Annotated in this window: 44 protein-coding genes, 1 pseudogene and 1 riboswitch; of the genes and pseudogenes, 18 read left to right on the top strand and 27 right to left on the bottom strand. The window is 65.1% G+C overall.

Annotation, left to right across the window (positions count from 1 at the left end; translation table 11 throughout):
• The 6 genes and pseudogenes from Q0982_RS02785 to Q0982_RS02810 all read right to left on the bottom strand — a co-directional run.
• Positions 1 to 343: pseudogene (locus tag Q0982_RS02785) on the bottom strand (hypothetical protein); the annotation flags it as partial.
• A 260-nt stretch (positions 344 to 603) separates the two neighbouring features.
• Entirely contained in the window at positions 604 to 1,815 is a 1,212-nt protein-coding gene (locus tag Q0982_RS02790; protein WP_299391517.1) for an extracellular solute-binding protein, read from the bottom strand.
• A 251-nt stretch (positions 1,816 to 2,066) separates the two neighbouring features.
• Positions 2,067 to 3,278 carry a 5-aminolevulinate synthase gene (hemA, locus tag Q0982_RS02795; RefSeq protein ID WP_299391619.1) on the bottom strand — a complete coding sequence of 404 codons (1,212 nt, stop codon included), beginning with the start codon at positions 3,276 to 3,278 and terminating at the stop codon, positions 2,067 to 2,069.
• Between the two features lie 282 nt (positions 3,279 to 3,560).
• The gene (locus Q0982_RS02800) at positions 3,561 to 4,952 is read right to left on the bottom strand and encodes an aspartate aminotransferase family protein (protein ID WP_299391519.1); all 1,392 of its coding nucleotides are present in this window, start codon (positions 4,950 to 4,952) and stop codon (positions 3,561 to 3,563) included.
• A 168-nt stretch (positions 4,953 to 5,120) separates the two neighbouring features.
• Entirely contained in the window at positions 5,121 to 5,714 is a 594-nt protein-coding gene (locus Q0982_RS02805) for an NAD(P)H-dependent oxidoreductase (RefSeq protein WP_299391521.1), read from the bottom strand.
• Positions 5,715 to 5,731: 17 nt separating this feature from the next.
• The gene (locus tag Q0982_RS02810) at positions 5,732 to 7,579 is read right to left on the bottom strand and encodes an ABC transporter ATP-binding protein (protein WP_299391523.1); all 1,848 of its coding nucleotides are present in this window, start codon (positions 7,577 to 7,579) and stop codon (positions 5,732 to 5,734) included.
• A 198-nt stretch (positions 7,580 to 7,777) separates the two neighbouring features.
• On the opposite strand from Q0982_RS02810, the gene Q0982_RS02815 reads away from it, so the two are divergent.
• The 8 genes from Q0982_RS02815 (at position 7,778) to Q0982_RS02850 (ending at position 17,165) form a co-directional block, all read left to right on the top strand.
• Positions 7,778 to 8,629, top strand: coding sequence for a DUF2927 domain-containing protein (locus Q0982_RS02815; protein WP_299391524.1), 852 nt, complete (start codon positions 7,778 to 7,780; stop codon positions 8,627 to 8,629).
• Between the two features lie 104 nt (positions 8,630 to 8,733).
• Positions 8,734 to 9,969 carry an amidohydrolase family protein gene (locus Q0982_RS02820; RefSeq protein ID WP_299391526.1) on the top strand — a complete coding sequence of 412 codons (1,236 nt, stop codon included), beginning with the start codon at positions 8,734 to 8,736 and terminating at the stop codon, positions 9,967 to 9,969.
• A 186-nt stretch (positions 9,970 to 10,155) separates the two neighbouring features.
• Positions 10,156 to 11,763 carry an ABC transporter substrate-binding protein gene (locus Q0982_RS02825; RefSeq protein ID WP_299391528.1) on the top strand — a complete coding sequence of 536 codons (1,608 nt, stop codon included), beginning with the start codon at positions 10,156 to 10,158 and terminating at the stop codon, positions 11,761 to 11,763.
• Between the two features lie 65 nt (positions 11,764 to 11,828).
• Positions 11,829 to 12,854: an ABC transporter permease gene (locus tag Q0982_RS02830; protein ID WP_299391529.1), complete on the top strand. Its 1,026-nt coding sequence runs from the start codon at positions 11,829 to 11,831 to the stop codon at positions 12,852 to 12,854.
• 10 nt (positions 12,855 to 12,864) lie between these two features.
• Positions 12,865 to 13,833, top strand: coding sequence for an ABC transporter permease (locus tag Q0982_RS02835; protein WP_322096936.1), 969 nt, complete (start codon positions 12,865 to 12,867; stop codon positions 13,831 to 13,833).
• A 7-nt stretch (positions 13,834 to 13,840) separates the two neighbouring features.
• On the top strand, positions 13,841 to 14,866 hold the full coding sequence (locus Q0982_RS02840; protein ID WP_299391531.1) for an ABC transporter ATP-binding protein: 1,026 nt from the start codon (positions 13,841 to 13,843) through the stop codon (positions 14,864 to 14,866).
• Positions 14,859 to 15,914: an ABC transporter ATP-binding protein gene (locus Q0982_RS02845; RefSeq protein WP_299391532.1), complete on the top strand. Its 1,056-nt coding sequence runs from the start codon at positions 14,859 to 14,861 to the stop codon at positions 15,912 to 15,914. Before Q0982_RS02840 ends, Q0982_RS02845 begins: the two co-directional genes overlap by 8 nt.
• A 66-nt stretch (positions 15,915 to 15,980) precedes the next feature.
• Complete coding sequence (locus tag Q0982_RS02850; RefSeq protein ID WP_299391534.1) at positions 15,981 to 17,165, top strand: M20 aminoacylase family protein; 1,185 nt, start codon at positions 15,981 to 15,983, stop codon at positions 17,163 to 17,165.
• A gap of 23 nt (positions 17,166 to 17,188) precedes the next feature.
• Here Q0982_RS02850 and Q0982_RS02855 read toward each other — a convergent pair whose 3' ends face one another.
• Entirely contained in the window at positions 17,189 to 18,235 is a 1,047-nt protein-coding gene (locus Q0982_RS02855; protein WP_299391536.1) for a hypothetical protein, read from the bottom strand.
• Between the two features lie 339 nt (positions 18,236 to 18,574).
• On the opposite strand from Q0982_RS02855, the gene Q0982_RS02860 reads away from it, so the two are divergent.
• The 4 genes from Q0982_RS02860 to Q0982_RS02875 all read left to right on the top strand — a co-directional run bounded on the left by Q0982_RS02860 (position 18,575) and on the right by Q0982_RS02875 (position 28,363).
• Positions 18,575 to 19,252, top strand: coding sequence for a rhomboid family intramembrane serine protease (locus tag Q0982_RS02860; protein ID WP_299391537.1), 678 nt, complete (start codon positions 18,575 to 18,577; stop codon positions 19,250 to 19,252).
• Positions 19,253 to 19,434: 182 nt separating this feature from the next.
• Positions 19,435 to 20,145, top strand: a complete 711-nt coding sequence (locus tag Q0982_RS02865; protein WP_299391539.1) for a hypothetical protein — start codon at positions 19,435 to 19,437, stop codon at positions 20,143 to 20,145.
• 266 nt (positions 20,146 to 20,411) lie between these two features.
• Positions 20,412 to 24,170 carry a chemotaxis protein CheB gene (locus Q0982_RS02870; RefSeq protein ID WP_299391541.1) on the top strand — a complete coding sequence of 1,253 codons (3,759 nt, stop codon included), beginning with the start codon at positions 20,412 to 20,414 and terminating at the stop codon, positions 24,168 to 24,170.
• Positions 24,171 to 24,637: 467 nt separating this feature from the next.
• Complete coding sequence (locus tag Q0982_RS02875; RefSeq protein ID WP_299391542.1) at positions 24,638 to 28,363, top strand: chemotaxis protein CheB; 3,726 nt, start codon at positions 24,638 to 24,640, stop codon at positions 28,361 to 28,363.
• A gap of 47 nt (positions 28,364 to 28,410) precedes the next feature.
• Here the strand turns inward: Q0982_RS02875 and Q0982_RS02880 are convergent, their stop codons facing one another.
• The 5 genes from Q0982_RS02880 to Q0982_RS02900 form a co-directional block, all read right to left on the bottom strand.
• Entirely contained in the window at positions 28,411 to 29,382 is a 972-nt protein-coding gene (locus tag Q0982_RS02880) for an ABC transporter permease (RefSeq protein WP_299391544.1), read from the bottom strand.
• On the bottom strand, positions 29,379 to 30,326 hold the full coding sequence (locus Q0982_RS02885; protein ID WP_299391545.1) for an ABC transporter permease: 948 nt from the start codon (positions 30,324 to 30,326) through the stop codon (positions 29,379 to 29,381). The genes Q0982_RS02880 and Q0982_RS02885 overlap by 4 nt, the downstream gene beginning before the upstream one ends.
• Before the next feature lie 17 nt (positions 30,327 to 30,343).
• Positions 30,344 to 32,038, bottom strand: a complete 1,695-nt coding sequence (locus tag Q0982_RS02890) for a peptide ABC transporter substrate-binding protein (protein WP_299391547.1) — start codon at positions 32,036 to 32,038, stop codon at positions 30,344 to 30,346.
• A gap of 169 nt (positions 32,039 to 32,207) precedes the next feature.
• A complete protein-coding gene (locus Q0982_RS02895) occupies positions 32,208 to 33,191 on the bottom strand; it encodes a TAXI family TRAP transporter solute-binding subunit (RefSeq protein ID WP_299391548.1) in 984 nt (327 codons plus the stop codon).
• Between the two features lie 220 nt (positions 33,192 to 33,411).
• Entirely contained in the window at positions 33,412 to 33,972 is a 561-nt protein-coding gene (locus Q0982_RS02900) for a hemerythrin domain-containing protein (protein ID WP_299391550.1), read from the bottom strand.
• 334 nt (positions 33,973 to 34,306) lie between these two features.
• On the opposite strand from Q0982_RS02900, the gene Q0982_RS02905 reads away from it, so the two are divergent.
• The gene (locus Q0982_RS02905) at positions 34,307 to 35,641 is read left to right on the top strand and encodes a polyhydroxyalkanoate depolymerase (protein WP_322096937.1); all 1,335 of its coding nucleotides are present in this window, start codon (positions 34,307 to 34,309) and stop codon (positions 35,639 to 35,641) included.
• Positions 35,642 to 35,715: 74 nt separating this feature from the next.
• On the opposite strand, the gene Q0982_RS02910 is transcribed toward Q0982_RS02905, so the two are convergent.
• Together Q0982_RS02910 and Q0982_RS02915 are read right to left on the bottom strand one after the other, a co-directional pair.
• Positions 35,716 to 36,372 (bottom strand): class I SAM-dependent methyltransferase, encoded by a 657-nt coding sequence (locus Q0982_RS02910; protein ID WP_299391552.1) that lies wholly within the window; start codon positions 36,370 to 36,372, stop codon positions 35,716 to 35,718.
• Between the two features lie 357 nt (positions 36,373 to 36,729).
• Positions 36,730 to 36,915, bottom strand: coding sequence for a hypothetical protein (locus tag Q0982_RS02915; protein WP_299391553.1), 186 nt, complete (start codon positions 36,913 to 36,915; stop codon positions 36,730 to 36,732).
• A 503-nt stretch (positions 36,916 to 37,418) separates the two neighbouring features.
• On the opposite strand from Q0982_RS02915, the gene Q0982_RS02920 reads away from it, so the two are divergent.
• Both Q0982_RS02920 and Q0982_RS02925 read left to right on the top strand, forming a co-directional pair.
• Entirely contained in the window at positions 37,419 to 38,126 is a 708-nt protein-coding gene (locus Q0982_RS02920; protein ID WP_299391555.1) for an AAA family ATPase, read from the top strand.
• 1 nt (position 38,127) lies between these two features.
• Positions 38,128 to 40,809, top strand: coding sequence for an SPOR domain-containing protein (locus Q0982_RS02925; RefSeq protein ID WP_299391556.1), 2,682 nt, complete (start codon positions 38,128 to 38,130; stop codon positions 40,807 to 40,809).
• Positions 40,810 to 40,854: 45 nt separating this feature from the next.
• Here Q0982_RS02925 and Q0982_RS02930 read toward each other — a convergent pair whose 3' ends face one another.
• The 4 genes from Q0982_RS02930 to Q0982_RS02945 form a co-directional block, all read right to left on the bottom strand.
• Positions 40,855 to 41,709, bottom strand: coding sequence for a division plane positioning ATPase MipZ (locus Q0982_RS02930; RefSeq protein ID WP_299391558.1), 855 nt, complete (start codon positions 41,707 to 41,709; stop codon positions 40,855 to 40,857).
• 184 nt (positions 41,710 to 41,893) lie between these two features.
• Positions 41,894 to 42,463 (bottom strand): hypothetical protein, encoded by a 570-nt coding sequence (locus tag Q0982_RS02935; protein WP_299391559.1) that lies wholly within the window; start codon positions 42,461 to 42,463, stop codon positions 41,894 to 41,896.
• Between the two features lie 176 nt (positions 42,464 to 42,639).
• Positions 42,640 to 43,329, bottom strand: a complete 690-nt coding sequence (locus Q0982_RS02940; RefSeq protein WP_322096938.1) for an orotate phosphoribosyltransferase — start codon at positions 43,327 to 43,329, stop codon at positions 42,640 to 42,642.
• Positions 43,330 to 43,444: 115 nt separating this feature from the next.
• Complete coding sequence (locus Q0982_RS02945) at positions 43,445 to 44,776, bottom strand: multidrug effflux MFS transporter (RefSeq protein WP_299391563.1); 1,332 nt, start codon at positions 44,774 to 44,776, stop codon at positions 43,445 to 43,447.
• 402 nt (positions 44,777 to 45,178) lie between these two features.
• Between Q0982_RS02945 and Q0982_RS02950 the strand changes: the two genes are divergently transcribed.
• Positions 45,179 to 46,741 carry an MFS transporter gene (locus Q0982_RS02950; RefSeq protein WP_299391564.1) on the top strand — a complete coding sequence of 521 codons (1,563 nt, stop codon included), beginning with the start codon at positions 45,179 to 45,181 and terminating at the stop codon, positions 46,739 to 46,741.
• 34 nt (positions 46,742 to 46,775) lie between these two features.
• On the opposite strand, the gene Q0982_RS02955 is transcribed toward Q0982_RS02950, so the two are convergent.
• Both Q0982_RS02955 and Q0982_RS02960 read right to left on the bottom strand, forming a co-directional pair.
• Positions 46,776 to 47,246, bottom strand: a complete 471-nt coding sequence (locus tag Q0982_RS02955; RefSeq protein WP_299391566.1) for a hypothetical protein — start codon at positions 47,244 to 47,246, stop codon at positions 46,776 to 46,778.
• Between the two features lie 77 nt (positions 47,247 to 47,323).
• Positions 47,324 to 48,403, bottom strand: coding sequence for a patatin-like phospholipase family protein (locus Q0982_RS02960; protein WP_299391567.1), 1,080 nt, complete (start codon positions 48,401 to 48,403; stop codon positions 47,324 to 47,326).
• Positions 48,404 to 48,541: 138 nt separating this feature from the next.
• On the opposite strand from Q0982_RS02960, the gene Q0982_RS02965 reads away from it, so the two are divergent.
• On the top strand, positions 48,542 to 48,736 hold the full coding sequence (locus Q0982_RS02965; protein ID WP_299391569.1) for a hypothetical protein: 195 nt from the start codon (positions 48,542 to 48,544) through the stop codon (positions 48,734 to 48,736).
• A 32-nt stretch (positions 48,737 to 48,768) separates the two neighbouring features.
• On the opposite strand, the gene Q0982_RS02970 is transcribed toward Q0982_RS02965, so the two are convergent.
• From Q0982_RS02970 to Q0982_RS02980, 3 genes are all read right to left on the bottom strand, one after another.
• Entirely contained in the window at positions 48,769 to 49,212 is a 444-nt protein-coding gene (locus Q0982_RS02970; protein WP_299391570.1) for a PaaI family thioesterase, read from the bottom strand.
• A gap of 75 nt (positions 49,213 to 49,287) precedes the next feature.
• Positions 49,288 to 51,123, bottom strand: coding sequence for a hypothetical protein (locus tag Q0982_RS02975; protein WP_299391572.1), 1,836 nt, complete (start codon positions 51,121 to 51,123; stop codon positions 49,288 to 49,290).
• Between the two features lie 12 nt (positions 51,124 to 51,135).
• Positions 51,136 to 51,972, bottom strand: a complete 837-nt coding sequence (locus tag Q0982_RS02980; protein WP_299391573.1) for a phytanoyl-CoA dioxygenase family protein — start codon at positions 51,970 to 51,972, stop codon at positions 51,136 to 51,138.
• A gap of 155 nt (positions 51,973 to 52,127) precedes the next feature.
• A riboswitch (FMN riboswitch) is annotated at positions 52,128 to 52,317 on the top strand.
• A 99-nt stretch (positions 52,318 to 52,416) separates the two neighbouring features.
• Here Q0982_RS02980 and Q0982_RS02985 point away from each other — a divergent pair.
• Positions 52,417 to 52,893 carry a 6,7-dimethyl-8-ribityllumazine synthase gene (locus tag Q0982_RS02985; RefSeq protein ID WP_299391575.1) on the top strand — a complete coding sequence of 159 codons (477 nt, stop codon included), beginning with the start codon at positions 52,417 to 52,419 and terminating at the stop codon, positions 52,891 to 52,893.
• Between the two features lie 14 nt (positions 52,894 to 52,907).
• Here the strand turns inward: Q0982_RS02985 and Q0982_RS02990 are convergent, their stop codons facing one another.
• The 4 genes from Q0982_RS02990 to Q0982_RS03005 all read right to left on the bottom strand — a co-directional run bounded on the left by Q0982_RS02990 (position 52,908) and on the right by Q0982_RS03005 (position 57,557).
• Positions 52,908 to 54,668, bottom strand: a complete 1,761-nt coding sequence (locus Q0982_RS02990) for a sulfate permease (RefSeq protein ID WP_322096939.1) — start codon at positions 54,666 to 54,668, stop codon at positions 52,908 to 52,910.
• Between the two features lie 37 nt (positions 54,669 to 54,705).
• Complete coding sequence (locus Q0982_RS02995; protein WP_299391576.1) at positions 54,706 to 56,388, bottom strand: bifunctional protein tyrosine phosphatase family protein/NAD(P)/FAD-dependent oxidoreductase; 1,683 nt, start codon at positions 56,386 to 56,388, stop codon at positions 54,706 to 54,708.
• Between the two features lie 65 nt (positions 56,389 to 56,453).
• Complete coding sequence (locus Q0982_RS03000) at positions 56,454 to 57,314, bottom strand: MBL fold metallo-hydrolase (RefSeq protein ID WP_299391578.1); 861 nt, start codon at positions 57,312 to 57,314, stop codon at positions 56,454 to 56,456.
• Between the two features lie 42 nt (positions 57,315 to 57,356).
• Positions 57,357 to 57,557 (bottom strand): DUF2892 domain-containing protein, encoded by a 201-nt coding sequence (locus Q0982_RS03005; protein WP_299391579.1) that lies wholly within the window; start codon positions 57,555 to 57,557, stop codon positions 57,357 to 57,359.
• Positions 57,558 to 57,671: the final 114 nt, after the last annotated feature.

Genomic DNA, 57,671 nt, shown 5'->3' on the forward strand with positions numbered 1-57,671 from the left:
GCAGGAAGCGCATTTTCAAGGCGATGATCAGCTTGTTGATGTCGCTGACCTGCGGACGCACGTTCGACGCCAGAAGCCGCCGCATCTCGGTACGTCCCAGTTCGGTGACCGTCAGCACCGCGTCCTCGCCCTTGGCGCCGGGATCGGCGGGTTCGACAAGACCCTCCACCTTCAGGACTTCAAGGGGGGCTCCTACGAGGTCAAGCGACGGGCCGATAATGCGTCCGGTGAAGTGCCGCACTTCCTTCGCCAACTGGGCATAGGGCATCGGCCGGCCGGCCAGAATGCCCAGAGCCAGCAGGCGGACAGCCTCGCTCGGAATCAGCGTATTGTCGCGGTACATGGCGCCGTGGCCCTTTCGGAAATCGGCTGGGTGTGGCCTCTCTGAGCCTACCCGACCGGATCGATCCAGTCCGTTAACAGCAATATAGCGCTTCTACCCTGCGCTGTCCATGTTTTTGAGAATGATTCTCAATAAACCATCGCTCATCTGACGCAGATGCGCTCGGGCGGTCTTCCGGGCCGCATTCCGGATGCCCTGCCGATCGGCAGACCCAGGCCCATACCCGGACCCAGGCCCATACCCAGGCCCATACCCAGGCCCTAGCCGGAGGGTTCCTGCAGCCAGGCGTTAAAGCGCTCCACCAGTGCGGCACCGTTTTCGCCCCAGAACGAGGCGCTGCTTCTGAGCGCTGTGGAAAAGTTATCCGGATGGGTCGGCAGGAAGGGGGCAATGTCGACGTCCGCGGCGATGACGGTCGGGCCCACCAGTGCATTGGACGACCGCCGCGCCGGGCCGTAGGGCAGCCACTTGGTGATCTCCGCCAGCGGCTCGGTGCTGGTGGCGAAGCGAATGAACTCCAGCGCCTGCTCCTTGTTGCGGGCGCCCTTGGGGACCGCCCAGAGATCGACGTCCCAGATCTGGTTGTCCCAGATCACGGTGTAGGGTTCCTGCTCAATGGCCACGTCGCGGAAGATGCGGCTGTTGTAGACCGACGTCATCAGCACCGCTTCGCGTGCCAGAAGCTGGCCGGGCTCTTCGCCGTCCTCCCACCAGACGATCTGGTCCTTGATGGTGTCCAGCTTGGCGAAAGCCCGGTCTACGCCTTCCTCCGTGGCCAGTTCCATGTAAACCGCTTCCGGAGCCACACCATCGGCGATCAGCGCCCATTCCAGGTTGCCCTTGGGGGTCTTGCGCAGGCCGCGCCGGCCCGGGAAGTCATTGAGATTGAAGAGATCGGCCATGCGGTCCGGCTGGTTTTCGCCCGCCTGATCGCTGTCGACGGCGACGACCAGAGACCAGACGATCGATCCCACGGCGCAGGGGTGCAGTGTGCCCGGCAGAAAGTCTTCCGCGGCGGAGGCACCGTCGGGCGCCGGCGGCAGCAGCAGCGGCAGCGGTTCGAAAAGGCCCTCTTCACAGCCCCTGTCCGCCGTTGCAGGCTCGATGTCCACGACGTCCCAGTAGACCTCGCCGCTTTCCACCTGGGCGCGGATCTGCTGCATGCCGCCGCGATAGTCCTGGCGCAGGATCGGCTGGCCGGTTGCCTCTGTGAAGGGCTTGTAGATCGCCTCCTCCTGGCCGCGCCCGTAGCTGCGGCCCCAGGACACCACCACCAGCCGTTCGACCGCCTGCGCGGGCTGCTCGGGAGCCGGCGTCTCGCTCTGGGCCTGGGCCTCGACCTCATTGGTTTGGGTCTCATTCTGGGCCAAGGCTGGAAGCGGCGTCTGTGCCAGCAGGCCGGCCAAGAGCACGGCTAGGAGCGCGGCCCCCGTCAGGCCGAGACGAGCCGCGATCTTTCTGCAGTCAGGCATGGCAGTTCCCCCCGCGAAGCTTTTGATAGCTTTGCCTTTTTGCGCCCATCCCGGCAATGCCTGGCCCGTGACTTATTTGTGCCCAAGGGTTAACCCGTGCCCAGCCCGAACCCAGCCCGAACCCAGCCCGAACCCAGCCCGAACCCAGAATGATGCACCACGAGATGCCGCGCGGGCAGCTTGGCAACAAGCGGGGCTGCGACGTTTTGGGGGTGGCGTAACGAGACCCGGCAATCGCACGCCGGGGGCGTTTAGGCGGCGCGGCGCAGGTCCATGGCCTGCCAGATCTCGCCCAAGGCCATCACCAGATGGTCGAGATCGGCGTCGTTGTGCAGCGGCGAGGGGGTGAGGCGCAGCCGCTCGGTCCCGCGCGGCACCGTCGGATAGTTGATCGGCTGCACGTAGATGCCGTAGTCCGCCATCAGGCGGTCGGTGACCGCGCGGCAGGCGACGGGATCGCCGACCAGCACCGGCACGATATGGCTCTCTGACGGCATGACGGGCAGGCCGGCGTCGGTGAGCCGCCGCTTCAGGGTGGCGGCGCGCTCCTGGTGAGCCGTCCGCTCCGCCTGGCTGCGGCGCAGGTGAGACACGCTGGCCAGAGCCCCGGCGGCAATGGCCGGCGGCAGGGAGGTGGTGAAGATGAAGCCGGAGGCGAAGCTGCGCACGAAATCGGTCAGGTTGGCCGATGCGGTAATGTAGCCGCCCATTACGCCGAACGCCTTGCCCAGGGTGCCTTCGATCACTGTCACCCGGTCGGCGACGCCGTCGCGCTGGGCGATACCGCCGCCCTGATCGCCGTAGAGGCCGACAGCGTGGACCTCGTCCAGATAGGTCATGGCGCCATGGCGCTCCGCCACGTCGCAGATCTCGGCGATGGGCGCGACATCCCCGTCCATCGAGTAGACGGACTCGAAGGCCACAAGCTTGGCTCCGTCGGGACCGGCCTCGGAGAGCTTACGATCCAGGTCTTCCGGGTCGTTGTGCCGGAAAATCGCCTTTTTCGCCCGGCTCTGGCGGATGCCCTCGATCATGGAGGCATGGTTCAAGGCGTCGGAAAAGACGGTGCAGTTGGGCAGGCGGCTGGCCAGGGTACCGAGCGCCGCCCAGTTGGAGACATAGCCGGAGGTGAACAGCAGGGCGGATTCCTTGCCGTGCAGCGCCGCGAGTTCGCGCTCAAGCAGGACATGGTAGTGGTTGGTGCCGGAGATGTTGCGGGTCCCGCCGGCGCCGGCGCCGCAGCGTTCGATCGCCTCGTGCATGGCGGCGATCACGTCCGGATGCTGGCCCATGCCCAGATAGTCGTTGGAACACCAAACGGTGACCGCTTCGACGCCTCTGGGCCCGTGGAAGTCAGCGCGGGGGAAGTTCCCCATCCTGCGTTCAAGATCGGCAAAAATCCGATAGCGGCCCTCTGCTTTCAGGCCGGCCATTTCCTCAGCAAAAAACCGCTCGAAGTCCATGCGCGTGATGTCTCTCAATCCATCTGTGCAGGTATTTGTCCCTCTTCGGCGGCAAGTCTAGCGACGCCACTTGGGTGGGCTTTGATGTCCGTCAATCCAGGCGTTTGCGACTGACGGCCTGCTTTGCTGCAACTCTAGCAATCCCGGCAAGGCCGGTCATAGCTCAATCTGCTCGATAATGACAAAGCTTTGTGAACAGGGTGTCAATTCGCCGCATAACCGGCGGTTTTGTGGGCCGTAGGGGCGTTTCGCCGCGCCTGCGGGGCTTCCCTGGGAACGGTCCTAGGCCACCGCCGCCAGGCCCTCGGCGGCAACCCAGGCTTCGGTTTCCGAAAGCGCGGTCCCGAAGCCCTCCAGCAAGCGGTCGATCTCCGCTTCGGTGATGACCATCGGCGGGCAGACCGCGATGGTATCGCCAAGGTTGCGGAAGAGGACACCCTGGGCCTGGGCACGGGCAGCGAAGTAGGCCCCGACCTTGCCCGGCGGGTCGAAGGGGGTCTTGGCGGCCTTGTCGGCGACCAGTTCGGCGGCGGCGATCAGGCCGATGCCGCGGACCTCGCCGACGATGGGGCTGTCCTGGAAGCGGCGGAGGCCGTCCTGCAACCGCGGCGCCATGGCCTGGACATGCTCGACGATCTGCCGCTCCTCGTAGATTTTCAGCGTTTCCAGGGCGACGGCGGCGGCAACGGGATGGGCGCCATAGGTGTAGCCATGGCCGAACGACCCGAGCTTCGCCGAGCTGTCGGCGATGGCCTGGTAGATAGGGTCGGAAATCAGCACCGCCGAGATCGGGACATAGGCGCTGCTGAGCTGCTTGGCGCAGGTCATGATGTCCGGCTCCAGCCCGAAGGTCTCGCTGCCGAACATCCGCCCGGTGCGCCCGAAGCCGCAGATGACCTCGTCGGCAATCAACAGCACGTCGTACTTCTTCAGCACCGCCTGGATCTTGGCCCAGTAGCCTTCCGGCGGCACGATCACCCCGCCGGCCCCCTGCAGGGGCTCGCCGATGAAGGCGGCGATCGTCTCCGGGCCCTCCTGCAGAATCAGGTTCTCCAGCTCGCGGGCCAGCCGGTCGGTGAAGGCCTCTTCGTTCTCGCCGTCTTCGGCGAAGCGGTAGTGGTGCGGCGCCCCGGTGTGGATGATGTTGGCGATCGGCAGGTCGAAGCCGGCCTGCACGTAGGGCATGGCCGTCAGGCTGGCAGCGGCGATGGTGACCCCGTGGTAGCCTTTGACCCGGCTGATGATCTTCTTCTTCTGCGGCCGGCCGAGCGCGTTGTTGTAGTACCAGACCATCTTGATGGCGCTGTCGTTGGCCTCCGAGCCGGAGTTGGCAAAGAACACCTTGGTCAACTGCGGCGGCGTCATCCCGACCAGCTTCTCGGCCAGATCGACGGCCGGGCCGGCGGTCTTCTGGGCAAAGGAGTGGTAGTAGGGCAGCCTGGCCAGTTGCTCGCTGGCCGCTTTCACCAGGCGCTCCTCGCTGAAGCCCAATCCGGTGCACCAGAGGCCGGCCATGGCCTCCAGGTAGCGGTTGCCCTGGCTGTCGATGACATAGACGCCCTCACCGCGGTCGATAATCAGCGAGCCTTCGCTCTCGTTCTTGCGGGCGTTGGTATAGGGGTGAAGGTGGTAGGCGATGTCCCGGTCGACGGCCGAGTTCGAGCGATCGCTCATGCTGGTCTCCAGAAAAGGGCTCTCTCCAAAGGGCAACGGTCCCGCCAGGGCCGAGGCCTCCGGCCCATGGAAGGGACCGGGGGCAGCCTACTCTCCCGCATGGCCGGCTGCCAATTCTTTGATGTCCTTTACTCTTCGGGCCTCTCGCAAAGGCTTATCGTGCGCGCCTCAGAGCGTCGCAGCGGTTCTCTCGACCCGCTTCAGAAAGCGTTCCCGCCGTTCGGCGTCGATCTTTTCCGTGTTGTAGCAGGTCAGCTTGCGAAAGCGGGCCTGCGGTGCGCAGGCCCCGACGATCCCGCGCCGCAGTTGCCGGTCGACGGGATGGCCCATGAAGAGCGCGCTCACCCAGCGGGCGGAGCCGAGCGTGGAGACGGCCAGGACCGCCTGCAGCGACGTCAGGCGCGGACGGATTTGTCCGTAGCCCGGGGTGTGGTCGAAAGCGACGCCGGGCTGGAACACGCGGTCGAAGTAGCCCTTCAGAATGGCCGGCATGTTGAACCACCACTGGGGAAACACCAGCACCACCTTGTCGGCGGCCTGCAGGCGCCGGATCTGGTCTGCCACCGCGGAATGATCCGGTTGGTCTGTGTAGTACCTGAGGCGTTCGCTCCGGCTGAGGTGCGGATCGAAGTCCTCGCGGTAGAGATCGAGAACGTCGACGGCATCGCCCCTGGCCGTGAGGGCCGCGGCGGCGCGTGCGGCGATGGCGGCGCAGAAGCTGTCCTCCAGCGGATGCGCCAGGATGAGAAGCACCTGGGCCATGGCCTAGGGTGCCATCCTCACGAGGCCTTGCGCTCCGCGTCGAGGCCGAGGAAGCCGCCGGACTGACGTTCCCAGAGCTGGGCGTAGAGCCCGCCGCGGCGCAGCAGCTCGGCATGGCTGCCCTGCTCGACGATGTGGCCCTGGTCCATGACCACCAGCCGGTCGAGGGAGGCGATGGTGGAGAGACGGTGGGCGATGGCGATCACGGTCTTGCCGGCCATCAGGTTCTTGAGCTGGCTCTGGATTGCCGCCTCGACCTCGGAGTCGAGCGCCGAGGTCGCTTCGTCCAGCACCAGGATCGGCGCGTCTTTCAGGATCACCCGGGCGATGGCCACGCGCTGGCGTTGCCCGCCCGACAGCTTGACGCCGCGTTCGCCGACATGGGCCTCGAAGCCGCGGCGCCCCTGCATGTCCTCCAGGTCGGGGATGAAGGGCAGGGCCTCGGCGAGGTCGGCGGCGCGGCGCATTTCGGCCTCGCTGGCCTCCGGCCGGCCGTAGAGAATGTTGTCGCGGATGGAGCGGTGCAGCAGTGCGGTATCCTGGGTCACCATGGCGATCTGGCTGCGCAGGCTGTGCTGCGAAACCTCCGCGATATCCTGGCCGTCGATGAGGATGCGTCCGCCCTCCAGGTCGTAGAAGCGCAGCAGCAGGTTGACCAGGGTCGACTTGCCGGCCCCGGACCGGCCGACGATGCCGACTTTCTCGCCCGCCCGCACGGTCAGGCTGAGATCCTCGATCACGCCGTCTTCCTTGCCGTAGTGGAAGCGGATTCCGTCGAAGCGTACCTCGCCGTCGTTGACGGTCAGGGTCTTGGCGGCCGGCGGGTCGGCGACCGAGTAGGCCTGGGAGATGGTTTCGATGCCGTTCTGCACGGTACCGATGTTCTCGAACAGGCTGGTGACGGTGCGCAGAATCCAGCCGGACATTTGGGTCAGGCGGATGATCAGGCTGATGGCCACGGCGATGGCACCGGTGGAGATGCTTTCCTGAATCCAAAGCGCGATGGCCAGCCCCGACACCAGGACGATGAGGGCCGTGTTCAGCACCGTCAGGGTGATGGTCATGCCGACGACCGAGCGCATCAGCCGCCGGAGCGCCAGGGTGTGGCGGTCCACGACTTCGGCGACGAAGGCATCCTCGCGCTCGCTGTCGGCGAAGAGCTTGACCGACTGGATGTTCGTGTAGCTGTCGACGATGCGCCCGGTGAGGGCGGAGTTCGCTTCGGAGAGGGCCGAGGACTTGCGCCGCACCGGCGGCACCATGAAGTAGATCACCGCTGCATAAGCCAGGGTCCAGGCCAGCACCGGCAGCAGCAGGCGCCAGTCGATCCCGGCAAAGAGGACCAGAGTGCCGATCAGATAAATCAGCAGGAACCAGACGCCGTCGATGACGTTGATCACCGCTTCCCGCACGGCGTGGCCTGTCTGCAACACCTTTTGCGCGATCCGCCCGGCGAAATCGTTCTGGAAATAGGCCAGGCTCTGCCGCAGCACGTAGCGGTGGTTCAACCAGCGCACCCGGTTGGTGAGGCCGGGCGCCAGGCTGAGGTTGATGAGGCCGCGCGAGACCAGGGTGGCAATGGGGCGCAGAAGCACCGCCACCACCGCCATTCCGGCGAGACCCCAGCCGTAATCCTGCAGAAAGGTGCTCGGGTTGCCGGTGGTCAGCCAGTCGACCAGCATGCCGAGAAAGTAGTAGAGCGCGATCTCGGCCGCCGCCGCGACCCCGGATATCAGCAGGGTGGCCAGCAGCAGCCCTTTGACCGGTGACAGGAAGTGAATGAAGAAGTCACGGGTCAAGGTCGGCGGACGCTCGATCGCCGCCGGTGCGAGAGGGTTGAAGAGGCGCTCAAAAAAAGCATACATGCGGGCAGCGAGTCTCCTTTGTCATGGCGGCGCAGCGGGTGTCGTGGCCGCACACCGGCACTCGATCGCCGGGTCAGGCTGTCCCTGTGGAAGGGCCTTTTCCGGCGGCGTCGGGCGTGTTCGCCAAACCCCTCGGATTAATCTGAAGCGCGGCGGGGAATTGGCAATGTTTACGACTGGCGTATCGGGAGCAGCGCAGTGCCTGACATCATAGCAGCTTCGCGTCGCCGGACCTGTGCAAAGTCGGAAGCCCTGCCAATCAGGCGCGCCCTGCACCTCTCCTGCCTTCTCCTGACATTGCTTGCCGGCTGCGCCGCTCCGGCGCCGCCCGAGCCGGAGGAAGAAGCTCTGCTGCAGGACTTTCACACCCTGGCCTTTCAGACAGCACGACCGGTGCTGGGCAGTGACGGGCGTCCGCGGCCGCGCCGCGACCACCTGGCCAAGTGGACGATCCCGGTCCGCGTTGCCCTGGTCGACGGCGACTCCGAGGACTTGCGGGCGCCGGTCCCCCCGTCCTTTCGCCGTCTGGCGGAGGCGCATCTGGAGGACCTGGCCGGGCTCACCGGGCTGGAGATATCTTCAGCGCAGGTCTCCCAAGCCAACCTCTTGGTCTTCCTTGGTGCCGATCCCTTTGCCGCGGCCCGCCGTCACGTTGGGCTGTTCGCTCACAAGATCGCCGACCGGGCCAGCTATGAAGCGCTGCTGGCGGAGATGGAACGCTCGGCGACCTGCTTCGGCTTTCTCTGGGGCGGCTGGCCCAGCGGCCGCAGCATCGACTTCGCCGTCGCCTTCGTCCGCGCCGACCGCGGTGCGCGCACCATAGAGGGATGCCTGGTGCAGGAGGTGACCCAGGTCCTGGGGCCGATGAACGATCTGGCGCCGACGGCCGACTCGGTGTTCAGCGACTCCGGCCGCCAGGTCGCCCTGACCGCGCGCGACCGCCTGTTGATCCGCATGCTTTACGATGCGCGCCTCAGCCCCGGCATGGGCTGGGCGGAAGCCGAGCCGCTGGCCCGCGAGGCGCTGCGCGAGCTCCGGCGTGGGGGCTGATTGCCACCCGTCGGACAAGCCCCTAGCATGAGTGCATTCAGTGAGAGCGGATCGGTCGTGCTGTGAGATCGGGTGCACAGGCCGGCCGCGGGGAGGGCGAGACTATGGGACAGGTTCTGTTCCGCAATGGCCGGCTGTTCGACGGGCAGGGGTCCCAACTGCTGGAGGGCCATGAAGTCCTGACCGAAGGCTCGGTCATCAAGGAGGTCTCCGACAGGCCCATCACGGCGGAGGGGGCGGAAGTCCTCGATCTCGGCGGGCGGACGTTGATGCCGGGCCTGATCGACGCGCATTTCCATGCCATGGCCGCCGACCCGGATTTCGCCAAGATGGAGGCCATGCCCCGCTCGCTGCTGGCCCAGCACGCCCGTCACCTGCTGGAGGCGGCGCTGGCCCGCGGCTTCACCTCCCTGCGCGATGCCGGCGGCGCCGACTACGGCCTGGCGCTGGCCATCAAGGCGGGGCTCATCAAGGGCCCGCGGTTGTTCTATTCCGGCCGGGCGCTGACCCAGACCGGCGGGCATGCCGATTTTCGAAGCCTGGAGGACCACAGCGCCTTCTGCTTCTGCGGCCAGGGCAGCCATGTCTTCGGGGTCATTGCCGACGGCGTCCCGGCGGTGCGCCAGGCGGCGCGGGAGGAGCTGCGCAAGGGGGCAACCCAGATCAAGATCATGGCCTCCGGCGGGGTGGCTTCGCCCAGTGATCCGATCTGGAACCTGCAGTACTCCGAGGAGGAGATCCGCGCCATCGTCTGGGAGGCCGCTTCCTGGCGGACCTACGTCATGGCCCACGCCTATACGCCCGAGGCGATTTCGCGCTGCGTGCAGTTCGGCGTGCGCTCCATCGAACACGCCAACCTGATCGACGAACCGACAGCGGCGCTCTGCGCGGCGGAAGGCGCCTACGTGGTGCCGACCCTGGTGACCTACGATGCGCTGCACCGCTTCGGCCCCGAACTGGGCCTGCCGGCGGTCAGCCAGGAGAAGCTGAAGGAGGTGCGCGCCGCCGGCCTCACCTCCCTCGAAATCCTCAGGTCCGCCGGGGTCCGGATGGGCTTCGGCACCGACCTCCTCGGCGCCATGCAGGCGCACCAGAGCGAGGAGTTCACGATCCGGGCGGAGGTGCTGTCGCCGGCGGAGGTGCTGCGCTCCGCCACCTCGGTCAATGCGGCCATGATGAACGCGGAGGGCGAACTGGGGGTGGTCGCCCCCGGCGCCCTGGCCGACCTTCTGGTCGTGGACGGCGATCCGCTGTCTGACCTTGGTGTTCTGGGCGATCAGGGCGCACGCATTCCGGTCATCATGAAGGACGGTGGCTTCGTGAAGCGTGACGGGCTGTGAGCGCCGCATGACAGGGGGCGAAGGCTATGGTCCTACTTCCCGTAATCAGCTTGTTAAGGCAGGCTGCCTCGTACTAGGGTAACCGGCGCGGACAAGCAAAAAACGCCTGCATTTTCCGGCGATCGCCATCGTCCTTCGCCGGCCTGCAGGTGCGGACAGACAGGGAAGCCGACAAGGGAGACAACAATGAAGATGCAGCGACGCACGACTCTGTGGACCGGCCTGCTGGCGGCCGCAGCGGGCATGGCGCTTGCCATCGGCAGCGGGGTAGCCGAAGCGAAAACCTTCAAATGGGCCTTTCAGGGCGACGTTCAGACCATGGATCCGCATGGTCTCTTTGAAACCATGACACTTGGGTTTCAGGCCAATATCTACGAGGGATTGGTGACGCGCACGCCGGATCTTGAGCTGGTGCCGGCGCTGGCGACCTCCTGGGAGAACGTAAAGCCCGATACCTGGCGCTTCACCCTGCGCAAGGGCGTGAAGTTTCAAAACGGAAACACCTTCAACGCCGACGATGTGATCTTCTCGGTCGAGCGCATCCGCAGCGAAGGCTCGGACATCAAGGTGGTCGCCGGCCTGATCAAGGATGCCGTCAAGGTCGACGACTTCACGGTCGATATCGTGACGCCGCAGCCCAATCCAATCCTGCCGCTGCAGCTCGAAATCTTCTACATCATGGACAAGGAGTGGGCCGAGGAGCACAACACCACCGAGGCCACCAACGTCCGGGGCGACGACCAGGGCAATCACGCCAATATCAACGCCAACGGCACCGGCCCCTACATGGTGAAGCAGCGGCAGCCCGACGTCCGCACGGTTCTGGTGCCCAACCCCAATTGGTGGGGGCAGAACGACAGCAACATCACCGAGGCGGTCTTTACGCCGATCAGCCAGGATGCGACGCGCGTCGCCGCCCTGATCTCCGGTGATGTCCATATGGCCTACCCGATTCCGGTGCAGGACTGGAAGCGCCTGGAGGATGCCAACGGTGTCAGCCCGCTGACCGGCCCGGAGGCGCGGACCATCTTCCTGGGCTTCGATCAGGACCGCGACGAGCTGCTCTATTCCAACATCAAGGGCGAGAACCCCTTCAAGGATCAGCGCGTGCGCCAGGCCTTCTATCAGGCCATCGACATCGAAGCGATCCGCAAGAAAGTGATGCGCGGGGCGGCCACGCCGTCCAACCTGATGGTGGCGCCGCAGATCAATGGCTACAACGCCGCGCTCAACGATCGTTTGCCGCTTGACGTGGAGGGGGCTAAGGCCCTGATGGCCGAAGCCGGCTATCCGGACGGCTTCGAGGTCACCATGGACTGCCCCAACGACCGCTACGTCAACGACGAGCGTATCTGCCAGGCGGTTGCCTCGATGCTGGCGCGGATCGGCGTCAAGGTGGATCTGCTGGCGCAGACCAAGTCGAAGTACTTCGGCAAGGTGCTGGCGCAGAACGACTACGACACCAGCTTCTATCTGCTGGGCTGGACGCCCTCAACCTTCGACTCGCACAATCCGATCTCGACGTTGATGTCCTGCCGCGAGGACGGCAAGGGCGCCTTCAACCTCGGCGGCTACTGCAATGAGCGCGTCACGGCGCTGGCCGACATGATCCAGACCGAAACCGATCAGGAAAAGCGGCAGACCCTGATCAATGAGGCCTTCAAGATTCATTCCGAAGAGGTCGGCCACATTCCGCTGCATCAGCAGCCGCTGTCCTGGGGCGTTAGCGACGACGCGACGGTCGCGCAGAGGGCGGACAACGTCTTTCACCTGCAGTATGTCACGGTGAAGTAAGGTACATCGACGTCTGGGGCCCGGGCTGAGCGGTCCGGGCCCCCCTTCGCGGGGTTCGTGGCCTTATGATCGCCTTCATCGTTCGACGACTCTTGCAGTCCATCCTGGTGATGCTGGCGGTCGGCTTTATCGCTTTCTCGCTGTTCACCTACGTCGGCGATCCGATCAACAACATGGTGGGCCAGGACACGACCCTGGAGCAGCGCCAGGAGCTGCGCGAGCGTCTCGGCCTGGACGACCCCTTTTTCGTGCAGTATGGCCGTTTTCTGGTGAACGCGGTCCAGGGCGACTTCGGCCTCTCCTACCGCCACCGCCGCCCGGTCTCCGAGCTCATCGCCGAGCGCATGCCGGCGACGCTGGAGCTCTCCTTCGTCGCTGCGGTCCTCGCGCTCTTCATCGGCGTGCCGATGGGTGTCTATACCGGGCTGCACCGCCGCGGCTTCCTGTCCCAGGTCTTTCTGACCGTATCCCTGATCGGCATTTCCCTGCCCACCTTTCTGATCGGTATCCTGCTGATTCTGGTATTCGGGGTGATGTCGCAGGACATCAACCAGGCCATCGGCTTTTCCCTGCTGCCGCAGCTGCCCACCTTCGGGCGCGGCGAGACCACCCAGATCGGCTGGTGGAGCACCGGCTTTCTCACCCAGTCCGGCATTCTGGCCCTGATCCTGCCGTCGATCACCCTGGCGCTGTTCCAGATGACGCTGATCATGCGCCTCGTGCGCTCGGAAATGCTGGAGGTGCTGCGCACCGACTACATCAAGTTCGCCCGCGCCCGCGGCCTCACCAACCGGGCGGTGAACTTCGGCCATGCCCTGAAGAACACCCTGGTGCCGGTGATCACCATCACCGGCCTGCAGCTCGGCTCCATCATCGCCTTTGCGCTGATCACCGAGCAGGTCTTCCAGTGGCCGGGCATGGGCCTCTTGTTCATCCAGGCGATCAACGAGGTCGACATACCGGTCATGGCCTCCTACCTCATCATGATCGGTTTCTTCTTCGTGGTCATAAATCTGATCGTCGACCTGCTGTACTACGTGGTGGACCCGCGCCTGCGTGCCGACAAGGCCGTGGCCGGCGGGCATCAGTAGGAGGGCAGCCGTGGCCGTCAGTCAGGACAAGCCGATCGCGGTGGAGGCGGGCATAGGGGCGCGCTTCGTCGATGCGCTGAAGCGCTTTTTCGACGGCGATATCTGGTACTCCTTCACCCGCTCGCCGGTGGTCATCGTCTCGGCGGTCGTCACCTTGTTCTTCGTGCTGTCCTCAATCGGCGCACCGCTGGTGGCGCCGCACGATCCCTTTGATCTTGCCTCCATCGACCTGCTCGATGCCGAGATCCCGCCGCTCTGGTATGCCGATGGAGATCCCAGGTTCCTGCTCGGTACCGACGCGCAGGGGCGGGACATTCTCTCGACGATGATCTATGGCTCCCGCATTTCCCTCGGCGTCGGCTTCGCCTCTGTGCTCTTCGCCATGGTGCTGGGCATCGCGCTGGGTCTCGTCAGCGGCTACTTCGGCGGCACGGTGGATGCGGTGATCATGCGTATCGCCGATGTGCAGCTCACCTTTCCGGCCATCCTCATCGCGCTGCTGATCGACGGGCTGGCCCGCGCCGTGCTGCCGCGGGACTTCCACAGCGAGGTCTGGTTCTACGTTCTGGTGCTGGCCATCGGCCTGTCGTTCTGGGTCCAGTATGCCCGCACCGTGCGCGGTTCGGCCATGGTGGAGCGCAATAAGGAGTATGTGCAGGCGGCCCGCGTGATCGGCATCCCGCCGGTTCTGATCATGATCCGCCATGTCCTGCCCAACGTCATGGGGCCAGTGCTGGTGATCGCCACCATCAACCTGGCCATTGCGGTGATCACCGAGGCGACGCTCTCCTTTCTCGGTGTCGGCGTACCGCTGACCTCGCCGTCTCTCGGCACCCTGATCCGTGTCGGCAATGATTTTCTCTTCTCGGGGTCGTGGTGGATCACCATCTTTCCCGGCGCCGCCCTGGCGGTTCTGGTGCTGGCGGTCAACCTTCTGGGCGACTGGCTGCGCGACGCCCTGAACCCGAAGCTGCGCTGACGCCGTCATGAGCGATCCCGCCCGCGAGTTCCGTCCCTCCAACCAGCCGCTGCTGCGGGTCGACAACCTGCGCATCGAGATTCCCAACCGCCGCGGCACCCTGGTGGCCGTCGACGACGTGTCCTTTCACATCAGCGAGGGCGAGGTGCTGGGGGTGGTAGGCGAGTCCGGCGCCGGCAAGTCGCTCACCGGCTCTGCCGTCATCGGTCTGCTGGAGCCGCCCTGCCATATCGCCGGCGGCACGATCCATCTCGACGGCCGGCGCGTCGACAACCTGCCTTACGAGCAGATGCGGCGCATCCGGGGGCGGGAAATCGGCATGGTCTTCCAGGACCCGCTGACGTCTCTCAATCCGCTCTACACGGTCGGGCGCCAGTTGACGGAAACCATCCTCACCCACACCGACCTGGGCGAGAAGGCGGCACGCCAGCGGGCCATCGACCTGCTGCAGGAGGTCGGCATTCCCGCCGCCGCCGAGCGCATCGACCACTATCCGCACCAGTTCTCCGGCGGCATGCGCCAGCGCGTGGTGATCGCCCTGGCGCTCTGCATCAACCCGCGGCTCATCATCGCCGACGAGCCGACGACGGCGCTGGACGTTTCGATCCAGGCGCAGATCATCGCGCTCCTGAAGCGCCTCTGCCGCGAACACGGGGCGGCGGTCATGCTGGTGACTCATGACATGGGGGTGATCGCCGAGACTGCGGACCGGGTGGCGGTGATGTATGCCGGGCGCATCGTCGAGATCGGGCCGGTGGCCGACGTGGTGCTGCGCGCCCAGCACCCCTATACGGCCGGGCTGATGGGCTCGATTCCGCTGGTCGGCCACGATGTCGAAGACCTGACCCAGATCGACGGCGCGATGCCGCGGCTGAACGCCATCCCCCAGGGCTGCGCCTTCAACCCGCGCTGCCCGCGGGCCTTCGACCGCTGCCGGCGGGAGCGCCCGGATCTGCAGCCGGTCGGCGCCACCCAGGCGGCCTGCTGGCTGTTCGACGAGGCTGCCGCGGGGCGGAGCGGGACCCATGGCTGAGGCGGTGCAGCAGAAGCACGACGAGGCGCTGGTCGCCGTGACCGACCTGGCCAAGACCTTCGATGTCTCGCCGCCGCTGCTGAATCGTATTCTGCAGGGGGAGAAGCGCGTCTACCTGAAAGCCGTCGACGGCGTTTCCTTCGAGATTCCGCGCGGCAAGACCTTCAGCCTGGTGGGGGAGTCCGGCTGCGGCAAGTCCACCGTGGCCCGCCTCGTGGTCGGGCTCTACCAGCCGACCCGCGGCAAGATCGAATTCGACGGCACGGACATGGCAGGGCTGAAGACACGGGCCGAGATCGCGCCGCTGCGCAAGCGCCTGCAGATGATCTTTCAGGACCCCTATGCCAGCCTCAACCCGCGCTGGCGCGTGGCCGACATCATCGCCGAGCCGATCCGCGCCCACGGACTTTCGCGCGACAGCCATGCGATCGCCCAGCGCGTGGGCGAACTGCTGATGCAGGTGGGCCTGGCCCCGGCTGACGGCGAGAAGTTCCCGCACGAGTTTTCCGGCGGCCAGCGCCAGCGCATCTCCATCGCCCGGGCGCTCGCCAGCAACCCGGAGTTCCTGGTCTGCGACGAACCGACCTCCGCGCTGGACGTCTCGGTGCAGGCGCAGATCCTGAACCTGATGAAGCGCCTGCAGCGCGACCTCGGCCTCACCTATCTCTTTATCAGCCACGACCTGGCGGTGGTCTATCATATCTCCGACATGGTGGGGGTGATGTACCTGGGCAGGCTGGTGGAATGGGGCGAGGCGCGGGCGCTGTTCCGCCGCCCGCAGCACCCCTACACCCGCATGCTGCTGGACGCCATTCCCGATCTGGAGATGACCGGGCGCCACCGCATCCCGGTGGCCGGAGAGGTGCCGAGCCCGATTTCCCCGCCCAGCGGCTGCCACTTTCACCCGCGCTGCCCCTTCGCCAATGAGCGCTGCAAGCGCGAAGCGCCGAAGCCGCTGACGACGGCGGCCGGCGCGGTGGCCTGCCACGCCGTGGAAGAGGACCGCCTGGCGGAAGCGGAGCCGCGCCGGCTCCCGAAACAGGCATAAGCGGCCACCGTCGCCGGAAGCCAAGCGCCGCGAGCCTGAAAAAAGAAGCCAAGAGGAGTGCCCCCGATGGCCGTCATCAACCGTATCGCCGAGTTCCATGAGGAGATCAAAGGCTGGCGCCGCGATCTTCACGCCCACCCGGAGACCGCTTTCGAGGAGCAGCGCACCTCCGACTTCGTGGCCGAGAAGCTGGCCGAGTTCGGCATCGAGGTGCACCGCGGCCTCGCCACCACCGGTGTCGTCGGCCTGCTCGATGGCCGGACCAACGCCAGCGGGCGGGCCATCGGCCTGCGCGCCGACATGGACGCGCTGCATATCCAGGAGCTGAACGACTTCGATCACCGCTCCCGCCACGACGGCAAGATGCACGCCTGCGGCCATGACGGCCACACGGCCATGCTGCTGGGCGCGGCCAAGTACCTCTCCGAGACCCGCAACTTCGACGGCCGGGTCGCTTTCATCTTCCAGCCGGCCGAGGAAAACGAAGGCGGCGGCCGGGTGATGGTGGAGGAGGGGCTGTTCGACAAGTTCCCGGTGGAGGCCGTCTACGGTCTGCACAACATGCCGGGCGAGCCCGTCGGCAAGGTCGCCATGCGCGCCGGGCCGGCGATGGCCGCCTTCGACATCTTCGAGATCGCCATCACCGGCAAGGGCGCCCATGCCGCCATGCCGCACCAGGGCATCGATCCGGTGATCACCGGGGCGCAGATCGTCACCGCGCTGCAGACCATCGCCAGCCGCCGCACCGAGCCCATCGACTCCGTCGTCCTGAGCGTCACCCAGTTCCATGCCGGCGACACCTGGAACGTGATTCCGGAGACGGCGGTGATCCGCGGCACCGTGCGCACCTTCCGCAAGGACACCCAGGCCAAGGTGGAGGAGGACATCGCCCGCATCGCCGAAGCGATCTGCGCCTCCCAGGGCGCGCGCATGACCCTGCGCTACGAGCGGCGCTATCCGGCGCTGGTCAACAGCGAAGCGGAGACCGACATCGCCGCCGCCGTGGCCGCCAAGGTGGTGGGCGCGGAGAACGTGCGCGTCGGCGCCGAACCGCTGATGGGTTCGGAGGACTTCGCCTATATGCTTGAGGCCCGGCCCGGCTGCTACATCTGGCTCGGCAACGGCACCGAGGGCGGGCCCGGCGGCTGCGCCGTCCACAACCCGCACTACGACTTCAACGACGACATCGCCGTGGTTGGTGCCAGCTACTGGGCCACCCTGGTGGAATCGACTCTGCCGAAGGACGGGTGAAAGGGTGATGTGGTTCCCGGGCCCTACCGCTTAGAGATCTGGATTCCGCTTTCTGCGGTTTTGGTGAGCTCTGCAAGCTCACTGCCGTCCTCCGGGGCCGAGATGAAGATGTGCAAAGCGAGACCGTCGGACAAGGAATCTGGTCTGAGAATCACCTCGCGATGAACCCAACCGGGGCTTCCTGGTAACGGGGGCTCAAAACGCTCAAGCCACTCGGTGTGATGGCCCAGAATCTTGGTCGGCGTTCTCCTTAGCTTCTCAAGTGGTATGCCTTTGTGGGAGAAGTGATAGCTAGGGAAGTTCCCGACATAGACTCCAAAGCTACCGGTGGTCGCGTCGAGAGGTACCAGCCTGCCGATGCGAAAGACGACGAAATCAGGCCCTTGCTCTTTGGAGAAAGTGTATTCCTTTGGGATGGTAAGTGTTAAGTCTGCCAGTTCCCCGTCGCTCTGCTTCACCTTCACCAGCGTGTGAGTGCCGCCACGGGGCAACTCCTGACGTGGACCTGCACGAAGACTGAAGACAATGCGCTCGGCAATTGCTTCGGCACGGGCGACCACCTCGGGAGGCTTCTCCCAGGTCATAATCTGAAGATGCTGTGCGGAACCATCTGATTGAGCAATAAGCACGTTTGCCAAGACATAATCACCTGAAGGGTGGCGATAACTGCCCTTTCCAATTCCGTAAGCCTTGAGCGGCAAGCTCAAATCAATACTGTACGGGGTCACGTCGCCAACCGGCTGCTCGCTACCCAGCACCACGTTACGAAAGAACGTTTCCGGATCGCTTGGAAACAAGGCGTAAAGCTCGCGGGCCTGAACAACGATCTCAGTATCTGCAAGTGGAATGCGAATCCGAGAGATGGAGCCTTCTGCAGGTGCCGCCGCCATGATGCTATCGGCGCCTACCGTTTCATCTATTGAGTTCCCGGGTGCCGAGACGAGGAGGCGGCCGTTGAGCATGTGAAGTGTCTGCCAAGCGGACTCATCAGCCGTCTGCGCAAGTGTTTGGAAGGGCCAGCTGGATGCAGCAACGAACATCAAGGCTGCAACGCGTCTCAATCTTCTCATCGATGCCTGCTCCCCCGAACTGACGAGAGAAGTTTGACACCAATTATGGCGAAAATGCAGTACGAGAATTTGACTAAGCGATAATGAGTTGAAGCCGTCTTACCTTCGTATGCTCATCACCATAGACCCTTGCTGAACCTTCACGCCCCCTGCCAGCCAGACATATGCCGCGAGCTGACCCCTTTTCCGCCGCTCAGGCTTCCATCCGGGTCTTGTGAGCACTTCAAAGACACTCACGCTCTCTCACACAAGAGGGGCGCAGGTTTTTCAAATCTATTGTTTTCGCTTGGCCGCGATATCACATTTCGGTAATCGATTGTCACTGCCATTCGCGCCAGAATGACCCCGCAACCCGACCCCAGTCAGCCCACTCCGCCGCCCGGCGGGCGGGAGCCGATTTTCAACCTGCCGGCAGGCACCAAGTGGCTGACCCTGGCGATCCTGGCTGTCTTCGCGCTGCAGGTGGTTCTGCCGGGGCGGAGCGGGGATTGGCTGGTCCTGACGCTGGCTTTCGAGTCTTTCTCCTTCTGGCCGCAGGGCAGCAGCCTGCCGGAGCTCGGCGCTTTGCCGTCCCTCGTCACCTACGCCCTGCTGCACGCCGACGCCACCCATCTGCTGCTCAATCTCGGGTTCTTTCTGGCTTTCGGCAGCTTCGTCGAGCGCCGGGTCGGCCTTGTCGCCTTCCTGCTGCTGGTGGTGCTGACGGCGGCGGCCGGGGCGCTTGCCGAATTCGTGCTGCGCGGCGGGCGAGAGATCCTGCTGATCGGTGCTTCCGGCGTGGTCTACGGCATGACCGGCGCCGCGGCGCGTTTCATGCTGCTGGACCGCGGCGGGCTGCGGCGGCGCGCCGGCCTCAGCCTGGTTTTCGTGCTCATCGGCCTGAACCTGGTCTTCGGGGTCACCGGTCTCGGCGACTTCCTGGCCGGCGCTCAGATCGGCTGGAAGGCGCACATCGGCGGTTTCCTGGCCGGTCTCTTCGCTGCCGGTCTGCTCGGCAACCGGCCTCATCTCCGCTAGCGCCCCAGCGGCGCTGTCGCGAAACCGCAGCCTGCTCGGTTCTGCCCCAGAACGGTCACAGATCGGTCATCCGGCGCCTGTGTATAAGGAGGTCCGGAGGAAGCGCCCGGCAACCATGCCTTCGTCAGGCTGGGCCGCGGCGGCAGCAAGCAAGAACGCCGGAACAACCGGAAGACCGAGTCATGGCCACCATCTTGGCGCATCCCGCCAGCAGCAGCACGCCGACCGCCCTGAGACGCCTGCCCGTTTTTCTCGACGGCAGTGAGGCCTGTGTGGGAGAGACGCAGATCATCTCCGGCGCTGCCAGAATTGCGCGCGGCATCCTGGGACCGGAGGCGGTCCTCACGGCTGCCGGTTTCGCACGCCGAACGCGGAACCAGGTGCTCTGCCTGCTGGGCGACACGCCGCCGCCCGAGGGGCTGGAGCCGATCGGGGAGGCCCGCTTCGCCACCCAGTCCGGCGACAGCGGCCCGGTGGTCCTGCGCTTTGCCGAGCTGGCCGAGCCGGCCGAGCGGCGGAAAGGCCGCCACGATGTGATCTTCGAGCCGCTGGGGCCGCGCGGGGCAGGGCTGAACGGCACCTTTGCTTTTGCCGGGCTTCTGGACTTCGAAGACCTGCTCAGTCTCATCGTCGAGACCGTGAAGGGGGTGCACCTGGCGGGGCCCGGGATGCTGGACGATCTGCGCTTCGCGGGGTTCCGCCAAACGGCACTGCCGGTCGGGGCCGCCCCGATGATGGCGGGCAAGCTGACCGTCCGGCACCTGCGCGTCATGGAGCGGGCGCCGCGCCTGCGTACCGTCAGCCGCGTCCAGATCGAAGGGCCCGGGGGCGACAGCCTCGCAGCGACGGTCACATTTGTCTGCAGCGCCCCGGTGGCCGCCCCGGCGGCCTGATCCCTGGCTGCCGGGGCTGGCAGAATCCAAGATCAGATCGTTTTGCTGCACTCCAAAAGTGTAATAGCTGCGCTCAATCACCTGTAAATTGCTTCTTTTGCCTTCATTTCTGCCGTGCTCGCCAGGCAGTGAATGCGGCTGCTTTGCATGGACCTCATGGAAGAGGCCCTTCACAGTTTTTTTGCAAAGAGGAGTTGAAATTCTTTCGTGCCCCTCTATTTTGCCCGTATTGATTATATCAATATGAGTAGAATTCTCTTTGGGTTGTGCCGAGGCTGCGACGGGGGCGAGCCATAGTCAGGGACAAGATCAACGGTCGAGAGGTTGCCATTGTCGGCATCGGGGCTTCGGCTGGCGGGCTTGAGGCTCTGCGAGAGTTCGTCGCCGAACTCACGCCCGGCGCGAACGCCTGTTACGTGGTGGCCCAGCATCTGTCGCCGCGTCACCGCAGCATGCTTATGGAGTTGCTGGCTCGCGAGACCGAACTGCAGGTGAAGGAGATCCTGCGCAACCAGCGGCCACGCCCCGACATCATCTACATCACACCCCCGAACCGCCACGTCGAACTGCAGAACGGTTTGCTGACGGTGCGGACGCCGAAGATCAAGTCCGGGCCGCAGCCCTCTGTCGATCTGCTTTTCGCCTCGCTTGCGCTTGAGTGTGAGGAGAGGGCGATCGGCGTGGTCCTCTCTGGTACCGGGTCAGACGGCGCGCGTGGCATCAAGGCAATCCGGGCCGCGGGAGGCGTCACCGTCGCGCAGGACTCCTCGGCCAAGTACAACGGAATGCCAAACGCCGCCACCGCGACGGGTTGCGTCGATCTGGTGCTGAAGCCCGGGGAGATTGCGCGGCGCGTTCCCGATCTCCTCCACGGCGGCCACCGCCAGGACATTCTGCAGAGACAGGACCGTGAGGTCGCCAGCGATGTCTATCTGGAAGTCTGCGCCGTTGTCCGTACCCACACCAGCATCGATTTCAGCAACTATCGTTCTTCGACGATCCTGCGCAGGCTCGCGCGGCGCATGAAGCTGCAGCACGTCCCGGATCTTGAATCCTATCTCTCTGTCTTGAACCGTGACACCGCTGAGATCGATCATCTGGTCCGTGAACTGCTGATCGGTGTGACGTCGTTTTTTCGTGACCCGGCTGTCTGGGAGGCTTTGGCGGAGCCGGTCGACACTCTCGTGCGCTCGAAGTCAAGCCGGAACTCCCTCAGGATCTGGGTGCCCGGCTGCGCGACCGGCGAGGAAGCCTATACGGTTGGGATTCTGTTTGCCGAGACCTTGCGCAAGCAGAACAAGCATCTGAAAGTCCAGATTTTCGCCACCGATCTCGACAGCGAAGCCCTGGCGATCGCCCGGCGCGGCGTCTATCCCGCCTCGGTGGCGGAGCAGATCAGCGGTTCCATTCTTCGGCGCTACTTCACGCCCGCGGGAAGCGAATTCTCGGTCAAGCAGGCCGTCCGGGACATGATCGTTTTCAGCCGGCACAACATCATAGAAGACCCGCCGTTTTCGAAGCTCGATCTTATCAGCTGCCGCAACCTCTTCATTTATTTCACACCTGACCTGCAGCACCGCATTCTCGAGCGCTTCCACTATGCCTTACAGAGCGGCTGCCTCCTGGTGCTGGGGCGATCGGAGGCCATCGGGGACCTGGGCGACCTCTTCGAACTGGTCGATCGCCCGAACAAAGTGTTTCGCGCCGCCAGCCACAAGTCCTCGCCGTTCAGGCCCAGCGCCTTTACCCCGGTGGTCAGCCCCAAGGTGCACGAGGCCAAACAGCTGGCCAAGCGCCCGCGGTCCAGAGAGGCGCGGGCCCATGAAGCGATTGCCAAGCGGTTCGGCCCGCCAACGGTGATTGTCGACGGCAACGACCGGCCCGTCCATATAGCGGGCGCCATCAAACCCTACCTCCAGGTGCCCACCGGCAGCTCGCAGTTCGACGTCTTCAGCCTGGTGGAAGAAAGCCTGCGCGCTGAGTTGCGTGCGCTTCTGCTGCGCAGCCGCCGGGAGCATGTCGTGGTGCGCAGCCGCCCTCACACGGTCAAGCACCAGGGCGACCGATGGCAGTTCAGGATCGTCATTCACCCCTACCGCGACGAAGAGACGGATGAGGAACTGAACCTCATCGCGTTTATGACCGTACGCGCTCTCGTCGAAGAGGACGAAAGCGCGGACCTGGAGGTCACAGACAAGCCGGACCAGGTGAAGGAGCTCGAACACGAACTGCTGGCCATGCGCGAGCACCTTCACACCATGGTCAGCGAGTTGGAGACCTCCAATGAGGAACTGCAGTCCCTGAACGAAGAGCTGCAGTCCTCAAACGAAGAGCTGCAGTCGACCAATGAGGAGCTCGAAACCTCTAACGAGGAGTTGCAGTCGACGAATGAGGAACTCACCACGGTCAATGAAGAGATTGTGGTGAAGTCCGATGCTCTGAACGAGGCGAACCTGTTTCAGACGTCGATCCTCGAGAGCATCTCCAACGCGGTGATCGTGACCGACAAGAATCTGTGCATTCAACGCTACAATGCCGCCGCGGCGCGGCTGTTCAGGGTTGACGAGCAGAGCATCGGCCAGCCCCTGCCGCAAGCGCGGCCTCAATTTCGGATGCCGGATCTGAGCGCTCTGGTCCATGAGGTCATTAAGAGCGGCAGTCCCAAATCGAAAGCGATTCGGGCCCGCACGATCGACAAGTACTTCGACCTTTTGATCCACCCCTGCATCGATGCTCAGAGTCAGACGGTCGGTGCCGTTCTCACCGTCAACGACGTCTCCAGGCTGGCCCGCGCCAATGCAAAGCTGCGACGCAGCCGTCGCGATCTGGCCGAGGAAGTGGAGCTGCGCAGTACCATTCTCGACAGCACGCCGGCGCAGATCGCCGTCCTCGACAAGAACGGAGAGATCATCGCCGTCAACGAGGGCTGGCGAAAGTTCGGCCGTGAAAACGGCGCAACGGACGACCGTTTTGGCGTCGGCAGCAGTTACTTTGGGGTTTGCGGACAACCTGACGCACAAGAGGGGACTTTCTCTCAGACGGCCGAAAGTCTGCGGCAGGTCCTCAACGGCCATGTCAGTCAAGCCGAGGTTCGTTATACCTGCCACGCGCCGAACGAGAAACGCTGGTTCAAGTGTGTCATTCGCGGAACCGGGTTGGAGAATGACAAGATCGGCGCGCTGATCATGCATTTCGACATTACCAGCGAGGTCTTGCTGGAGGCTTCGACCGCCGCGGCGCGTCGGCTGGCTGAGCAGGCAAGCCACGCCAAATCCAGCTTTTTGGCGAACATGAGCCATGAGTTGCGCACGCCGCTAAACGCCATCATCGGGTTCTCCGACCTTATCGCCTCGGAAGCTTATGGTGCGCACAGCAGCCATAAGTACACCGAGTATGGAGAGGACATTTCCCGCGCTGCGAACCACCTTCTCGGCATGATCAATCACATTCTCGACCTCTCGAAGGTCGAGTCCGGTCGCCTTGAACTCAGCGAGGCTCTGGTCGATGTCGGGGATTGCGCGGCGGGGGTGTTGAAGTTCTTCGAGCAGGAAGCAAGGCAGAAGCGGATTCGGCTTCTTTGCGATGTGCCTGAGCGCTTCCCGCTCGTGCTGGCGGATGAGGGCGCAATGAGCCAGATCCTGACCAATCTCATCGGCAATGCGATCAAATTCACTGGAGAGGAGGGGACAGTCACCTGCAGCGCACGCCTCGAATGCGCGAGCGGCGCCCTGAAGCTGGAAGTCGCCGACGACGGCATCGGCATCGCCAAGGAAGACCTGAAGCGTATCAGCGAGCCTTTTGCCCAGGTGCGCTCCACCTTGACCAGCAACAACTCCGGGGTTGGGTTGGGGCTCTCGCTCGTTCACGGCCTCGCCCGGCAGCACCAGGCAAAGGTCGACATTCAAAGCGACCTCGGCCAGGGGACGCGCGTGGTGCTGACCTTCCCGCGCTCACGGGTCAGAAAACGCCGGGCAGCGCGGTCTAAATCTGTCCTGGGGCAGGCTCAGGCCATGGCCGCGAAGTAAACGCCGCCACGAAGTGATTTTCGAGCCGCTGGGCCACGCGGGGCGGGCCTCAACGGAACCCTCGCCTCTGCGGGGCTTTTGGACACCGAGGCCACACGAATCAGCATGTCCGGACCGAAAAGCAGACCGGTCCTGGTTTCTCCGATAAGATTTTCCATTAAAAGTAGATTCTGCCATGCGCGGTCGCTGGCCATTGGTAAAGCCTGCCAGCGCGGCAGACTCGACGCTATCATATTGATATAAAAAAGATCTTCTCTGCCCTTTCGTGGGCTGCTGCAGGTGTCGGCGGATTTCCGCCCGGGGCACAAAGCCTTCTTTTCGCGATCCCTTATACAAGGAGGGTTGAATGGCGAATCTAGCCAGCATAATATAATTGAATTGTTTATCAGTGTTTTCTGATAAATGGGGACGTCGGTGTAGGACTTACGGGTGGCGAGCGGGGGTGTTGTCGCCATGCATGTGTGCCTATGCAGATAAACAAGAGTGCTGGTGTTACCATAGTCGGTATCGGAGCTTCGGCGGGCGGGCTAGAGGCGCTGCGGGAGTTTGTCGGAAATCTCGTGCCGGGTGGCAACACCTGCTACGTGGTCGCGCAGCATTTGTCGCCCAGCCATCGCAGCATGCTGATGGAATTGCTGGCGCGGGAAACCACGCTGGAAGTCAAGGAGATCACCCGCAATCAGCGCCCGCGCGCCGACGTGATCTACATCACCCCGCCGAACCGCCATGTCGAACTGCAGAGCGGTTTGCTGACCGTCCGAAAGCCGAAGATCAGGTCCGGCCCGCAGCCCTCTGTCGATCTGCTCTTCGCTTCCCTGGCGCTGGAGTGCGAGGAGCGCGCGATCGGTGTCGTCTTCTCCGGCACCGGCTCTGACGGTGCCCGGGGCGTTCAGGCGATCAGAGCGGCCGGCGGCATCACCTTCGCCCATGACCACACCGCGAAGTACAACGGCATGCCCAACGCGGCCATTGCAACGGGCTGCGTCGACCTGGTGCTGCCACCGGCCGAGGTTGCCGCGCGCATCCCTCATCTGCTGGAAGGCAATGTCCGCCACGTTGTGCTGAAGGAGCCGGAGAAGGCCAGCACCAGCAACACCTATGCGGACATCTGCGCCGTTATTCGCACCCACACCAACATCGACTTCACGAACTACCGGTCCTCGACGATTCTGCGCCGCCTCTCGCGGCGCATGAATCTGCTCCACCTGGCCAATCTGGAATCCTACCTCGCCCTTCTGGGCCGCGATCCGGGCGAGATCGAACGTCTGGTCCGCGAACTCCTGATCGGCGTAACCTCGTTCTTCCGCGATACTTCGGTCTGGGAACGGCTGGAGGAGACGGTCGACAAGCTGGTCCAGTCCAAGGAGGGGGCGGACTCGATCCGGGTCTGGGTGCCGGGCTGTGCCTCCGGCGAAGAGGCCTATACCATTGCCGTGCTCTTCGCCGAGGCCATGCGCAAGCTGAACAAGCGTGTCAAGGTGCAGATCTTTGCCAGCGACCTGGATGCCGAAGCATTGATGGTGGGGCGGCGCGGAATCTATCCGTCTGCCGCTGCCGAGCAGGTCGACCCGAAGCTCCTGCGCCGTTACTTCACGCCTCTGGCCTCAGAGTTTTCGGTAAAGCAGCCGATCCGCGAAATGATCGTGTTCAGCCGCCACAACCTGGTACAGGATCCGCCTTTCTCGAGGATCGATCTGATCAGCTGCCGGAACCTCTTCATCTACTTCACGCCGGACCTGCAGCGGCGCATTCTCGAACGCTTTCACTATGCGCTGAACCCGTCGGGAACGCTGCTGCTCGGCAAGTCTGAAGCGATTGCCGAGCCCAGCGAACTCTTCGAACTGGTGGACCGGAGCCACAAGCTCTTCAAAGCGACTGTTACAGTTGCCTCGCCGTTCCGGCCTTCGGCCTTCACGCCCTTGAAGCACACGGCGGCCTCGCCGGCGAGCAAGCTTCTCAAGAATCCACGCTCGCGAGAGGACCGGGCCAACGAGGTTGTCGCAAAGATCTTCGGGCCGCCAACCGTCATCGTGAACAGCGACGACAAACCGGTTCACATCTCCGGTGCGGTCAAACCCTACCTCACTGTGCCGACCGGATCGTCCGAGTTCGATGTCTTCAGTCTTGTGGAAGAAGACCTGCGCGCCGAACTGCGCGCGCTGCTGCTGCGCTGCCGCCGCGAAGAGGTGGTGGTGCGCAGCCGCGTTCACACCGGTGAGCATCAAGGCGACCGCTGGCAATACCGCATCGTCATTCATCCTCATAACGATGACGAGACGGACGAGAAGCTGAGCATTGTCGCCTTCATGACCGTCCGGGCGCTTCTCGAAGAAGCGGAGGAGTCGGTCGATGAGATCGAGCAGCAGGACCAGGTGCGGGAACTCGAGCATGAACTTCTGGCCATGCGCGAACACCTCCACACGATGGTCAGCGAGCTGGAAACCTCCAACGAGGAACTGCAATCCCTCAATGAAGAGCTTCAATCCTCGAACGAGGAACTCCAGTCCGCCAACGAAGAACTGGAGACCTCCAACGAGGAGCTGCAGTCGACCAACGAGGAACTGACCACCGTCAATGAGGAAATCGTCGTCAAATCCGATGCTTTGAACGAGGCAAACTCCTTTCAGTCTTCCATTCTGGAGAGCATCTCGAACGCGGTCATCGTCACTGATCAGAACCTGCGGGTGCAGCGCTACAACGCTGCTGCCCAGAAGACCTTCAAGCTGGACGAGCACAGCGTCGGGGAGCCGCTGGCACTGATCAAGACCCGGTTCCGCATTCCTGACCTGCGCCCGCTTGTCGAAGAGGTCATTCGCGGTGGGACGCCGCGCAGCAAGGCGATTCGATCCCGCCAGAATGACCGCTACTTCGACCTCGTTGTGCAACCCTGCATGAATGACCAGCATGGGATCATCGGTGCGGTGCTGGTGCTGAACGACGTTTCCCGTCTTGCCAAGGCGAACGCCAAGCTGCGGCGCAGCCGCGGCGAGCTTGCCGAGGCGATGGAGCTGCGCAGCGCTATACTGGACACGACCCCTGCCCAGATCGCTGTTCTCGATCGTGTCGGGACAATTATCGTCGTGAACGAAGCCTGGCGCGACTTCAGCCGGGGGAATGGTGGAGTCGATCTCAGTTTCGGCGTCGGCACGAACTATCTGCAGATTTGTGAAGGCGTGATGGTCGACGGGGAGAGCGAAGCCGACGAGGTCTCGGTAAAGCTGCGCGATGTCTTGGCGGGGCGACTCAAGTACGCCGAGGTGCGCTATGCCTGTCATTCGCCGACCGAAAAGCGCTGGTTCAAGTGCATCATGCGCGGCGCGGAGGCCGAGAACGAGCAGATGGGCGCGCTGATCATGCACATCAACATCACCAGCGAAGTCATGCTGGAGGAGTCCATGGCGGTGGCGCGGCGCATGGCCGAGGAGGCGAGCGCCGCCAAATCAAGTTTCCTGGCAAACATGAGCCACGAGCTGCGCACGCCCTTAAATGCGATCATCGGCTTTGCCGACATGATCGGCGCGGAGACTTTCGGAGCTCACAGCAGCGACAAGTACTCCGAGTACGGCCGCGACATCAGCAATGCCGCGGACCATCTGCTGCGCATGATCAACCACATCCTCGACCTCTCGAAGATCGAATCCGGTCAGCTGCAACTGGAGGAGAAGCTGATCGACATCGCCGACTGCCAGCGCTCGGTCTTCAAGCTCTTCGAGCAGGGGGCGAAGACCAATCACGTCAGGCTGGAGTGCCGTGTATCCAGAAACCTGCCGCGGCTGCTGGCCGACGAGGGAGCCATCAACCAGATTCTGATGAACCTCATCGGCAACGCGATCAAGTTCACCGGTGAGGAAGGCACGGTCACCTGCAGCGCCAGGATCGAGAAGTCCAACGGCTCCTTGACGCTGGAAGTCGCCGACGACGGCATCGGCATCGCCAAAGAGGATCTGGAGCGTATCAGCGAGCCTTTCGCCCAGGTGCGCTCGACTCTGACCAGCAACAACTCAGGCGTCGGCCTTGGGCTCTCGCTCGTGCACGGCCTCGCCCGGCAGCATCAGGCAAAGGTCGATATTCACAGCGACCTCGGCCAGGGAACGCGCGTGGTGCTGACTTTCCCCCGTTCACGGGTCAGAAGACGCCCCGCCAGAAGGCCCAGATCCGCCGCGGTGCGGGCCCAGGCCATGGCCGGGAAGTAAGCCCCGCCATCCGGTCTGGCGCTCAACCGGGCCCGGGCTCTGAAATCTCATTCTTTCTGGCGGATGGCGCGCGGATCGAGCGCGTCCTGCAGGCCGTCGCCCAGGAAGTTGAAGGCAATGACCGTCAGGAAGATCAGCAGGCCCGGGTAGATCGCCAGCACCGGAGCATCCCAGATGAGTTCCTGCGCGTTGGTCAGCATGTTGCCCCAGGAGGGCAGCGGCGGCTGAATGCCGAGGCCGAGAAAGCTCAGAACCGATTCCAGCAGGATGATGCCGCCGATGGACAGCGTCGTTGCGACGATGATGGGCGAGACCACGTTGGGCAGAATATGCACCAGCATAACCCGCGGACCCGAGGCGCCGAGCGCTTCCGCAGCGCGCACGAACTCGCGTGCTTTCATCGAGAGCGTTGCCCCGCGCACGAGACGGGCCACCGTTGTCCAGCCGACCAGGGCGATCAGGAAGACGATGCGATAGATCGAAATGGTCTCGGAGTTTGCCAGATCCTGAGGCAGGCCGAGCTTGGTAAGGTCGACCACCGCCAGGATGATCAGCAGCGGCAGGATCGGCAGGGCGATGACGCCATCGGTGAAGCGCATCAGCAGGGCGTCCAGGCGCCCGCCGTAATAGCCGGCGGTGATGCCCAGCAGCGTCCCGATGATGGCCGCGCCGACCGCCGCGGCAAGGCCCACCACCAGCGAGACCTGGCCGCCGTAGAGCAGGCGCACCAGCGTGTCACGCCCCAGCTCGTCGGTGCCCAGCGGATGCTGCGGCGAAGGCGGCTGCTTGGCGTTGAAAAGGTCGACCAGGTTGCCGTCGACGCCAAGCCAGGCTTCCACCAGCGGCGCGGCGGCCGAAAGCAGACCCAGGAAAACGAGGAATGCGAGGCTTGCGACGGCGATGCGATGACGCAGGAAGCGCTGCAGAAACGTCTGCCGCGCGGTCAGCGACCCGCCGGCGGCCAGGGCGGCTTCGGCGGCCAGCAGGGGCGCCCCCGGACTGTCGCTGTTGCGGCTCATTGATAGGAGATCCTCGGGTCCAGCCAGGTGTAGGCCAGGTCGGCCAGCAGGTTGGCCAGCAGGGTTGTCAGGGTCGCGAAGAGCAGGCCCACCAGGGCCACGTTGTAGTCGTTGCCCACGACGGAGTCGTAGATGGTCTTGCCCATGCCGAGGTAGGCGAAGATGGTCTCCGTGATCAGGGCGCCTGAGAAGAGATTGCCCATCTGCAGGGCGAGAATGGTGGCCACCGGGATCATGGCGTTGCGCAGCACATGGCCGACCACGATCTGCCGGCCGCTGAGCCCCTTGGCGCGGGCGGTGCGCACATAGTCCTGGCGCAGCGCCTCGATGGCGGCGGCCCGCATGAAGCGGATGATGCCGCCCACCGTCGCAATGGTCAGCGCCAGCACCGGCAGAACCAGAAAGCGCAGGTCGGACCAGAAGTTGCGACCGTCGCCCATCCCGCCGGCGGGAAGCCAGCCGAGCGTGACGGCAAAGAGGATGATCAGCAGGATGGCGAGCCAGAAGGGCGGCACCGAGATCCCGGCAAAGGCCAGCAGGTTGATGGCGTGGTCGGTCAGGCTCTGTGGGCGCGTCGCGGCATAGATGCCGGCAGGCAGGGCGATGAGGAGAGCCAGGAACAGGCTGAGGCCCATCAGCACGATGGTGTTGCCGAGGCGCGGTATCAGGATGTCGAGCGTCGGCTGGTTGTAGAGTCGCGAGTAGCCGAATTCGCCCTGCAGGGCCGCGCCGAGCCAGGTGAGGTAGCGGTCGGTGATCGGGCGGTCGAGGCCGTAGAGCGCGCGCAGCCGCGCCGCATCCTCCGGCGTCATCTCCGGATCGGAGAAGATCATGATGTCGATCGGATCGCCCGGCATAAGCCCCAGCAGGGCGAAGATCACGAAAGACATGATCGCCAGAACGATCAGCGATTCCGTCAGGCGGCGGGCCAGGTAGGACAGCATGGCTGTTCAGCCCGTCTTCAACGCCCTTCCACCGTCCAGTCCTCGACCCAGAGGGAGGAAGAGGCCATCTGGCCCGTCGGGCGCAGACCTTTCAGCCACTTCGGCAGCACATAGGCGTTGGCGCGCCAGTAGAGCGAAATCACCGGCACCTCTTCGGCATAGATCTGCTGGACTCTTGCCCACATCTCCTTGCGTTTGGTGCGGTCGAGTTCCACGCCGATGGCGTCGATCAGCTCGTCCATCTCCGCGTTGCGGAAGCCGGTGTAGTTCTGGCCGGACCAGCCGTTCTCTTCCGCCGGGATCTCTTCGGAGTGCAGCGTGGTGCGCGGCACGTGCTCCGGTCCCTTGCCCCAGGCGAACATGGCAAGCCCGGTGAAGCGGCGATGATGTACGGTCTCCCCGAAGAAGGCGCGCGGCGGTTCGTTGCGCACGCGCATGTCGATCCCGGCCTGCTTCCACTGACTTTGCAGCACCTGCTGGACCAGCTCGCGGATGCGGTTGCCTGCAGTCGTCATGAACTCCAGGCGCAGCGGCTCGCCGGCCGCATTGTGGCGGACGCCGTCGCGCATCTCGCTCCAGCCCGCCTCGTCCAGCAGGGCGGCGGCTTTCTGCGGGTCGTGGCTGTACTTCTTGATGTCCGGATAATGGACCCAGTCCAGCGGCGAGACGCCCGAGTGCGCGACCGGCTGGCGGCCTTCGAAGAGGCGTTCGCTGATGGCCTCCCGGTCGATGGCGTAGACCAATGCCTGGCGCACCCGCTTGTCCTGCAGGATCGGGTTTTCGAGCATCAGGTCGATGTGTTCGTAGAGCAGCCCGGGTTCGTAGATGATCTGGTAGTCCTCGCCGTTGCGCTTTTCGAAAGCCAGGGCCTGATCGAGCGTCAGGCCTAGCTCGCCGGAGATCATGTCAATGTTGCCGGACAGCAGGTTGGCCTCCAGCGCCGTCGTCTTTTCGATGGTGAGCAGGGTGATGCGGTCGAAGGTCGGGCGCTTGCCCCACCAGGTCTCGTTGCGCTCCAGGACGATGCGCGAGCCGGGGATCGCCTCGACGATGCGGTAGGGGCCGAAGGCGAGGCCCGGGTTGGTCGGGTCGTTGTCGAAGGCGGTGCGGTTCCGGTAGTCCTCCGGCGCGGTGTCGAAGATCGGCTCCTCGATGTGGGCCGGCAGCAGCCGGAAGTCGTTGATGGCGGCATACTCGAAGGAGATGCGGTCGACGTGCATGACGAAGGTCTTGTCGTCGATGACGTCGATGGAAAGGATGCGGCGGTAAAGCTCCAGGCTGCCGACGCCGGACTTCTCGTGCCGCCCCACCTTGTAGGTGAACAGCACGTCCCGGGTAGTAATCGGCGTGCCGTCGCCCCAGGTCGCCTCCGGCTGGATGGTGTAGGTGAGGGCGATGCCCTGCCCGTCTCCTGCGCCCTCAACGCCCTCCGGCAGGGCCTCGGGAACGGCGGTGCCGGCCTCGATGGACGGCAGTTCGACGCAGAGCATGCAGATAAGCTGCCATTCGTGGTCGTAGACCGTCATCGGCCGCTGGGTCATCGACATGATGTAGGACTTGGCGACCGAGGCTTCCCTGCTGGGATGCAGGGTCGTGGGGTATTGCGATATGCCGATGCGCAGTTCCTCGGCTGCGGCGGGCAGCGGCCCTGTAAAGGCGGTGGAGAGACTTCCCGCAAGTGCCAGGACGACGGCCAGCAACAGCTTTCGCATCGGCAAACCCCTTTCGCATCCTACCCTGTCGGCGCTCCGGTCAGGCGCTTCACGCTGCCTGCTTCCGGGTGCTTCGGGCCAGTCTATCCGACCGCGGCCCCCAAGGCGAAGGCTTTGCGGGGTCGCGCACGGGGACGTGAAAGGCGCCGAAAGGCCCGCCGGAACGGCCTTACATCCAGCCCTTCTCTTTGAAGTAGCGCGCCGCCCCCTCGTGCAAAGGGGCGGAGAGGCCGTCGCGCACCATCACTTCGGGCTGCAGGCGGGCGAAGGCCGGATGCATGGCGCGGAAACGCTCCAGGTTTTCGAAGATCGCTCTGGTGACGGCGTAGACGGTCTCCGCCGGCACCTGCGCCGAGGTCACGACCGTGGCCTTGACGCCGAAGGTGGCGACATCGTTGGCGTTGCCGGCATAGAGCCCGCCGGGGACCGCCGTCATGGCGTAGTAGGGGTTGTCGTCGACCAGTTTCTGGATCTGCCGTCCGGACACCTCGGCAATCACCGCATCGCAGAGCCGCACGGCCTGGGCGACCGAGTCGTTGGGATGGCCGACCGTATAGATCATTGCCTGAATGCGGTCATGACAGAGCGCGAGCGACTGCTGGCTCGCCGGCAGTTCCTCGGCAAGGCTGAACGACGTCTTGCTCCAGTTCATCGCCTTCATCACCACTTCCATGGTGCCGCGCTGGCCCGAGCCGGGGTTGCCGATGTTCACGCGCTTGCCGGCGAGATCACGCAGATGCTGAATCCCGGAATCGCGCCGGGCGACCACCGTAAAGGGCTCCCCGTGCACCGAGAAAACGGCGCGGAGATCGGAGTCGGCCTTGGCCTCGGCAAAGCGGCTGGTGCCGTTGACGGCGTGGAATTGCCAGTCGGACTGGGCGACGGCAAACGCGATGGTGCCCTGGCGCACGGCTTCCAGGTTGGCGATCGACCCCGCCGTCGGTTCCGCGGTGCAGGTGATGCCGTGTTCGCTCTGCGTCTGGTTGATCAGGCGGCAGGCAGCACGGCCGACCTGGAAATAGACTCCGGCGCGGCTGCCGGTACCGATGGTCACCGTCTCCTCGGCTGCAGCCGTCGGTTCGCCGAACGAAACGACCGCGGCCAGGACGGCAAGTGGGAACAGCAGGCAAGGTAAACAGAGTCGTTGCGCCATTTGATCCTCCCCAGATTGGATAATCCAATACGGTCAGCGGCGGATCGGATGACGCCCAGCGGTCCTGAACGGTGGGTCACGTACGCCCTTGCGGCGGCAGTCCAAGGACCTCTCGGCGCCGGAGATCCTGCAATTTTTCCTATTATCGTTTGAATACGGACAGTCTAGAGCATGTTCCGTGGCGGCTGAAGGGCGCTGTGCCGCGCGGCGTGAACCGGCTTCAGGCCATGGAGGCCTGGTCCCACGCGATGATGTCTTCGTAAATCGCGGAGAAGCGCTGGTCTTCGCGCCGTTCAAAGAGAGGATCTTCGATCGGTTTCAGTTGCGCGCCGATGGCCGCCCAGTCTTCCGGTTTGAGGCTGCGTTGGGCGGCTGGGAAGAAATGCTTCTCCTCCATCATGATGTGCCGGCGATAGGCACTCAGGAATTCGACAGCGACCTCCTGGATCGCGCTGCGTTCAATGGGAATGTCCTGTTCAACGGACTCGATGGCCGCGGCAAACTTGCGGGTTTTTTCAGCCAGAGCCGCGTGTTCCTCGCGCAGATCGCGCACACCCTCGAGAGCCCCGGGATTGCGCTCTTTCAGACGGTCGAAGATCAGGTCTTCCAGCGGATGATGATGAAGGTCCGGATAAGACAGGCAGTAGTACAGAATACCGTCCAGGATATCGAAATCCAGGGACCTGCCGTCTTCGAAGGCTGCCATCTGGCGCTCCAGGGCGTCCAGCAGCTTGGTGATCCGGGAGTGATCGTTGCGCAGGGATTCGATGACGCCGGCCATGGGTACACCTCTGCTTGAGAAGGCCGCTCTCACGAGAGGGCCCGGCAAGGGAGAGGCAAGGATAGGGGCCGCTCCGGCGCCCGGACATTGACCTGCGTCAAGCAGGCAGCGCAGGGGGGGCGCCGCAGACGATGGCTCGTTTATGGCTCAGCGGTTCGATTACGATGGCTCGACTTTTCCCTTCGCCCGGCTCGGTGCGAAGTGATAGATTGCCGGCGCGGCGCGGTGGCTGCAGCGGCGTCCGTGGGTCATGAGGTTGCAGAAACGGCCTCTGACATCCGAACAAGGCAGCTGACACAAGTGCAGCTGAGACAAACGCAGTACGACTGGGGGAGTGCCCGAAAGCGGCACGGCAACACTGGGGGCCACTGAAACCTTGCTTTACCATGCCTATGAGTTGACTCACGCTGCGGTGAGACCGCTGCGCATGCAATCCGACGCGCTGCGCTATGCCTGCCGAAGCGCCTTCAGCCCTGTTGCCTACACACCCGTCGGCAAGGCGGTGGCTGCGGCCTGTGAGGTCTTCGAGAACGTGACACGGCGTTACGGCAAGCCGGAGTGGGGAATCGATGCTGTGGACATCGATGGCGAGGCGGTCGCCGTTGAGCCCCGCCTTGTTTACGGCAAGCTGTTCTGCGACCTGCTGCACTTCAAGCGGGACAAGCCGGCTGTTGCCGGACGCAAGGATCCCAAGGTGCTGATCGTGGCGCCGCTTTCCGGCCACTACGCCACCCTGCTGCGGGGCACAGTGAAAGCGATGATCCCGGAGCACGAGGTCTTCGTGACCGACTGGCGCGACGCCCGCTTCATGCCGCTTGCGTATGGGCGCTTCGATCTCGACGACTTCATCGACTATGTGATCGACTTCATCCGCTTCATCGGCCCGGACACCCATGTCATTGCCGTCTGCCAGCCTTCGGTGCCCGTGCTGGCAGCGGCCGCCGTGATGGCCGAGCAACGCGATCCGCTGCAACCCGCGTCGATGACATTGATCGGCGGACCGATCGATACCCGCCGCAACCCGACGGCGGTGAACGAACTTGCGGCTTCGCGGCCGCTGTCATGGTTCGAGCACACGGTCATCTCGCCGGTGCCGTTTCCCTGTCCCGGCGCCATGCGGCGCGTCTATCCCGGCTTCGTTCAGCTGACGGGCTTCATGACCATGAACATGGAACGCCATCTGGATGCCCACGCCGACCTGTTCCGTCACCTGATCGAAGGGGACTGCGACTCGGTCGATCAGCACCAGCGCTTCTACGAGGAATACCTCTCGGTCATGGATCTGACGGCGGAGTTCTACCTGCAGACCATCGACACGGTGTTCCAGAAGCACGCGCTGCCGAACGGCACCATGTACCATCGCGGAAAGCCGGTCGACTGCCGCGCCATTCGCAACACGGCGCTGATGACCATCGAAGGGGAGCTGGACGACATCTGTGGCCTCGGCCAGACCGAAGCCGCGCACGATCTTTGTCCGAACATCCCGGCTGCGGACCATCACCACTACGTGCAAGAGGGTGTCGGGCACTACGGTGTCTTCAATGGACGGCGCTGGCGCGACGAGATTCAGCCGCGGCTGAAGAAGATGATTCGGGCAACCGGGCGTCGGCGCCGCGCCTCTTCTCGGCTTTCGGGCCGGCTTTCGGGCCGGCTTTCGGGAACGGCCTGAGCGCCGGGCTCCCGGACCACCGCGTGGCTGTTTCAGAAGCGAACCGCGTTTAAGGCTGCGGGTGGGCCGCCGCGTCAGGCGCTGCGCTTGTGCAAGCGCCGGTCCTGTTCTCTCTTCGGCGGTTGCGACTCGAGCGCGGCGCTGCTGCGCTGATAGCGCCAGACCGAAGCCGGGGGAATGTTATCCATCACCCAACTGGCACGGCGGCCCCGAAGGCCGAGGGCGGCGGCAATGCGCTTGGAGACCGGTGAGGCCGGGCCGTAGGTGAACTGAACAAAGACGCCGTGGTCGTCGAGCACGGCCATGGATTCGGCGACGATCTGGCGGCAGATCCGGTCAGGGATCGACAACAGCGGCAGGCTCGAGACCACCGCCTTGACCTTGCCGATGCCGGCGTTCTGAAGCAGCCGGCGCAGGTTCGCCGCATCGCCCTGCAGCACCCGCACCTGGGGGAAGCGTTCGGCGATCACCCGGTGGAACGCTTTGTCGCGTTCGATCACGATGATGTCCCTGTGGGGGATACCGGCTTCCAGCAGGGCAGCGGTGATGTTGCCGGTGCCGCCGCCCAACTCGATGATCGCGCCCTCGGCGTCGTGGTCAATCTCTGCGGCCATGGCGGTGGCGAGGCTGCGTCCGCTCGGCACCACGGCTCCGACAGCCTTCGGGTTGCGCAGCCAGCGCCCCAGAAAGCGGATATTGCGCTTCAGGTTCTTCGGTCGGCCCAATTCCATCGGCCCAGTTCCATTAACCCAGTTCCATCAACCCAGTTTCGCCGGCATGGTCCGGTTTGATCCGTCCGCCCCCGGCGGTTGCTCGCCTTGCACAGGCCCCTGCGGCGGTCCCCTGACAACCGGGCCGGCAGCTCCGGACAAGCAATACCAAGCGCTTGCGAATCCACACAGCGCCTAAGGATATGCTGTATATGGACCCGGGTCGCTCGTCCACAAGTGATCTTCCTGTGGTGCGGCGCGATGGCAAGGGAAAGTCAGCAACGACGGGAGCTCCGAAAAAGGCCATTCAGGCCCTTCTCGGAGCAACCTCTTTACCGTCATTTCTTCCCCCGGTTTTGTCAGCCCAAAGGGCGAAGATCACGCTTCAAAGTCGATCTTCTGTCCCCGGTCGGGATCCGGATAGGGAAACCGCGGGGGCGGGTCCTTTGGGGCCGACTCCACCGGCCGGGCCGAGTCCGACTTGGCGGCGGGCGTGACTTCAGGCGCCACCGACTGCGTCGATCCCGTGTTGGCCAGCGGCACGGGGCTTGGTTGGATCTGCATTTGAACCTCCTAAAGTTCAGGCAGCCGCTCTCCCATTACTATATAATACATCGAGGCGCTTAAGTAAATATTTAAATAAAAAGCAAGTAATGCTAAATTCAAGTAAAATTTTATTCAAATTTTCTCTCGATGTGTATTCGTCTGCCAGTAGATTTACTTGAATTCAAGGTTGATTTTGAGATGACAACGCACGCTTTACGCGCTAAACATGCCTGGAGGGAGGGCGCAGCCGGCTGTGTCCCACAGCGGCTGCCGCAGGGCGGCGAAGGCCTGCATTCTCTGGCCAAGGGCTTTGCCGCGATGCACTTTTTTTGCCCTGCGCAATATGTCCAGCTTCCAATCAACCGCTACATATAGTATAGGTTAACAAAATATTAACTGTCACTGGTAGGTGCGGGGAGCTTACGCTTTCTTGCAGCGCTGAGGTAAGGGCTGCTGACGCCGCGTCGGGCCGCGGTTGGTCGGCATTGAGGGGCTCTTGTCAATTGGGGGAGCGGGCGGTTGTGAAGGTTGTTGTTGTTGCATCCCAAAAGGGTGGATCCGGAAAAACGACGATTGCCGGGCACCTGGCAGTTCAGGCTGAACTCAGCGGCCGCGGGCCGGTCGGGCTGATCGATGTCGATCCGCAGGGCAGCTTGGCGGACTGGTGGAACGAGCGGGCGGCGCCCAATCCCTTCTTCATCCAGACCGCGGTTCCGCGCTTGGCGCAGGACGTCAAGGAACTGGCTGCGCACGGCATGGAATTGCTGGTGATCGACACGCCACCGGCGCTGACCGGCACGATTGCCGATGTCATCCGCGTTGCCGACCTGGTGGTCATTCCCACGCGTCCGAGCCCGCACGACCTGCGCTCGATCGGGGCGACCATGGAACTGGTGGAACATCTGGGGAAGCCGCTGGTCTTTGTGGTCAACGGTGCGGCGCCAAGAGCCAAGATCACAGCGGAAGCGGTTTCTCTGCTGTCCCAGCATGGGCCTCTGGCTCCTGCGATCATTCATCAGAGAGTCGATTTCGCCGCCTCCATGATCGATGGCCGCACGGTGATGGAATTGCCCGGCGAGTCCCGCTCGGCGCGCGAGATTGCGGCGCTTTGGGATTATCTCGATGTCCGGCTGTCCGGAGCGAGGAGGCCCCGGAGGGTGCCCGCCGTTCCGCCGGCCCTGACCGGCTCCGAGCAGACCAATCAGATCAAGGTTGAGGGCAGAGCCTGAGATGACTCAAGCCAAGGCGGCTTCCCTGACCAGTGCGCTTTTCGCACGCAAAGGCGCTGCGTCCCCGGCCAGCCTCGTCATTGCCGAGCTTCAGACGGAAGACGGGCCCGAAGGCGCGCTGCCGGTCCAAAAGGGCAAGGGCAGGGGCCAGGACTCCTCCGAGCGGCGGCAGGCAAAGCTGCCGGAGATCGAACAGGAACTGCCGCTGCTGGCCTTTGTCGACGCCCAGAGCAAGAAAGCCGAAATCGGGAAAGATGGTGCCCTCCCGGCCGATGGCCCTGGCGCCGTCGATCAGCCCCGGGACGTGGATCAGCCCCGGGAGGTGGATCAGCCCCGGGAGGTGGATCAGCCCAGAGACGACGAAAGCCACGGCACGCCGCTGGCGCGCAACTCTGGTACCGCCGGCGACAGCGCCGGTGAAGCGGACCTTGAGCCGAGTCCGGCTGCGAGCCTTTTGGACCGCAGCCCCCTCGGGTTGCGAGACGATGCCGAGGAGGCTCCGGGGTCTTCGGAGAACGTGGCACAAGAAGACGCGGCAGATGCGGCAGAGGCAAATGCGGCAGAGGCAGATGCGGCACAGCAGGCACCCGATCCTTCTGACGTGCTGGGCCCGGAAGTGCGGGCCATCTCCGAAGTGCAGGCCATCGAAGCGGAGATCGTGGAAACCGGTGCAGCCTCGTCCGGGCCTGTTGTCGACGACCCGCTGGTCGCCGATCCGGCACCGGCGGCGACAGTGCCCTCGACTGCCGATGTCTTCGAACCGGAAGTTATCGACGCCGAGATCGTCGAACCCGCAGATGCCGGTGATACGCCTGCCGCGGTGACGCAGAGCGCGGGCCAGCGCGGCGAAGCGTCTGTCGGGAGTGGCGAAGCGGCCCGCAGCGGTGAGGCGGAGGTTGCCGCCGGCCCGCCAGACGATCCGCAAGAGGCGGTGTCCGCCACGCCCGCATCCGCGCCCGAAGAGACTGCGGCAGAGGCGGCAGTGTCTGGCACGGCAGCCTCGACCGAGACCGGCGATGCGGAGGCCAGTGATCAGGCAGCCAGTGATCAGGCAGCCAGCGATCCGGCGGCCAGTGATCCAACAGCCGGTGGTTCGCGCACCAACGATTCGGGTGGGCCGACGCCGGATGCGGAGAAGAGACAGGCACCAGGCGATCCGCTGCTCTCTGACCAAGAACAGGCCGCTGCGGGGACTGCTGGAGACAAAGCAGACGGCGAGGATCCCGAAGAGGCGCTTAAGAGCGAGCCTTCCGTCATCGCCAAGCCGGAAGAGCGCGATCCACCGCGCACCTCCTCCGCGGTCAATCTTCGCCTGGCGCAAAAGATCGACGGGCCCAAAGAGGGCAGTCGACCGACTGCTCCTATGACCGCTCCCGCCACCGCTTCGGCTTCCACCGCTTCGGCTTCCACCGGGCCGCTGCGCGCCGGGCCCGCTGCTGCAGCGCGCGACCGTCTTGGCTCAGGGCACAGCACAGGGCACAGCACAGGGCGCGACCGCAGCCCCTGGCGCATCGCCGCTGTGATCGCTGTCGGCGCGGCGCTCGGCTTCACGGCCTATACGCTCTGGCCGCGGTCGTCAGACCCGCAATCCACAGAAGCTCAATCTACAGAAGCTCAATCCACAGGGACCCAGTCTGCGGAGACCCGGTCCCCAGACGGGTCGTCCCCGGGCGCACCGCAGGCCGCGGCGGCGGGCCAGGGCTCCGACGCTGCTGTGCCGGCCTCTGCAACGGAACCCGAAGGCAGCGTTGAAAGCGCTGCGCAGGCTGCGGACGGGCCGCAGGATGAAGACGCTTTGCCGCCCGAAGACGCAACGGCGGCCGGCACGGACGCTGACCTCGCGGCCGCCGGGACGACCGCGGCGGCCGCGGAGCCTTCCTTCGACATCATCCGGATCGAGCCGAACGGCCAGTCGATCATTGCCGGGCGTGCGGAACCGCTGAGCGAATGGATTCTGCTGAACAACGGCGAGCCCATCGGCACCGTTCGGGCCGATATCAATGGTGAGTGGGTGCTGTTGCCGGATGCTTCGCTGATCCCCGGCGCCAACGACTTCAGCCTTGTCAGGAAGGCAGAGCGCGGCAAGGTCGAGATCCCTGCGACAATCGGCCCCTCCTCCGAGGCGCCTGGAAGCGCCCCAGGGAGCGCCCCAGGGAGCGTGCCTGCGAGCGCGCCGGACGCGGCGGCGCAGGCTGCGGCGACGGTGTTGCCGGAGGACGCGCTTTCGGGAGAGGAGTTTTCGGCGGAGGGCCTGTCCGCCGGGGTTGTTCTGCCCCGTCTGAAACCCCGCCAGGAGCCTGCGGCAGAGGAACAGTCTTCGGTGATCAATCTGGCGCCCGGCGGCGGCTATCAGGTCCAGTTCGCATCGGTCCGCCAGAGTGACGCGGCGGAACGGGAACGCGAAAGGCTGATCGACGTCTTTCCGTCCCTCCTCGGCGGGCTCGGCCTTCGGGTGCAGGAGGCCACCATTGACGGTGCCGGGGTCTTCTATCGCCTGCGTACGGGGCCGATCGCTGATCTCGGCAAGGCTCGCGAACTCTGCCGCCGGCTGGAGGCAGAGGGGCAGGGCTGTCTTGTTGTGGCCCGCGCCGTAAATCCGCCGCTGACGGGCACTGATGCCGACTTGCTCGACCCGCCGGCGTCGGTTCTGACGCCGAACCAGCAGGCGGAGATACCGGACTGAGGTGCGGGCCTTGCGCCGGTGCGCTGCTGCCGGGCGATGCTGTCGTCAGGCGGCGCCGGCGTCGTAAAGGCCGATCGCTTCCAAAACGTCCTTGATCTCCCGGCGGGCGGCCGCGTGGCTGCTGGTCTCGCCTTCCTCAGGCAGATCGAGTGCGGTCAGTCCGCTGAGGAAGAGCTCGCGGAAGACGACCCGCTCGCTGACGCCCGGAGCGACGCGAAAGCCGATGCGCTTCGAGAGGACCGACAGCAGGTTGCTGATCTCCCGCATGTTGCGGGCTTCGATATGGGCCAGCCGGTTGCGCAGCACCACCCAGTCGATCGGCGGCCGTCCGGTGACGACGCGCTGATTGTTCTGCTCCCAGACCAATTGGCTGTACACGCTCGGCGCTTCCACCAGCCGGTCCTCGCGGTTGATGCGCGCCAGAACTTCGATGTCCAACAGGCTGTCGTTCAGGGGTGTCACGAGGGTGTCGGCGAAGCGGTGCCCCAGCCGGCAGAGCGAAGAGTCGCTGCCCGGTGTGTCGATGACCACGAAGTCGCAGCCCTGCGCCTCGGCCAGCGCTGCCTGCAGGCGCTGCTCCTCATCCTCCGTGGCCTGCTGACGATCGGCGGCGGCGGAGCGTTCGACCACCGCATGGCGCGGCAGTTCCAGCGTCCGACCGCTTCGCTCGGCGTAGTCTTCACGGTTCTTGAAAAAAGCGGACAGCGTTGCCTGGCGGGAATCCAGATCGAGGGTCGCGACCTTGAAACCCAGTTTCATCAAGGCGACGCTCAGATGAATGGCTGTGGTCGACTTGCCGGTGCCGCCTTTCTCGCTGCCGACCACGACAACGTAGGGACCATTGTCGTCCGGCTGCTCCGCAGCCCAGTCCCCCTCTGACTCGACGATCGCCCCCTGCATGGTCACGACGCTAGCACAGCGCGAACGCGAGTTCACGGTGTTGACGCGACGGGAGAGATGAAAAGCTGAGGCGCCGCCTCGCACCCTGGCATTCCGGCCAGGTCCGGCACCGCAGCCGGTCGATCTTGCGCTCCCCCTGCAAAACAGCTCTCCCCAGAATCGACCTCCCCAGAACAGCCCCTTTTTAGAACAAGACCGTCCAGCTCTCCGTATCGCGGGCTGCAGCAGCCTGGGCGACAGTTGAGTGGCCGCCAGGGGATACCATTCTCAGGTGTTCCGCCTCTTTTTCGTCGTCGAGCTCTTGGGGCTGGTCGGCCCGCTCCGGCTCAAGACCGGGGCCTTTCTCCGGCTGACCCACGCTCTCGGCGACGTTGCCCTTGAGGGCGGCCAAGCGGCGGGCGAGGACCTCGGTCTTTGCCCAGGCCAGGAACTCTTTGCCTTCCTTGTTCTTGTGGACCGCCGCCCATTGCTGGCGCTTGTCCGAGCGCATGGCAAAGGCGATGTTCTCGCCCTCCAGGCCGCAGTCGAGGGACTGCGTATAGGGCGGCACCTTGCCGCCCCAGATCTCTGAAATGACGTTCCAGGAGAAGCCTTCTTTGACCAGCAGTTCCATCATCACCTGGTCGAACTCGCCGCGCGCCAGTTCCAGCGCATAGCTGATCATGCAGTCCAGTTCCTGGCTGCCTGTGGAAGCGCTTTCAAGCTCGGAGATGACGCGCGTGATGATGTCGCCTTCCGGCGTGTTCCGATCCATGCTCCCCGTCCCCAGACCCTCGGTTGAAGTGTACTGATTTTGCGATGGAAGAGAAGCGCCCCTACCTCGGAATCACAAAAAATAGATTTGCTTATGGTTAATTTCGCGCCGGAAAACTACCTCCGGTGTCCGGGCTGTGTAGATCCTGCCGCCTAAGGGTTCAGCCGCGGCTGCGGCTAGCCGTTCGACTTGGCCTGCGCGTCCGCTGTCCAGCTGTTCGGATCCTGCAGGAAGTGCCGCACCGTATCGACCTCCGCGCTTTTGAGGTAGCCGGTCTGCTCGGCGACGGCCAGCGCGTCCCACCAGGTTGCAAGGGCGTGCAGCCTCACACCGCGCTCCTGCAGCGCGGCGACGCCCTCAGGGAAGATGCCGTAGTGGAAGACTACGAAGGTATGGGCGACCTCGGCGCCGGCCTTGCGCAGGGCGTCGACGAAGGTGAGTTTGGAGCCGCCGTCGGTGGCCAGATCCTCAACCAGAAGTACCCGGCTGCCTTCCGGCAGATGCCCCTCGATCTGGGCGTTGCGGCCGAAGCCTTTCGGTTGTTTGCGGACGTATACCATCGGCAGGCCCAGGCGCTCGGCGATCCAGGCGGCAAAGGGGATGCCGGCGGTTTCGCCGCCGGCGATGCAGTCGATCGACTCGTAGCCGGCTTCGCGCTTGATGAGCTCGCAGCCGAAGTCCATGAGCTGCGCGCGTGCGCGCGGGAAGGAGATGATCTTGCGGCAGTCGACATAGACCGGGCTGACGCGGCCGGAGGTGAAGGTGAAGGGCTCCTGCGGGCGAAAGAGGATCGCTTCGATTTCCAGCAGGATCCGGGCCGTGACCGCCGCCATGGCCTGTGGGTCTGATGTGCTTGCCGCGTGCATTGTCCGTCCTCGAGGTTCGGCGCCGGGCGGAGGTTTGCTTGGCTCGGCGCCAGCTTTTGCTGGGCCGGTTGTAGCCCGCCGGGCCGAGTCGATCAAACTTCCGCCCGGCTGTCGACTATTCGGTCCCGCGGGAAAGCGCTGCCGAGGGACGGGACGCCAGCGCGATCTTGGCCAGGAAGTAGCCGATGAAAGCAATGATCGCAGCGGAGGTCATGACGCTGACCATGGGGATGGCGCTCTCGCTCTGCAGGTGCCCGACCACAAGGGTGGCAACGCCGCCGACCATCATCTGCAGAAAGCCCAGCAGGCCGGAGGCGGTTCCGGCCAGGTCCGGACGGACCGAGATCGCCGAAGCGGTGGCATTGGGCAGGCTGAGGCCATTGGCCAGCCCTATGAACATGACCGGGCCGAACAGCATGAGGGGCGTCATCTCGCCCGAGAGCGCGAGGCCGGTCATCAGGGCCATGCCCACGAGCGCGAGTGCGCTGCCGGCCAGGGTCATGCGCTCCGGTCCGACTTTCGTCGACAGCCGGCCGGCCAGGTAGTTGCCGGTCATGTAGCTGGCCGCATTCAGCATGAAGTAGAGCCCGTACTCGCTGGGCGGGCGGCCCATCACCTCGATCATCATGTAGGGGGCGCCGGCCAGGAAGGCGAAGAACACCGCCGTTGTGAAGGACACGTTGATCGCGTAGCCGGTGAAGGCCGTGTCCTTGAGCAGCGTCCCGAACCCCCGGACCATGCTGACCGGCCCGGCGACGACGTCGCGGTCGAAGTGGGTCTCCACGAGCAGGAACCAGGCGAAGGCCAGAACCACCGCGCCGACCAGCAGGACCAAGACGAAAGAGGCACGCCAGCCGAAGAGGTCGTCGGCAAATCCGCCCAGCAGGGGTGCGACCATCGGGGCCACCACCATCGCCATGGTGATGTAACCGATCATGCTGGCTGATTCGCTGCGATCGTGGGTGTCGCGCACGATGGCGCGGCCCAGCACCAGGCCGGCACAGCCGCCCACGGCCTGGATCACCCGGCCGACGATCAGCATCGCGATGCTGTCGGCCAAGGCGCAGAGCAGGGTGCCCAGAAGAAACAGCAGGACGCCCCAAAGCAGCACCGGCCGGCGCCCGAAGCGGTCGGAGAGCGGGCCGAGGAAGAGCTGCGAGATGGCGACGCCGAAAAGGTAGAGGGTCAGTGTGAGTTGGATGGTGCCATAATCGGTGTTGAAGACCGCCTTCATGCCCGGCATCGAAGGGATGAAGATGTTCAGGGCCAGCGGGCCGAGCGCGGTGACGGCGATAAGGATGCCCAGCGAAGGCCGGCGCACCGCGCCCTTCCGCAGGGCTTCCGCCGCGACGGGGCGCGGCATCGCCTGGGGCGGCGGCAGCGGCGCGGCCCCGGCCGCCGCCTCGGGCTGCCGGTGCTCGTCCCGTTCGTCGCTCGCCTCGCGCATTCTTCTCCCCGGAAAAGCCAATGTATCAAGCGGACGTCAGCGAGGACGCCCCGCGCGACTGCCGCAATCGCGATGGGCGCAATCGCGATGGGCGCAATCGCGATGGGCACAATCGCAATTGGCGTAGTCGCAACAGCGGAGGTCCCGGTCGCATGCCACCCTCTTGCGCCGGCCGCAAAGAACACTCAGCTTAGGAAACAGAGAAACCTGCCCGGCGGCCGGATCTGTCTTCTCCCGGCCCCTTTCGTCCCGGCCCTGTTCGGGCCCGCCGAAATGACACTCTTCCTTGCGGTGACTGTTACACGAAGATGATATCTCTGCGGGAACAAAGCCAGTGACTTGTCCGCATAGCTGCCCTGTTGCCCGGAAAACAGCCCTTTTTGGAGCGAACCAGGACCGACGATGAAGATTGCGCCCTGCGATGACGGCCAGATCCAGGCCGGTGCCTGCACTGAGCCCTGCCGCCGGGAAGCCCGCCCGATCGTCCTGATGGTCACCATCCTGGGGTCCAGTCTGGCCTTTGTGGACGGCACGGTGGTGACCGTCGCCCTGCCGGTGATTGGCGAGCAGTTCGGCGGCTCGCTCAGCTTTATGCAGTGGGTGGTCAACGCCTATGCCCTGTTCCTGGCGGCCTTGCTCCTGGTCGGCGGCGCAGCGGGGGATCTTTACGGCCGGCGCCGGGTCTTCAACATCGGGGTGGTGGTCTTCGCGCTGGCCTCGCTGTGGTGCGGACTGGCGGAGACCGCGGGCCAGCTTGTCGCCGCGCGCGCGCTGCAGGGCTTCGGAGGCGCCCTTCTGGTGCCCAACAGCCTGGCCATTATCTCTGCCGCCTTTCCGCCGGAGGAGCGCGGCCGGGCCATCGGCACCTGGGCCGGATTCTCCGCCATCGCCGCTGCCCTGGGGCCGGTGCTGGGCGGCTGGCTGATCGACCTCGGGTCCTGGCGGCTGGTCTTCCTCATCAACCTGCCCGTGGCGGCGGTGGCGCTGGCGCTTTCGCTGTGGCGGGTTCCGGAATCCCGCGACCAGACGGCTGGGCGGCGGATGGATTGGGCCGGCGGCCTGCTGGCGGTGCTGGCTCTGGCGGCCCTGACTTACAGCCTCACGACCTTCGGCGAAAGCCGCCAGGTTTCGCAGCCCCTGGTCCTGGTGGGCGTCGCGGGTGTGCTGGGCCTGCTGGTCTTCCTCTGGGTCGAGCAGCGCAGCGGCGATCCGATGCTGCCGCTCGGGCTCTTCCGCTCCTCTGCTTTTGCTGGTGCCAATCTGCTGACACTCTTTCTTTATCTCGCCCTTTCCGGGGTACTGTTCTTCCTGCCGATCACCATGATCGAGGCGCACGGCCATACGGCGATGCTGGCCGGCGCAGCCTTCCTGCCCTTCACTCTGGTCATGGCCTTTCTGTCGCGCTGGGCGGGCAGCCTGCTGGACCGCTTTGGCGCCCGCCTGCCGCTGACCGTCGGCCCGATGATTGCGGCGGCTGGCTTTCTTCTGTTCATTCCGGCGGCGCCGGGCGCCTCGTTCTGGTCGGCCGTCGTGCCGGCCATGCTGGTGCTGGGCCTGGGCATGGCGGTTACCGTCGCGCCGCTTTCCACGGTGGTGATGAACGCGGTACCCGCCGGCCAGTCGGGTCTTGCATCCGGCGTCAACAATGCCGTCTCCCGTTTGTCGGGGCTGCTGGCTGTCGCCGGGCTCGGCGCCTTTGCCGCGCTGGTTTTCGATCAGAGCTTCGCGGCCCTGGCCGCCGGCGTCGAGCCCGCCGCGCGTGCCGCGGTGGCTTACGGCAGCGACGGCGCCATGACACAGCTCTCCGCTGCGAATGCACTCGCCCTGGAAGACGCCTACCGTCAGGCCATGGTCGATGCCTTCCGCGCCATTGCCTTCATCGGGGCCGCCTTGGCTGTGCTCAGCGCGCTCTGCGGCTTTTTCCTGATGCCCCGCTCCCCTCAGCCCCAGCCGCAGGGAGCGTGATGCGGGCTCTGCGCTCATTCGTGCTGCGTGTGCTTTAGGCGGCGGACATGGCGGCGCGGGTGCTCAAATAGGCTGAAGGATCAGGCGTCGACGTCATCATCGTTTCGCGCCAGGCTTCCTGTTCGGCGTTGATCAGGCCGAGCTCCCACACACAAGCGATAACGGGTCTGGCGGCCGTATCCATCGGCTTCTCCGCACCCCAAAGCGTCCGTTGGATGTGCTGGCACAGCACCGATCCTTGAATCCACCAGTGGGCCAGGATCGACACGCCAAGCTCGCCCGGATGAATGATCACAAAGCCCAGTCCGTTGTCTTCGCCCTCGGCCGCCACGAGCGGTGGGACTTCTAAGCCTACGAAGGAGCGGGCGTCGCGGATCAGGGCCTCCGTTATCTCCTGTCCGTCCGCCGCAATGCCGTAGACCTTGAGTGTCAGGGGCGCTATTTCCCAAAGACCCAGGTCCGATACCGCACGGGGTCGGTAGAGTTCTGTTCCGCCTATCGTCATGAGAATACCTCTATCCGCGAGACGCTTTCGGCATGGCGGTCGGAGCGGCTGGTTTTGGCATGAAGGCCGGACCCGCTTTACAGGTACATCGCGTCGATGTCGGCGGTGGAGCGCTTGCCGAGATCCTGGCGGTGGGCCGCCAGCCAGGCATCGGTGCGCGCGTAGCCGACGTCATGCAGGTGGCAGAGGAAGTCCCAGTCGGCATTCAGCTTGGAGGAAAAGCCCAGGTTCTGCATGACGTCCTCGGCATCGACGACATGCATGTTCAGGCGCTTCAGCCGCCCGCCGTCGTCGAAGCCCTTGTCGATCAGCTTGGTGACGAAACTGATGGCGCGCATTTCGCGCATCAGGCCGGCGTTGAAGGTGATGGTGTTCAGGCGGTCGATGATCTCCTGGGCAGAGGTCGGCGTCTTCTCGATGTTGATCGGATTGATCTGCACCAGAAGGACGTCCGGCGTCTCGGCGCCATAAATCAGGGGGAAGATCGCCGGGTTGCCCATGAAGCCGCCGTCCCAGTAGGCCTCGCCGTCGATCTCCACGGCCTTGTGAAGGTAGGGCAGGCAGGCGGAGGCCATCACCGCGTCCAGGCTCATCTCCTCAAGCTCGAAGATCTTGATGCGGCCGCGGCGCACGTTGGTCGCGGAGACGTAGAGCTTCACCGTCTTGCAGTGGCGCAGCTTCTCGAAGTCGATATGTTCGTGGATGGTGTCGCGCAGCGGATTGATGTCGAAGAAATTAAACTGATACGGCGAGAACACCCGCGACAGCGTGTCCAGCATCCAATAGCCGGGGGCGTAGTCCATGCCGCCGAGGCCGGTCATACGGTCCAGCGGGCTCGGCTGCATCATCGTCAGCGCGGCGATTTCCGAAACGCGCTTCCAGACGGCGCGCAGCAGATCCCGCGCCCCTTCGCGGCCGCCGACCGAGAGGCCGTAGGCCATGACGGCACCGTTCACCGCACCGGCGCTGGCGCCGGTGACGCCCTCGATGGCGATCCCGTCGTCTTCCAGCAGGCGATCGAGCACGCCCCAGGTGAGGGCGCCGTGGGCCCCGCCGCCCTGGAGGGCCAGATTGATCCGCTTGACGCCGCGGCCCTGCGGCCAGGGGTCCGCGCAATCGCCCGCCGGGCTGCCGTTCTTGGCTCCGGACTTCGCCATCTCATCCGATCTCCCGCTTGCTGCTGGGCATGCTGCCAGCTTACGGTTGCGGCGCAGCATCGCAAGGGCCAGAGTGTCGGGGTGCAGAGTATGGGGTGAAGTCTGCCTTGGGGCAGACTGCCTGGTGGAGGAGTACCCATGGCCGGCGGCGGTATCGACTACTGGACCGAGCATTGGCTGGCGCGCCACTGGCTGCGCCTGCGGCAGAAGGCGGGAACCTTCACCGAGGGCCAGCGCATGATGATCAGGGAAAGCGACGAACAGCTTCGCGGCCGCTTCCTGGCGTTCGGGCTCTTCCTGGCTGTCGTGGCCCTGATGGTCTGGATCGCCTGAGGCCGGCGCCCGCCTCTGGCCAACACCGTTGTTCAGCGCTTGGTGATGTACTTGAAGCTGCCCTGGCCGCTGCCGACCACCCGTCCGGCCTCGTCCACCACCTGACACTCGGCGAAGAAGATGCTCTTGCCGCCGCCGCTGCGCCGCGCCGTCGCGGTCAACCGCTGGCCGGCCTGGGCAGCGCCGATGAAGCTGCTGGTGAGCGAGAGGGTGAAGGCGCGCCGGCCCGGTTCGCCGGGGGCGCTGTAGCAGCCGCAGTAGCCGCAGGCGGTATCGATCAGCGTCGTCAGAACCCCGCCGTGCATCACGCCGCTGCGGTTCAGGTGCCGGGCTTCGACGGTCAGCGCGATGCTGGCCAGGTCCGGCTCCCAGGCCGCCAGTTCATAGCCCACGAGGTCGGCAAAGCCGCCGCGCAGGCGCAGCGGGTCCAGGCTCTCTGTGTCGCTGGAGTCAGGTTTCGATGGCGAATCGGGCATGGCCGCAGACTGCCCCGCTGCGTCACCGCTGTCCAGGGGCGGCGCGCTCCGCCCCGATGACAGGGGAACAGTCCGCTACCGGACGAAGCGCCGCAACAGGCCGAAGCAGAACAGGGAGAAGCAGCAGATCAACGCGACCTCTGCCAGAAAGACGGCGTCGTCCAGGCTGTTGTTGACGGTAAAGGTGACCAGCGGCATGGCGACGAAGCCGGTCGCGAAGAACCGCGCCAGCGTGTCCCGCAGAACCACCCCGCGCAGATAGAGCGCCAGCCCCCAGAGGCAGAAGGCCAGAACGTAAGGCAGCCCGTACTGCGGGAAGGTCAGCAAGGCGAGATCGAGCGCCGGGTAAGCCTCCTCGTCGCAGCACCCCTCGAGGTAGCGCATGAAGAGCACCGTTATGGCGACGGCATAGACATGAACGCCCAGCAGCATGAGATCACGGGAGCGCAGGCCGCGGCCGTCGCCGCCGGCATAGCGCAGCCAGGTGAAGAGAGCCGAAAGGGCGGCGATGATGCTGCCGACGAAGGCGATGCGGTTGGCGTTGGCGATCACCAGCCGTGCCGAGCGCCGCAGGTGCACCATGGGCCGCGGGGGAAACAGGCCGCGCCACCAGGGCACCTCTCGCAGGGCCCGGGCGCGCAGGGTCGCGGCCATGCCGGCGGCGAGCGCGAAGACCAGCCAGAAGAGCTGGCCGGCGATCAGGTCCAGAACGTCACCGCGCACCTCGGCGGGCACCCGTTCTCTGTTATCAAACAGAAAACCCCAATAGAACAGGTCCCGCGTCTCGTTGGCCGCGGTCAGCAGGCAGCCGCCGATCCAAAGCCGTGTCGTCAGCGCCAGAAAGCCGCTGCGCAGATGGCGGTAGAGGGCGACGAAAGGCAGCACCACGATCAGCACGGCGGGGTAGACGAGATCGCTGTCCAGCAGGCCCTCCAGCAGGACATCGACAAGGATGTCGGCCAGCACCAGGACGGTGGCGACCTGCAGCCAGGCGAGGCGGGCGTCGCGTTCCGCGATTCTGGCCATGGTTTCGGCCTTGCGTTGCCGCAGCAGCGAGAGGGCGACACCCTGATAGGCGGCGATGCCGATGCCGGCGAGCACCAGGTTCGCGCCCCAGTCCTCCAGGCCCAGGGTCCAGACCAGAACCGCCCAAAGGCCCGCCAGAATGGCATCGGTCAGAAAGTGGCGGTAGGCGGAGCCGGCCAGATGGCGGGTGCGAAAGCTGTAGACGATGAAGAGGACCAGGACCACCGCCACCATGGCGGCGATGAGCCCTTGCGTGTCCGCGTTGTCTCTGATGGTGACCGCCAGGTAGGCCAGCAGGCTGAAGCCCAGGGCCATCTTGCTGCTCTGCGGCTGGTGGCGGAACTTCAAGTAGATCGCCGGTGCATAGAGGGCGATGCCGGCGGCAAGCTGGGCACCGCCGGAGATCTCGGCACTGAGCAGGAAGATCATCGGCAGGTAGAGGGTCGCAGTGTTGAACTCGTAGTCGGCGCTGCGTCCCGTCGCGTTGAGCGCGACCAAAACCCAATAGAGGACCACCGCAGCGGCGATCGCTCCCGGCATCCAGGGGGTCTGCAGGATCGCGAGCATGCCAAGACCGACGGCAAAGGCGGCGCCGCCGGGCAGGCTGCGCCTGCCGCCAGCCTGGCCAATTGCCGTGACCAACCCGCAGAGCGCGGCGAGCCCCGCCATGACCAGCGCCGGCAAAAGGCTGTCGCGAAGGGCAGGCGCCGTCAGCAGGTCGGTCTCGCGAAGCAGGTAGACGAGGGTCAGCAGACAGCCGTGCAGACCGACGAAAGGCAGGATGCGCCCGTTCATGCGGCTTTCGAAAACCGCGACCTTCTCGTCGATGCTGCCCGCCGCAATGGGCGCCTTGGCCTGCCGCGCCAGGTCCTGGAGGGATTCCATAGCCAGTCCCCGTCAGGCCACCCGGCCTTCGGCGTTGCCGGCCTCGGCCTCGTCGAGCAGCTGCGGATAGGGATAGTCGAGCCCGACCAACTGGCGCAGCAGCGGAGAGGCGCGGTCCAGGATCTGCGGATCGAGACCGCGAACCTGATCTTCCATCGGCTTCACGAACTTGGGCAGGTACTGGATCAGCACGGCGCTGCGGTCGCCGTCGCTGTCGTTCGGCATCGCGCTGTGCCAGGCGAGCCCGAAGAAGATGGCAACGTCACCGGCCTTGCCGGTCATGCGTTCCAGCTTTGCCGCGGCCCTGTCCTCCGCGCTCGGATAGCGGCCGAGCTTCTGGCTGCCCGGGACGATGGCGGTGGCTCCGTTCTCCGCCGTGAAGTCGTCGAGCAGGATGGTCACCTGGGCGTTCAGGGGGAAGCTGGGGTTGATCCGGGCGGGAAAGCTCTCCGGCTTGTACATGTCCCAATAGGGATAGTCGATGTGAAGCTCCTGGCCGGGTCCGCCGGGCAGCAGCCGGTTGGCGGCGATGGATCCGAGAATGAATTCGGAGCCGAGGAAGCGCCGCATGATGGAGACGACCGGTTCGCGCTGCACCATGGCGACGAAGATGTCGCCCTTGTTCAGAAGGTTCCAGACCCGGCGCTGAAGGTGCAGCTTCTCGGGATTGGCACCCTGGAAGTGGGTCGCCTTGGGCGCATCGCTGTCCGAGTAGCGCATGATCAGGGCGCGCGCCTCGGCGATTTCCGCCGCAGTGAAGACCTGCGGCAGGACCACATAGCCCCTGCCGTCGATCAGTTCGGTGACGATGCCTTCCTGCGTGGCGGCCTCTTGTGCAATCTGCTCCATCTTCCCGCTCCCAGCGCTCCATGATAGGGCCGGAGCGGGCATCAAGGCCACATTGCTTTTGGGGGAGGACCGGTGTCGGCCCCTGCGCGGGCGCAGCAGACCATCGACAGGCAAGGGCGGCTGCGCTAAGGATGAGAGGCCCCGCCGACGGCGGGGCGCGTTCTCAGGGCGGGGTGAAAGTCCCCACCGGCGGTGAAGGCGCCCGTGCACAGGAAAGCCCACGGGGCCTGCAGCCCGCGAGCGCCCTTGGCAGGTCATCCCATCGGGATAGCGGCTGCCGGGGGGTCAGCAGATTCGGTGCAAATCCGAAGCCGACGGTGACAGTCCGGATGAAAGAGAATGGAAGAAGCGGTTCGCGGCGGTCTGCGTTCAGCAGTCCGCAAGGATCGTGTGTATTCCTGCCGCCCTGGTTCTGGTTTCTGACGTCGTCATTAGGAGAAAACCATGAATCAGAGCTCCCCCAGCCGGCCGGAAGGCCGCGTCGCTTTTGTCAAAGCGCGCTGGCATGCGGACATTGTCGATCAGTGCCACGCTTCCTTCGAGGAGGCCCTGACCAGCCTTTCGGATGGCCGCCTTGCCGTCGAGGCCTACGAGGTGCCGGGCGCTTTCGAGATCCCGTTGCTGGCGCGCGATCTGGCCAAGACCGGGCGTTTCAAGGCGATCGTCGGCTCCGCCTTCGTCGTCAACGGCGGCATCTACCGCCACGAGTTCGTGGCGGAGACCGTGGTCTCGGCGCTGATGCAGGTGCAGATGGACACCGACCTGCCGGTGTTCTCCGCCGTGCTGACGCCGCACAACTTCCATGAGAGCGAGGAGCATCGGCGCTTTTTCTTCGAGCATTTCCGCGTCAAGGGGCGGGAGGCCGGCGAGGCCTGCGTCACCCTGCTGCAGGTGCGCGAGGCGGTGAAGCAGGCCGCCTGACGTGAGAGGCGCTCTTACGCCGTCGCCGCGGAGCGCTCCGGCCGGGGGCCCGAGGACGCTTTTCGCGTGGTCTCCGGGTCCAGGGCGGCGAGGGCGTCGTAGTGGCTGAGGAAGACCCGGCCGGTGAGCTTCGCCAGAAAGTCGGAGCGTTTCAGGCGATCCATCACCGGCCCCTTCACCTCCGACAGGTGGAAGTACACGCCCGCGGCCTCCAGCCGCTCGTTCAGCATCTCCAGGCTCTCAAGGGCGCTGGCGTCGATGGCGTTGACGGCGGCGCAACTCAGTACGACGTGGCGCAGAGCCGGGTCGGCGACGGCCATGTCATAGAGCTTGTCTTCCAGCCAGCGGGCGTTGGCAAAATAGAGGCTCTCGTCGACCCGCAGGCTGAGGATTTCCGGGCTGGTCACCACCGGGTGGCGCTTCACGTTGCGGAAGTGCTGCGTGCCCGGCACCTGACCCACCACCGCCATGTGGGGACGGCTGGCGCGCACCAGGAAGAGTACCAGCGAGAGCGCCACGCCGGTGACGATGCCGGCCTCGACCCCCGCGCCGAGGACCACGGCGATGGTCGCGGCCATGGCGGCGAAGTCGGCTTTGGAATAGATCCAGGTGCGCTTCAGGGCGCCCAGGTCCACCAGCGACAGCACGGCCACGACGATGGTCGCCGCAAGGGTCGCCTTGGGAAGCTGATGGAACAGCGGCGTGAGCAGCAGGGCGGTGAGGCCGATGCCCGCCGCCGTCAGGACCCCGGCCAGCGGCGTGCGGGCGCCGGCGTCGAAGTTGACGACGGAGCGGGCGAAACCGCCGGTCACCGGATAGCCGCCGGTCACTCCGGCGGCGATGTTGGCAGCCCCCAGGCCCAGCAGTTCGTTGTTGGGCTGAATGCGTTCGCGGCGCTTGGCGGCCAGGGTCTGCGCGACCGAGACCGACTCGACGAAGCCGACGACGGAGATCAGGACCGCTGCCGGCAGAAGCTGCTGCCAGAGCTCCGGGTCCAGGGGCGGTAGGGCAAGTGGCGGCAGGCCCTGGGGGATCGCGCCGACGACCGCCACGCCCTGCGCCTGCAGCGCCATCAGGTCGACCAGGAGGATGGTGACGATGACGGCCGCCACCGGGCCGGCCTTGGCGAGGCTGTCCGCCAGCCTTGGCCCCAGCCCGGCCCGGGTCAGCAGGGGCTTCAGCCATTGGCGCACCCAGAACAGGAAGAACGTCGCGCCGGCGCCGATGGCAAGGGTCGGGCCGTGCACGGCGTCGATCTGCGATGCCAGGGACCGCAGCAGTTCGAGCAGTGTGTGGCCGCCCGCTTCGATCCCCAGGATGTGCTTCAACTGGCTGGCGGCGATCAGCAGGCCGGAGGCGGTGATGAAACCGGAGATCACCGGGTGGCTCAGAAGACTGGCGAGGAAGCCCAGGCGCGCGACGCCGAGGATCACGAGAAAGAGGCCGGAGATGAGGGCGAGCGCGAGGGCCGCGCCGCGATATTCGGGCGTGCCGACGGCCGCGAAGTCGCCGACGGCGGCGGCCGTCATCAGGGAGACCACCGCGACGGGCCCGACCGCCAGGGTCGAGGAACTGCCGAAGAGGGCGTAGGCCAGCAGCGGCGCCATGCTGGCGTAGAGCCCGACCTCCGGCGGCAGCCCTGCCAGCAGCGCATAGGCCATGCTCTGCGGGATCAGCATGATGGTGACAATGACCGCGGCCAGGGCATCGCCCTGCAGGGCCTGGCGGTCGTAGCGCCGGATCCAGACGAGGCCCGGCAGCAGGCGCTCCATCATCCTGCCGCTCCCTGCCGCCGGGCCAGAACCGTCGTTCTCAGTTCACCACCTCCGGCTTGGTGGCCTCCGGTTTGGCCAGCCACTCCTTGCCTTTCAGCATGGCCTGCCAGTAGACCGGCGGCAGGATCTTTTCCTTCAACAGCCAGGCCAGACGGCTCGGCCGCTTGCCGTCGATCAGCCAGCGCGGAAAGCTGGGCAGCAGCTTGCCGCCGTAGCCGAACTCCGCCAGCACGATCTTGCCGCGCTCCACCGTCAGCGGGCAGGAGCCGTAGCCGTCGTAGTGGCCGACGGAGACGTTGCGCCCCATGTCCGAAAGCACGTTCTGCGCCACCACCGGGGCCTGCTTGCGGGCGGCGGCGGCGGTCTTGGCATTGGGCGCGTTCATCACGTCGCCCAGGCTCCAGATGTTGTCGAACTGCTTGTGGCGCAGGGTGTTCTGGTCGACGTCGACCCAGCCGGCCTGGTCGGCCAGCGGGCTTACGCGGATGAAATCGGGCGCGCACTGCGGCGGGCAGACATGCATCATGTCGAAGCGGCGTTCGACGCGCGTGACCTTGCCGTCGCTGTCCGTCGCATCGAACCAGGCCTGCCTGGCCGGGCCGTCGACGGCGACCAGGTTGTGGGTGAATTTCAGCTCCGCGCGGTACTTCTCGACATAATCCATGAGGGCCGGGACGTAGTCCTTGACGCCGAAGAGCACCGGTCCGGCGTTGTAGAAAGCGATGTCGATGTGATCGAGCACGCCGCTGCGCAGCCAGTGATCAGCGGAGAGATAGAGGGCCTTCTGCGGCGCGCCGGCGCACTTGATCGGCATGGGCGGCTGGGTGAACAGCGCGGTGCCCGCCTTCAGGTTGTGGACCAGCTCCCAGGTGTAGGGCGCCAGATCGAAACGGTAGTTGGAGGTGACGCCGTTCTGGCCCAGGGTATCGACCAGCCCGTCCACCTTGTGCCAGTCGAGCTTCAGGCCCGGGCAGACGATCAGGCGGCCGTATTCGATGGCGCGGCAGCCTTCCAGAAGCACCACGTTGCGTTCCGGCTCGAAAGCGGCCACCGCCGCTTTGATCCAGTGCACGTTCTTCGGTAGCACCGAGGAGAGCGTGCGCACGGTCTCGTCCGCTTCGAAGACGCCGCCGCCGACCAGCGTCCAGCCCGGTTGGTAGTAGTGGATGTCCGCGGGATCGATGACGGCGATGTTGAGTTCCGGCGCGCGCGCGAGCAGGGAGGAGGCAACGGCGATGCCGGCGGAACCGGCGCCGACCACCACGATCTCGAACCTGCCGTCGATGGCTTCCTGCGGCGTCTTCCCGGCGTTGGCGATGCGCCGGACAACGCCCGACATGTCATAGCCGGCGCCCTTGGCGGCGGCCAGGATATCGGCCAGCGGCATCCTGTCCGCGCGGCTCAGCGACCACAGCGTGACCGAGCGGGTGCCGCTGCGGCAGTAGGCGAAGACCGGTTTGGGCGCTGCTTCCAGCCTTTCGCCGAAGGCCTCGGCATCCGCATCGCTGACCTTGCCGCTCTCGACCGGCAGGTAGTGCGCTTCGAGACCGTGCAGCCGCGCCGCCTCTTCGATTTCGTGGAACAGCGGCTGGTCGTTGCCTTCGCCGTCCGGGCGGTTGCACATGATGGTCTTGTAGCCGGCCTTTGCGATCTCGGCGACGTCCTCGGCCTCGATCTGCGGCGAGACGGCGAAGCTCTTGTCGATTGTCTTCAGTTCCATGGGGCTTTCCTCTGCTGTGCGGCCCTCTTGCAAGGGGCCTTCGTTCTTTAAGCGGCCGGCGCTGCCTAGAGTGCGTCGACCGGGATCTTGAGATACCGCAGGCCGTTGTCCTCGGCCGGTGGCATGTCCCCGGCACGCATGTTCACCTGGACCGAGGGCAGGATGAGAACCGGCATGTCGAGTTCCTTGTCGCGGGCGCTGCGCATCTCCACGAAGTCGTCTTCGGAGACGCCGTCGCGGACATGGATGTTCTCCGCCCGCTCCGCGCCCACGGTGGTCTCCCAGCGGTAGCCGCGGCCGTTGGGGGCGTAGTCGTGGCACATGAAGAGGCGGGTTTCCGGCGGCAGGGCGAGGATCTTGCGGATCGAGCGGAAGAGGGTGCGCGCATCGCCGCCCGGAAAGTCGCAGCGCGCCGTGCCGAAGTCGGGCATGAAGAGCGTGTCGCCGACAAAGGCGGCGTCGCCAATCACGTAGGTCACGCAGGCCGGCGTGTGGCCAGGCGTGTGAATGACCCTGACATCCAGCTTGCCGATGGACAGGCTGTCGCCGTCTTCCAGCAGGCGGTCGAACTGCCGGCCGTCCGCAGTGAAGCCTTCTTCCGTGTTGAAGAGCTTCTTGAAGACCTGCTGGACCTGGTCGATACGGGCCCCGATGGCGACCTTGCCGCCCAGCTCTTCCTTCAGATAGGGCGCGGCGGTCAGGTGGTCCGCGTGGACATGGGTTTCCAGGATCCAGACGACGGTCAGCCCGCGCTGCTTGACGAAGGCGATGACCGCGTCGGCGCAGGCGGTTCCGGTGCGCCCCGACTTGGGGTCGTAGTCCTTCACCGAATCGATGATGGCGGCCTCCCGGGTGTCCGGGTCCCAGACCACATGGGTCGCCGTGTAGGTGGCTTCATCGAAAAAGGTCTTCACGTCCGGGTGCATGGCATTTCCTCAGGTTGTTGTTGTGCGGGCCTGGCCCGGAATTCAGGCCTTGCGCTGATCTCTCGCCAGCGTGTAGAGGCCGAGCAGGCGGTAGGCCGGGCAGAAGCCGGCGAAGGCGGTGGCGAGCGGAACAAGGCCGATGAGGCCCCAGAGTGTCTGCGGGCCGACGAAGACCAGCGCCAGCAGGGCGATGCCGATGCCGACGCGCAGAATGCGGTCGAGAGTTCCAACGTTGCGGGTCACAGCTTCGCTCCTTCGTGCAAGGGCCGGATGGCGATGGCACGGGAAGCTAGGGCCTCAGGCGCGGCAGGTCTGTGATTTAGTCACGCAGGGGATTCAGCCACGCAGGAGCAGATA

The organism is Pelagibius sp., from assembly GCF_028281305.1.
GTDB lineage: Bacteria > Pseudomonadota > Alphaproteobacteria > Kiloniellales > Kiloniellaceae > Pelagibius.

Coding starts and splice junctions, on each gene's coding strand:
- Q0982_RS02790 (WP_299391517.1), bottom strand. CDS start 1,815: ATGCCTGACTGCAGAAAGATCGCGGCTCGTCTCGGCCTGACGGGGGCC.
- hemA (WP_299391619.1), bottom strand. CDS start 3,278: ATGGACTTCGAGCGGTTTTTTGCTGAGGAAATGGCCGGCCTGAAAGCA.
- Q0982_RS02800 (WP_299391519.1), bottom strand. CDS start 4,952: ATGAGCGATCGCTCGAACTCGGCCGTCGACCGGGACATCGCCTACCAC.
- Q0982_RS02805 (WP_299391521.1), bottom strand. CDS start 5,714: ATGGCCCAGGTGCTTCTCATCCTGGCGCATCCGCTGGAGGACAGCTTC.
- Q0982_RS02810 (WP_299391523.1), bottom strand. CDS start 7,579: ATGTATGCTTTTTTTGAGCGCCTCTTCAACCCTCTCGCACCGGCGGCG.
- Q0982_RS02820 (WP_299391526.1), top strand. CDS start 8,734: ATGGGACAGGTTCTGTTCCGCAATGGCCGGCTGTTCGACGGGCAGGGG.
- Q0982_RS02825 (WP_299391528.1), top strand. CDS start 10,156: ATGAAGATGCAGCGACGCACGACTCTGTGGACCGGCCTGCTGGCGGCC.
- Q0982_RS02830 (WP_299391529.1), top strand. CDS start 11,829: ATGATCGCCTTCATCGTTCGACGACTCTTGCAGTCCATCCTGGTGATG.
- Q0982_RS02840 (WP_299391531.1), top strand. CDS start 13,841: ATGAGCGATCCCGCCCGCGAGTTCCGTCCCTCCAACCAGCCGCTGCTG.
- Q0982_RS02845 (WP_299391532.1), top strand. CDS start 14,859: ATGGCTGAGGCGGTGCAGCAGAAGCACGACGAGGCGCTGGTCGCCGTG.
- Q0982_RS02850 (WP_299391534.1), top strand. CDS start 15,981: ATGGCCGTCATCAACCGTATCGCCGAGTTCCATGAGGAGATCAAAGGC.
- Q0982_RS02855 (WP_299391536.1), bottom strand. CDS start 18,235: ATGAGAAGATTGAGACGCGTTGCAGCCTTGATGTTCGTTGCTGCATCC.
- Q0982_RS02860 (WP_299391537.1), top strand. CDS start 18,575: ATGACCCCGCAACCCGACCCCAGTCAGCCCACTCCGCCGCCCGGCGGG.
- Q0982_RS02865 (WP_299391539.1), top strand. CDS start 19,435: ATGGCCACCATCTTGGCGCATCCCGCCAGCAGCAGCACGCCGACCGCC.
- Q0982_RS02875 (WP_299391542.1), top strand. CDS start 24,638: ATGCAGATAAACAAGAGTGCTGGTGTTACCATAGTCGGTATCGGAGCT.
- Q0982_RS02880 (WP_299391544.1), bottom strand. CDS start 29,382: ATGAGCCGCAACAGCGACAGTCCGGGGGCGCCCCTGCTGGCCGCCGAA.
- Q0982_RS02885 (WP_299391545.1), bottom strand. CDS start 30,326: ATGCTGTCCTACCTGGCCCGCCGCCTGACGGAATCGCTGATCGTTCTG.
- Q0982_RS02890 (WP_299391547.1), bottom strand. CDS start 32,038: ATGCGAAAGCTGTTGCTGGCCGTCGTCCTGGCACTTGCGGGAAGTCTC.
- Q0982_RS02895 (WP_299391548.1), bottom strand. CDS start 33,191: ATGGCGCAACGACTCTGTTTACCTTGCCTGCTGTTCCCACTTGCCGTC.
- Q0982_RS02900 (WP_299391550.1), bottom strand. CDS start 33,972: ATGGCCGGCGTCATCGAATCCCTGCGCAACGATCACTCCCGGATCACC.
- Q0982_RS02910 (WP_299391552.1), bottom strand. CDS start 36,372: ATGGAATTGGGCCGACCGAAGAACCTGAAGCGCAATATCCGCTTTCTG.
- Q0982_RS02915 (WP_299391553.1), bottom strand. CDS start 36,915: ATGCAGATCCAACCAAGCCCCGTGCCGCTGGCCAACACGGGATCGACG.
- Q0982_RS02925 (WP_299391556.1), top strand. CDS start 38,128: ATGACTCAAGCCAAGGCGGCTTCCCTGACCAGTGCGCTTTTCGCACGC.
- Q0982_RS02930 (WP_299391558.1), bottom strand. CDS start 41,709: ATGCAGGGGGCGATCGTCGAGTCAGAGGGGGACTGGGCTGCGGAGCAG.
- Q0982_RS02935 (WP_299391559.1), bottom strand. CDS start 42,463: ATGGATCGGAACACGCCGGAAGGCGACATCATCACGCGCGTCATCTCC.
- Q0982_RS02940 (WP_322096938.1), bottom strand. CDS start 43,329: ATGCACGCGGCAAGCACATCAGACCCACAGGCCATGGCGGCGGTCACG.
- Q0982_RS02945 (WP_299391563.1), bottom strand. CDS start 44,776: ATGCGCGAGGCGAGCGACGAACGGGACGAGCACCGGCAGCCCGAGGCG.
- Q0982_RS02950 (WP_299391564.1), top strand. CDS start 45,179: ATGAAGATTGCGCCCTGCGATGACGGCCAGATCCAGGCCGGTGCCTGC.
- Q0982_RS02955 (WP_299391566.1), bottom strand. CDS start 47,246: ATGACGATAGGCGGAACAGAACTCTACCGACCCCGTGCGGTATCGGAC.
- Q0982_RS02960 (WP_299391567.1), bottom strand. CDS start 48,403: ATGGCGAAGTCCGGAGCCAAGAACGGCAGCCCGGCGGGCGATTGCGCG.
- Q0982_RS02965 (WP_299391569.1), top strand. CDS start 48,542: ATGGCCGGCGGCGGTATCGACTACTGGACCGAGCATTGGCTGGCGCGC.
- Q0982_RS02970 (WP_299391570.1), bottom strand. CDS start 49,212: ATGCCCGATTCGCCATCGAAACCTGACTCCAGCGACACAGAGAGCCTG.
- Q0982_RS02975 (WP_299391572.1), bottom strand. CDS start 51,123: ATGGAATCCCTCCAGGACCTGGCGCGGCAGGCCAAGGCGCCCATTGCG.
- Q0982_RS02980 (WP_299391573.1), bottom strand. CDS start 51,972: ATGGAGCAGATTGCACAAGAGGCCGCCACGCAGGAAGGCATCGTCACC.
- Q0982_RS02985 (WP_299391575.1), top strand. CDS start 52,417: ATGAATCAGAGCTCCCCCAGCCGGCCGGAAGGCCGCGTCGCTTTTGTC.
- Q0982_RS02990 (WP_322096939.1), bottom strand. CDS start 54,668: ATGATGGAGCGCCTGCTGCCGGGCCTCGTCTGGATCCGGCGCTACGAC.
- Q0982_RS02995 (WP_299391576.1), bottom strand. CDS start 56,388: ATGGAACTGAAGACAATCGACAAGAGCTTCGCCGTCTCGCCGCAGATC.
- Q0982_RS03000 (WP_299391578.1), bottom strand. CDS start 57,314: ATGCACCCGGACGTGAAGACCTTTTTCGATGAAGCCACCTACACGGCG.